Origin of the sequence: Bythopirellula goksoeyrii (assembly GCF_008065115.1) — a bacterium.
Lineage (GTDB): Bacteria > Planctomycetota > Planctomycetia > Pirellulales > Lacipirellulaceae > Bythopirellula > Bythopirellula goksoeyrii.
In genome coordinates this window covers 528253-585923 of the sequence record NZ_CP042913.1, presented here as the reverse complement: position 1 = coordinate 585923, position 57671 = coordinate 528253, and the positions used below count along the sequence as shown (strand labels likewise).

The following is a 57671-nucleotide window of genomic DNA, read 5'->3' as shown; positions in this document are numbered from 1 at the left end:
AGGCTTCTCACAGTCATAGTTTATCAAGCTCCTTTTGGTTTAGCCCAATGGCCACCGTCACGATACGGGCGTGACAACAGTGAATTGGCTGAATCGTCATTTGTAATTTGTTCGGATGTAGAATCGACTTCCAAAGAGCGGCCTGTTCGCACGGCAATATTTGCCAAGTGTATCAGAGCCACGCTACGAAAGCCCTCTAGGATATCAGCGTTTGGGCGGCGGTCATTTTGAATTGCATCAACAAAGTCATTAAAATGTACCCTTGGGTCGCCTTTTTCAGCTCGCTTCTCTTCAATGACTCGATTTTGATCGTCATAAATGAACATCTTGCCTCGCTTGCTCAAAAACATTTTCCCGGAGGAGCCAAAATACTCCACTCCACTATCGCAATTGAGAGGGTAGTTCTTCGACCAAAGCAGCATTTCGAACACAAGTTGACGAGGTGTCGCCCCATCCTTTCCAGCATATTCGAATACACAAGTAGCTGTGTCGGGGAACTGTTGCGCGTCGTCGTAAAAATACTTGCCTCCCAGGGCAACTACCTTGGATGGCAATGCGTCGATTCCCAATCCCCAGCGGGCGTAGTCAATCTCGTGGGCACCATCGTTGCCGATGTCGCCCGTGCCGAAGTTATACCACCAGTGCCAATCGCTATGGAAGCGGTTTGTTTGAAAAGGAACCATCTCGGCGGGGCCTACCCAGAGATCGTAGTCAACTTCCGGTGGGGCAGAAGTCGGTTCGGCAAAACCGATGTTGTCGCGATGCTGAATATTCCACGCCTTGGCTACCAGCACGTCGCCGATCACTCCCTCATGGAGTCTTTGGATTGCTTCGATCGTAAATGGCGTACTCCGCTGCTGGGTGCCGTGTTGCACAACTACATTGTTATCCCGAGCCGCCTTGAGGAGCAATTGGGCTTCGCGGAAGTTGTGGCTACACGGTTTTTCGACGTAGACATGTTTGCCCGCTTCACAAGCCAAAATCGCTGCGGGAGCATGCCAATGGTCGGGTGCGGCGATGACGACGGCGTCGATAGTCGGATCGTCAAGGATGCGGCGTAGGTCGGTGACCGCATGTTTCGAATCGACACCTGATGCTTCGGCGGCTATCGCGAGTCGGCGCTGGTCGGGATCGCACACATAGTCGGCACCCTCAAAGAACCAACGGCCTCGCTGCCCGCAACCAATAAGTCCCCAACGGACTCGATCGTTGGCACCAGCTGCATCCAACCGAGGAGCCAACCCTGCTACGGCAGCACCGATTCCCACTTTTTTAAGAAATGACCTGCGAGTTGAATTTGGCATGATTGCTCCTTTGAGATTAGCCGGAGAAGTAGGCAGGAATTCGATATCAAGGAATCTACCCTCTGGAAACGGTGGCTACATCTGCCTGAGCGAAAATTCTTGGGGAGTATCAGCTAACTTGTCAATTCCACTTGACGAACCGCTTCTTCAATAGCGCGGATGATGATCGAGTTGTCCCGATCTCCCAGGCCGAGCGATTCGGCCTGTTCCAATAGTTGCAGATGCAAATTCGACATAGGTAGTATAATCCCAGCTCGTTCAGATTCAGAGAGCATTAGTCGCACGTCTTTGGTATGCTGTGAAAGCTTGGCCTGAGTTGAGAAATCACTATCGACCATCTTTTGACCTTTCACGTCCATTACGATGGAATAGGCATTGCCGTCCTTTAGTACATCCAATGCATTTTGCTTCGGCACCCCGATGGCTTCCGCAAAAAGTAAGCCCTCGGCCAGAGCCACTCGATTGAGGCCCAGCACGAGGTTGTTTACCAATTTCATTTTGGCGGCACTACCCCACGAGCCCACGTAGTGAGACTTGGCGGCCAAGCAGTCATAGAGGTCGCAGCAGTCGTGGTACGATTGCTCAGGACCTGCGACGATAGCCAGGGCCTCTCCCTGGCGGGTTTGCTCGCTTGAGGCAGCAATAGGTGATTCAAGGTAATGAATGTCGCGTTTCGCCAGCCGGTGGCCGAGAGCAGAAGTCTGGCTGGGGTCACCGGTGGTTGTGTCAATCAGTATCTGACCGGCACGGAGCCCTGAGTCCATTTGCTCGAGAACGGCATCGACAATATCAGAGGTATAAAGGCTGATGACCACTCGAGAACACTCGGTGAAGGGGTTATCAGACCATTCGGCCCCCAATTCGATTAGTGGGATCGCTTTTTCCTGGGTGCGGTTGTAGACAAACACGGGGTAACCCGCAGCTAGCAGTCGTTCACACAGGGCAGTGCCCAGCAGGCCAAGACCTATTACTCCCACGGGCTGTAGGTTTGAGCTACTACGTGAATTGATGGTACGAAGCGAATCGGAATTTCGAGTCATGATCGTTTTCACATGGTGTTAGACGATTGAGAAGCGTAGTAATGAAGTCTACAGTCTAATGCAAAACTCCAACCGTATCAGCAGTCTATGATCAACTTTCCCCAGAACGTCTGAGAATGCCAAGGGCGGACTGCCGTTTCCTAAAATGCCAATTCCGTTCGTGCGGGATTATCCAAGCTAGAATACGATTTCCAGTTTTTTTTCTTGCAATCCTACACGAATCGCTACAACATAGAGATTAGCGGAGCTACGTGACTCGAGTTGCCAAGGCTACGACATATGAGACTCTTCGTTTATTCTCTATCACCACTGTTCTTTTCTTGTGAGGTTTATACGAGAGAACCGTTTGTTGTTTCCAATCCCACTCGGGTGTGAAGCAAGTTATTGTTTTGTGACTAACCCTTTTCAAACTTTGGAGGAATGACTAATGACGAAGAAATTTTGGTTTGTACTCAGTGCTGCAGTATTGCTTGTTGCCCCTATTGCCCAGGCAACAACAAGCATTTCTTATTTCCAGCAGATCGATCCTGCTGTGGCCACGCATATCGATGCAACCGATTACAGTGCCGCAGGTTTGAACATTGGCCAAGATGGCTACCTGTTCTTTAATTTCGGAGCGACAACTCCGAATACGAACAGTCCAGTCGGTCAAGATGCTGCCAATACGTTGCCATCTTGGCTTTCAGTCGACTTCGATCCGAACAGTCCTGATTACTCTTTCGGAGACGATCTTGGGGCTGAAGCATTTTCTGAAGGGGGCAATACCCCCTGGAATTTTCTCACGCTACCCGACGGTACCAACGGACTCTCTGGTGCATTGGTTGATCCCCAGGCTGCTAATAACTCCAATAATGCAATTAAGAACATTGGTGTAGTGGGCAATCCTCCTCCGGCTTTTTGGTTGCATGTGGTCGCTGACAATACCAACGGCCAATACAGCTCAATGAATCGGATACGTGCTCGTGAAGATGTTAGTGGATTGGATGTCAATTTGCGAAACCTCACGTTCAACGGTATAGCGGACGTATATTCATACTATTACGAAGGCGTTGCCGTTGGGGATATTCTTAAGTTGCAACTCAATTCGGGTGTTGCTGGTGTCAATGCTTCCATCGGTGGCATTATGGTCGATGCTGTACCTGAGCCATCGAGCATTGCCTTGCTTGGCTTGGCACTTGGTTTCGGTCTCCTGCGCCGTAGGTAGTTCACCATTTTTCCTTTTTAGCAAACAGACGCCTCGACCGACTCATTTGGTCGAGGCGTTCTTATTTGCGCGATCAGCAAAGGTTGCTATTCCGAAAAAGCAAACCCAATGTAAAGGCTTCGGAGTTCCGGCAATCGCTCCTCTCATCTTCAGCAATCGGTCTGAGATGCCCTGGGAAAACTTGACTGACAAAGGCCAAATGGTTAGCTTATAGATAGGGCTTGGAAGCCCACTTTTCCTAAGAAGTAAGAATAGCGGGTCCGGGGAAAGCAGACCTCAAGCTTCGCTTAACCCGCTGTTAAGACTTTTCTTTTAAAAACATGTTGGGAGGTTTTGCCGTGGCCAGACACACAAAGCGCGCGTTTACGTTGGTCGAACTGTTGGTGGTAATCGCCATCATTGGCGTCTTGGTAGCTCTCTTATTGCCGGCGATCCAAGCAGCCCGTGAAGCGGCCCGGCGAACCCAATGCACCAATCATTTGAAGAATATCGGGTTGGCGATCCAAAATCACCATGATACCTACAAGCGGATTCCCAATTCGCGACGGAAGTTCGACTACATCACCTGGGCCGCAGAACTCTGGCCCTTTTTGGAAGCAGGCAACATCGCCACGACATGGAATCGCCATGAGACGTACTATGGACAGACAGAAGCAGCAAGAACTGCTCAGGTACCCGTTTATTTTTGTCCTTCCCGGCGTGCTCCTCCTCAACTGAGTGTCGTTGGCGACAATGACGCAGGTAGTGCCAGTGGTGCGAATTTCCCCGGTGCATTGGCAGATTTCGCATGTAACACAGGCGATGATTCCCCAAACGCTTCATTTAATGACAATACATACACATACATCTCTGGTAACCAACCTCCCAAAGAACCGACAGGACCCTTCCGATTTTCAGGGCATGGCGATGACGATGACGGCAATGGTGATGTCACGCCAGGGATTGATGATTTGAGTGCACTCCCACTGCAATATAAAGTTACCTTTTCACAAATCGAGGATGGCCTTTCAAATACCGCCTTTGTAGGTGAGAAGCATGTCCCGACGGATGGTCCTAATGGCACTTGGTTTGGGCACATCTCGGCAAAGGATAACTCAATCTACAACCCTGACTCTTGGAGTACCGTTGGGCGTAAAGGTGGGTTTACGCGACCAATCGCAACTCCTGAAAAGGGTTCATCAGGAGGACAGGAATTGACAGACTGGAACAAGAATTTTGGTAGTTGGCATCCTGGAATCTGTCAGTTCGTTTTTGGTGACGGGGCTGTTCACTCGCTCAATATTGATATCGATGGCTATATGCTGGGTCAGATTTGCAATAAGGCTGATGGGAAGACCGTAGACTTGGATGGCAAAGGAATTCCATTTCCTGTGACGCAATATTGAAAGTTCGATTGGTTTATTGCTCTCATAAGAGTCTAATCTATCGGTTTGCACTGTTTGATATTTGGAGAACGCTTAGCTTGTCAAAGTGCCACTATTCGACAACCGTCTGTTTAGGCTTAATTTTCCTGCTCTTGGGTTGTGGCAAGTCAACGTTGGCGACCTATCCGGTGAGCGGAGAGGTCGTCCTCGAAGATGGTTCAACACTGAGGAACGGAGGCAAGGTCGTCTTTCAACAGCTTGATTCAGATTCGCCGCTAACGGCCACTGGGTATTTTGGAGAAGATGGCAAGTATAGTCTCACTACCTTTGATAAAGATGATGGTGCCCCTGCGGGAGAATATGTTGTGATGGTCGTTCCCACAATACCTGATGATACAGATGGATTATCAGCACGCGAACGCCGTGAAGTTAGAAATCCCATCGATAGTAAGTTTAAGAATTCTAAGAGTTCGGGTTTGCATTTCACGGTTTCTCCTGACACATCACCACATGAATTTCGTATTGAAGTGACTCGTCCACGAATTCGACGCTAATACGTATCGAAGATTTCACGGCGTTGTTTTACCGAAGAAATGTGAATTGATAGAGCAATACTAATTACCTCAGAGGCGACATTTGAAATGAATCGGCAACAATCAATATATTCTATCGTAATTTCTACTCTCATTTGTTCCTGTTCTCTGCATAGTGTGATGGCGGGAGTCAATTACCTCGATCCTGCTGGAGGGTGGCGTTACACCTACGATGGAACATTCAATCCTGGTGTAACGGATGGAGCAGCTGGAACAGGTGATGACAATTTCATTGGCGATTTTGGCCCTGCTGGCTTTGGTGGAAAAGATTTCTCTATAAATCCAGTCGGCGAAGATGTGGATGCTCTTGATGGAACCTGGTACCACAGTCAAGGGGACAAATGGGATGGTACCGCACCTGGCGATACGCTTTCGGACCCTACTGTGTCAGCCAATCCGGCCGTTTCACTGACAGGTAAACAAGGGACATCACCTGGCGGGGCTGGGGTATTTACCGAAGGCAGTACCGATTACATTCGCATTCAAGATGCTGGTAATCCTGAACCACATGGCTGGATTCAAGGTCTGTCGGATCCCAATCTCACCTATCCCACGGAACCCTCCCCTCCCAACGATCCGATAAATACAAACCGTCGAGTCTACTTCGGTCATGACATGACTCAGGAAGGACCGATGGACGAGTTGGTACTCACCAACACGGGCTTAACGGTTTCATTTCGTACTCGGATTCCCGTTAGTGGTCCTTTGGATGATCTCTATCTCGAGACGGATGGAGACGATCCCGATACCGATCCCGATGTTATCCCCTGGTTCCAAGACTCTCCCAATGGGCGTGGAGCGATAATGTCAAACGGTCGCGGCATTCTCAATTTCTCTCAGAACAGCCCGACCAATGAAGACACGCAGGTCGGTTTTTCATTAGTGACAAGTACTGACGTGAGCACTTTTTGTGATGCTGCTACGGGATCTCTTTGTACCGGCACCGGCAGTGGTGGTCTGATTATGAACAATCTCAATGGTAACGCTCCTAGCAACGCGATCGATTCTGAGAATGGCGGCACACTCAATATTTTGGAGATCGCTGACAATGAGCTCAACGAGTGGAACGAGTTCTGGATAACCATGGAGAACAATGGTGCCCTACCCGGTAATATTGAAGTGAAGGTCTACATGAACGGCTCCTTGACGCCAAGTACATTTCAAGTGACCCTGGCGGCGAATAATAATTCAGTCTACGCCGATGAAGATAGTCCTTTCTTGGAATTCGGAGTTAGTGACAATGCTGGTTGGGGATCTTTTGATATGGATTTTCTCTCTTACCAGATCGGAGTGATTGCTCCCTTGGCAGCTCCGGTCGAGAATGCAGATTTTGATGGGGATGGTGACGTCGATGGACGAGATTTCTTGATTTGGCAACGTAACTTTAACACTGGTACTACGATGGCCCAAGGCGATGCTAATGGCGACAGTATGGTCAACGGCGCTGATCTGGCCATCTGGCAAAACCAGTACGGCACAAGCCCCTTGACTGCGACTTTCGCTGCGGTACCGGAGCCCAGTGCTCTGTTGCTAGGTTTAGTGGCAGCAATGTCGTGTGTTAATCAGAGGCGTCGGCGAAGGTAGCGAGTAAATAGTAGGGTGGGCACCGCCCAACAAATTCAATTCTTCTCCAGGCCTTCTGGCGGGCCGTGCCCACCCTACTTTATCGGTATCACCACCTCATAAACTTGCGCCCAACCCGATTGGTCGGACGTAAACACCACCCGCCGACCATCGGGCGAGAAATTAGGATGGGGATGCGTATGCTGAGGGGCATAAACTTCAACGCTGCCGTCGTCATAGGGGCAGTGATCGCTTTGCCAGTGGGAGCCCAGACTGCTGGCATTTGAGTCACACAGACTCTCAACTGGCCCACATTCTTGATGGGGATCGCAGAGGATCAAGCCGACGTCTGGATTCGTGGTGTCGGCCACCAACTGGGTCCCAGCTCGGTTTACCATCGGATGCCAGGCGTTCGTGCGGACAATCCAGCGAACTGCACCACTGTCGATATTGACAGCCATTACACCGTGGGGCCAGTTGCTTGAGATGATTTCGCGCGTGCCGGGGAGCCAGGTTTCGTGGACAATCCATTCCTTTTTCTCAGCGTCACGGTGATAGACTAACCGGTTATTGCTACCATCACGGTGTATGGTCCAGATCCGCTGGTCGTGTGGTCCAGCATAGCGCAGCAGCGACGCATCGTCGGGGTGGAATTGGGGGTGCGCGATCGTGTCGCACTCAAGGATCACCGTGTCCTGCCCCGTTGGGACGTCGATGATATGCATCTGAAACTGGTACTTCGCTTTGACGTACACGCACCACCAGCGGTTGTCCGTACTGAGGCTGGTAGTCCCCATCGAGGCACCCACCATACCGGGCTGACGAATCGGCATCCCACCAAACGTCGCGACCTGCTCTTCACGCATGGCCTCGATGTCGACCCGCCAGGCGGCATTGCCGGCGGTGTAGTAGGCGTATCGGCCGTCCCACGAGGGATGGCAGGACCACTCATTTAAGTCAGGACGGTGGGAGATCTGGACTAGGTTCCCTCCCGGTTCATCCTCAAAAAAAATCTGCGGTTCTCCCGTCCGATGTGAGACAAAAAACAGACGCTTTCCTGAGTCGTCGTAGGCAGGAATGTAGTAAAACGGGTGGTGGTGATTCGCCGCAAAGCTGGTGACCTGCCGGATCGCGACCCCCGTTCGAGGATCGTAGCTAATGTGACTTTCGCTAGGATAGACGGTACCTAATGGCATCGTTCAAGTCTCACTGGTCATTCAATTGGAATAGGCATTTGGCATTTTCCACGAGTATTGCCCGTCGTTCGGTCTCTGAAAGCGCCATGGAATCGATAGCCGCAAGTGTCGAGCGGATGTAGTCTGGTCCCCCCCCCGGGTCGAAAGGCATATCGGTGGCGAACAAGAGTCGCTCCCCGCCGAAAAAAGCCCTTCCACATTCGAGCGCCGCTTGGGAACCAAACGATGCGGTATCTGCATAAAATCGCTGGCAAGCGCGAAGGATAGGCTCTTGAAGAGGCGTTGTGACATATTGCTCCATTCCTGGGGGATTCCGGGTCCCCAGCAGTTCCATGCCGGGACCCAGTCGTCCTGCCAGCATGGGAAGATATCCCCCCACGTGGTGGGCAATGACTTTCAAACCTGGAAGGCGCTCAAGGATTCCAGAAAACGCGAGCCTGATCAATGCGAGAGTGGTTTCATAGGGCCAGCCTATTGCCCACCACAAGTCATATTTCGAAAACTTTTCGTCAGGATAATCTGGTACATTCATCGGCCGGGTAGGATGCAACAAGAGGGGAAGATCGAATTCTGCCATGAGGTCAAACAGAGGCAAAAAATCAGGATGGTCCAACGGACGACCTAACACGCTTGTGAATAATTGAACTCCGACTGCTCCAAGCTCGTCGATAGCGCGTCGTGTCTCTTGGATGCTGGCTGCGATATCATTCAGCGGAAGGGCAGCGACAAATCCGCAGATGCGATCCCCGCCAGCATGAACCACGCCAGCCAATTCGTCATTCGCAAGTTGCGTTAGTTCTACCGCATTTTGCGATGACAACATTTCTGTAGGTGGTGACGAGAGACTGATAATCTGACGGTATCCCGGAAACTCTTCGAGTATCTCCAGCCGTGCAGGCAAATCAACCATGGCCGGTATCTGCTGAGCACGCTCAAACATTGTGAGTGGTTTGTCGGCCGCTTCCTGGGCTGCAGCAATGTATTTGCGAGGCAAGAAATGGCAGAAAACGTCAATGCATTCCATAGTATCCGTAGATTGGCAAGAGGACTGTGCTCTGTTTTTTGGTGGGCAGGTTCAGAGGGTGGGATCTATTTTGGCCAACTCGCAACGGATTTTTTCTACCTCGGCTGATGGCAGCGGATTAACGGGCCGGCGAAAATGGGGGCTAGGAAACTTCCCCAGAAGCCAACGTGCCACTTTCATCCGTTGATGGGCTCCGCAACCCGGCTCACCAAAATCGTAAATCAAATGGGCTAGAGGGGCGACTGTGCGTTGAGCCTTTTTGGCGCGCTGAAAATCTCCGTCGAGGGCGGCGTGGACGAGCTCGACCATCAGATGGGGCGCAAATCCAGCGAATCCAATCAAAGCCCCATCCGCTGCCTCAAAAAGGGTTGGCAAGAGAAACTCGTCATGGCATGTGACAACAGATGTTTCGGGCGAAGATTCTTTCAAACTCTCGAAATCATAAAGCCAACGAGACATATCGCGGGTGCCCATTTTGATCATCACGACTCGCGGATGCTTAGCGATGCTCAGCATTTCATCTAGTGAGTAACCGGCTTTTGTCCAAGCTGGGTATTGGTGAAGGATAATGTCGATCCCTGCCGCATCGGCAACGTCTGTACAGAAATCGATCGCTGTCGCGCTCTTGCGTCCAAAACGGAGCCAGTGATGCGGCGGCATGAGAAGAATCGCGTCGGCTCCTGCTTCCTTGGCTGCGATAGCATGCTCGATGGCTTCCAGCGTGCCCTCCGCCATTACTCCCGAGGCGACTTTTACGTCCCTTTCCGATCTTCCAACCGCCTTCGCTAGGATGGACGTGACTTGCGCGCGTTCTCTCGGAAGCAGCGACATGACTTCACCGGTATGACCGTTACACACAAGGCCTTGAATTCCGTCTACTTGTGCCAGTTCGTAGATGTATTTGGCGAGTCCCGCTTCGTCGATTGATTGATCTTCGCGGAAGGCACAGAGCGTGGCGGCAAAGACGCCCGTCCAAGGCTTATGGTTCCAGGTCATATAGGTTGGTCCGATGATTTTGGAAGCAGAAACTAGCTCCATGAATAAGTTAGAAGAGACAGTAGGATTCTACCATGCGCAAGCTGAAAACAAATGCTTCTCAATGTCAGTAGCCTGAGTTTCCGGATTCACAAAGAGAGAATGTCTATATTTTACCATTCAAGCTGGTCATTTCTAAAGCACGGCGTGATAATAAAGGCCTATTTCATGGCAATAGCCAGCCCACGATAGAGCTCGTCCTATGAGGAAGTCAATAAACATGTATCGATTCTATTCAATCTTCCTCCTGCTTTTTTGGGCCTCTTTTCATTCGCCTGTATTGGCATGCGAGGATGAGCATCCACCGGTGGTTATTGAGCCTATTGTCAAAAGAACTCTTGTGAATTGCGATGGTCAAAGCGTTATGGAGATGAAGTTTGATCCACGCGGAATGAGTGAACTGCATACAGTGGACGCTCCGTCCGAATCATGGATGCGCGGCGGCGATGATGACTCCAGGGCCTGGGACTACCGTGAATGGCAATGGTGGAAGGGGCATCCTTGGGGTGACAGTTGTCGTCCCAGATATTGGACACCGGTTGATTTCTCCTCGAATGCAAGACGGCTAAGCATTCACTTCGAAATCGATGGCTTTGATTGTATGCAAAAGTTTCTGCTCCCCGAGGTGGTAGATGAGACAACTCCGCACTGGGATCTGGTCACTTCGATCCGCAATATTTCGGGCGACAATGTCGAAGAGTATGGTCAGTTCTTTGCGTGTTATACCAATTTCAACTCACCGAATTCTTGTTGGTTTTGGGAAGCAAAAAATCGCCTGACTCGCTTTGCTGACTACGGGGTTGACCATCTAAATGGATACGTTGTGCATCCCGACGCATACTATGCCTCGAGCGGAGCGATTCCTCATTGCCCACGCGGCGGGGGAAAGATCGTCGCCAAGTGGCACCGGCCGATGCTGTTATCGCATGCGTCTCCTGCAGGTTGGAGATCGATAATCATGATCGAATCCAAGTATGCAGCGGGGCTCGCGCAGGGAATTCAAGGTGCAGCCATGGACTATATTGTCTTTCCGGGACCGAGCGAAAAGGTATTTGAAGATCAAGCGGAGTTTGCAGTGCATATCCGGCACCAATTACTCAAGTCACCCGGACTACCCGCCACCGCTGTTCTAGAACGGTTGTGGAATGAATTCGAATTGTCCCACGAGGCTGTACGCAAGTTAGCCTGTGAGAACTGAACAAAACAGGTAATCCATCGATGAGCAATGGCGATCCTGCTGGTCCATGCTTGCTCTGTCAGTAAGCGCGTCGGGGCTCCCCATAAAGTTCACAACGGGAGTCCGAGTAGTGCCCGACGTGCTCCCTCATCAAGACCTTGTAGCTCCGGAACCTTCGGTAGAGAGCGCTGTAATCGATGAGATGGATTAGTTCGCAATCTCTTGTTGGAGGCTTTCCACTTGTCGCTGGTGCTCCAGCCAATTCATTGCCGCTTGGGGGATTAGTTCGTGACCACCATCAAACAACGTGATTCTTACATTCTGTGCTTGACGGCGAAACAATGGCTGCTTATCGCCGTAGCTAGGATCAGTTATCTCATACATTAGATGGTCGGGAACCTGGGCCTCTTGAACGAAATAGGCTATTTCCTCCTCGCTAAGTCGATCTGGCTCGTTGGCAATCTTGTTGAAGGCACGTAGCGAGTGGCTCACGGGAACACTACCTACGTGGCCATCTCGGATACCGGCGTTGATATCGACATTCACGGCACGTGCATTCTTCAGCCAAGTGATCGGTGACCTCTTGGCATATTGCTCTTTGACTTTCTTGCTGGCATCGGGGGGGCCACCGCAGGAGTTGGCTATCTCGCGCCAATGCTTGTCGCCATCGGCCTTGTTCTCGTAGTACCAACTCTCAAGGTCGACAATTGGCACCCAGGCAGAGACGCCCGCCCACAATTCTGGTCGTCGCCCTGCCATCAGGAGCGCAGCGTAACCACCGCCGGAGGTTCCCACCAAATAGACACGCGATGGGTCAACATTGGCATGTTGCGAGGCGAAAGTCACCGTATCCTCGATGTCTTGGATGACTAACTCAGAACCTGTCGCTGCTGGGTTGCGGTTGGGGCCTCGAAAGTTCGGATGGATATAGACCCAGCCCTTTTCTATGCACCACTGAAGACACTCTTCGTGATCGTCTTGCTTATAGTCGCCCGACCAGGTATGTAGAGCGACCAAGAGGGGGACCTTCTGATCTCTCTTCGGGGCGTAGAACATTGCAGGTTGGACGGTCCCGTCAGCAGAGCTGCGATATTGAATCTCTTGCTGGCCTTTGGTTGGAGACTCGGTTTTGCGGAGAAAATCTTGATACACCCGTGCGACATTGCCGGCATCAACATCGCCCGGATGAAAATACATGCCATATTGCAGCTCAAGTGAACTCTCTGCGGGAAGAGTTACCGGCTGGGCAGGTAGTTTCCCCTCTGTATAGTCGTGCTCCCCAAACGGATTGATTGCAAACAGGCCATAATCGCGAACATGATACCGACCGGGGCGGAAATTGAGCGGATGATCAAAAATGGCAACTCCGTATTTCCTCCCCTCGACCTGGCCTGAGTAGTCCACCCAATTGCTTTGTCTGCCCCAACAGCCTTTGGCCGTTTTCAGTCCATCGGCGTTAACGATTTCCCCCGTAGCTTCCTCTCGTATGGAGTCGGCCATCCTAAAGGCAAAAAAACCTTCCTCGGTATCACCGAACGTGACGGGTTCTTCACCAGTGGTGAAGCGAATGTCGTAAATCAACAATCGATTCTCGAAGATGCAGATTGTAGTGCGTTCTTTGAGTACAACCTCACCGTTCGGATTGAGCCAGTCATTTTTGACTTTCAAGACAGCCGGGTTTGAACCAGTCTCTACGACTTCGACCGCACGGTTTTTGATGCGACCCTCTTGAGCCCAAAACTTGATGTCATTGACCTTGTCGACAGCGACCCAAATGCCGGTGTGGTGTGGGTGATCACCGCCAGGGGGAGAAATTGGTCGTGAGACAATTGTGCCATCGGCTGCTCGCACGTTGCGAAAGAAAGGTCGAGCGTTGTCTTTCCCTGTGTCGTAAAGTGCAAACTCTTGGCCGTCGATCGACACCAGAAAGTTATCTCCCTGTTGCCCAATATCGACTGCTAGTGACGATGTCGAAACAGAAAAGTTCAAAAGCAGTGCTGAGCACCAGCCAATCAGAGTACGCAAGGTAAAAGCTCCCGTTAGTTAGGGGGGGGAAGGGCATTGCCTGCAGGACTGGCTGCACCCGGCTCGCTATGTTTTCAGTAAGTCATACTTCACGTTCCCCGCCACGTCAGTCAAGCGATGGCGGCGACCTTGATACTTGAAAGTCAACTGTGTGTGGTCAATTCCCAGACAATGCAACATCGTGGCATGCAGATCGTGGACATGAACCGGCTTGTCAACAATGTTGTAGCTGTAATCGTCTGTTTCACCGTAAGTCATGCCCGGCCGAAATCCGCCGCCGGCCATCCACATCGTAAAGCAGCGAGGATGATGATCCCGCCCGTAGTCGGTGGGGGTGAGCTTGCCTTGGCAGTAAACCGTGCGGCCAAATTCGCCTCCCCAAACGACGAGCGTTTCATCGAGCATGCCGCGTTGTCTAAGATCGGTGACTAGCGCGGCAGCAGCCTGATCCGTTGCCTGACAGAATCTTGGGAGCTCTTCAGGCAACTTGTTGTGGTGATCCCAACCTCGTTGGAAAAGCTCGATGAACCTTACACCTCGTTCAGCCATGCGACGAGCCAAAAGGCAATTGTGAGCAAAAGTTCCCGGTTTCAGGCAATCGGGACCATACAAATCAAGCACGTGCTGAGGTTCACTCGAAAGGTCGGTAAGTTCGGGCACTGAAGTTTGCATGCGGAAGGCCATTTCGTATTGATCTATTCGCGTAGCAATTTCTTCGTCGGCATACTCAGCGAGCTGCATCTCGTTTAGCTCCGCTAATCCATCCAACACATTGCGGCGTGTCTCACGATCCATGCCAGGGGGATCGGAAAGATACAAAACAGGATCGCCGACCGAGCGAAACTTTACTCCCTGATATGTCGACGGCAAGAAACCGCTACTCCATAAGCGATCATAGAGTGGTTGTCCTTCTCTCCCTGAGAGTAGCACGACAAAGGCCGGCAAATCTTCTGCATCGCTTCCCAATCCATAGGCAAGCCAGGCACCCATGCTGGGTCTGCCAGGTTGTTGAGAGCCAGTTTGCAGAAATGTGATCGCGGGGTCATGGTTGATGGCATCGGTATGCATTGATCGTACGATGCACAAATCATCTACGACCTTGGCCGTGTGAGGTAGGAGGTCTCCAACCCAGGTTCCATTCTGCCCGTGCTGTGAGAAGGTAAATTGCGAAGGTGCAATGGGCAGCCCTCCCTGCCCTGAGGTCATGGTGGTGATACGCTGGCCTTGGCGAATAGAATCAGGAAGTTCCTTAGCTCGCCAGTCTGCCAACTTGGGCTTGTAATCGAATAAGTCAATTTGCGATGGGCCGCCTGACTGGAACAGGTAGATAACGCGCTTGGCAGTGGGTGCAAAATTGGGAAAGCTCCGCGATGAGTTGCTGCCCTGGATCGCATGCCCGGGAGATTTGATAAGTGTAGAAAAGGCAGCCGACGCAAGACTGAGACCAGTTCGCCCCAAGAAGTTGCGACGATTGCAGTAGCAATTCAATCGATGAGAAATGTCCATGGGAAACTATCCACTGAAAATGCTCCACTCAAGATTCGCTTTCTCTCTTGCAAAGAGCAATGCTGGTGACTCTTCTTTTATGATACCGTTGTACGAGTCTCTCACCAATTGATTTCCAAGCGTAAGAGAAAAATATTCTTGACTGAGAATCGACTTCCAACAGAGTTGCTCTGGGCCAATAAAGATTTCTCAATTCGCCAACACCTTGCTTCTGCTTTTGCGTCTTTCATGCGGAAAGCGGATCGCAGTCTTGTTGGCGACGGATTTCACGTGTAGCTTTAATTGAACGTCGGAAATTGACTCAACTCTTTTCTTAGGTTCTACCATGTCTTTTCGAAATGCCACCTGGCTTAAGCCACTGATGGTCGGTCTTGTGGTGAGTGGAATTGTATTGCCTCTGGTTGGAGATCCCGCGGCAGTCGCTGAGAGTGAGACGAACTTCCTGGTAGCGGCTATGCGCGTGCAACCCGAGCGATGGGACAAAGCACATAATTTAGGCCTCCTCAAAAAGTACGCATCTCAGGCCGCAGAGAGTGGGGCACGTCTCGTCGTGACCTGTGAAGGATTCCTAGACGGATATTTGAGCAACGCGAAGCTGGTGCCTGAACTCACCCGTGAAAAATTCATGGAAATTGGTGAACCGCTGGATGGACCCTGGATGAAGCGGATTGCCGATTTGGCTTCCAAACTAAAAATCTTTCTTTCTGTAGGATTTGCCGAACGTCGCGGCAAAGAAATGTTCAATTCGGTCGTGGTCTATTCTCCTGCGGGGGAATTGGTGCTGCACTATTCCAAGACTCATATCAAAGGGGAAGCCTTCAATACCCCCGGTACCAGTTTTCCAGTCGCAAAAACCGATCTTGGCACAATTGGAGCGTTGATATGCTACGATCGCCGCTTTCCTGAAGTAGCGCGAATTCTCGCCCTCAAGGGAGCACAAATACTCATCATACCCGCGTATGGTACAGACGGTGAGCGAAACGAGGCACTACTCCGCACGCGTGCCTGGGAGAATAGCGTGTGGGTAGTCTATGTAAAGCAGAACCAAGCTCTGATCATCAATCCGAGTGGCAAGATCGTAGCCCGCAATGAAGGAGACCACGATCAGTTAGTGTTTGCCACTATTGAAATCGACGACAACGTAGGAACCGGCGACATCCTCGAACGCCGTTCACCAAGTTTTTACCATGAATTAACTGAATTACAGCTTCAAGGAGATTAGATTGTGAGCGTTCGTCGCCAATTGCTATTTATGATGTTTCTTGCTTTGAATTGGACAACCTCCGACGTCCGAGCGGAACATGACTCACCGCCGAATATCTTATTCATTCTGGCAGATGACGTTGGCTCGGAAGTACTTGAGTGCTACGGAGGTGAAAGCTACTCCACTCCCCACATCGACGAATTAGCTCAGCAAGGGATGCGGTTTGAGCATGCCTATGTTATGCCTGTGTGTCATCCCACACGAATTTGTCTGTTTAGCGGTCAGTATCCGTTCCGCATGGGCAATCCCGATTGGGGCAGCTATCCTCCCTCAGCCGAAGCCAATACCATCGCCCAAGTACTCAAACGAGCCGGCTATGCCACGGCTGTGGCAGGAAAGTGGCAAATAGCATTGTTGGGCGAAGACTTGTCGCATCCGACTCGACTCGGATTCGATGAGTATTGTCTATTTGGCTGGCATGAAGGTCCCAGGTACTACGAACCATGGATCTGGCGAAATGGCGTCAAACGAGAGGATGTCCACGATAAATATGGGCCCGATGTCTATTGTGATTTTCTGGTCGACTTCATCCAGCGAAAGCGCGATCAGCCGTTCTTTGCCTACTATTCCATGGCGCTTTGCCATGCGGTGACCAATGATTTGGATAAACCCGTACCTGTCGGCCCTAACGGACGCTATCAAACCTTTGCCGAAATGGTGTCGGCCATGGACGACCGAGTGGGAAGAATCGTCAATGCTATTGATCAGGCAGGCCTTCGTGACAACACGCTCGTAATTTTTCTCACGGACAACGGTTCCCCAGCGAGAAACATCGATGGCGTGGATAATAGTGGAGAGCTGATCTATCAGCCGATTTTCTCAATCCGAAATGGAACGGTAATCCCCGGGGGAAAGGCCCAATTGACGGACGCCGGTACGCGGGTTCCCCTGATCGTCCGTTGGCCTGACCACATCCCTGCAGACACCGCTTGCGATGACCTGGTGGACGTGAGCGATTTTCTTCCGACCTTGGCAGAACTCGCCGGCGCTTCCTTACCTGAAGAAGTCACCTTAGATGGACGTTCGTTTGCCCAGCGACTTTTGGGTGAAGGAAAAGGAGATCGCGAATGGGTGTTTGCTGAGCACAAGGGAAAAGCCTTCGTCAAAGACCGCCACTGGAAACTTTATAGTGACGGGCGGCTTTATGAAGTGGCCAAGGATCCTCAAGAAAAGCACTCTTTGACAACAACACAACCCCTTCCCAAATATTTACAGCAAGCACTTAGAGATTTGCGTTCAGCGGGATTGGAGCATCCGTAGTATCGCGGGACAAACGATAAGTTTGTATTCCTCATTCAGAATATACAGGGTGCAAGTGGGCTATCTCCTGTCGCTCTGCAGCCTTGAGCATTGTTTCGAGATCGTCGACCAGGACGAACTCTACGCCTAGGGAGAAGAGTTTTTGGAGTTCTTCAGTATCGTCTGTGCAGCAATAGTTGATGTGGATGTCGTGCTGTTTCAAATGTTTTATCTGCTCGACCTCCGGCGGTCGCATTGCTAAGAATTGAATGAAATCAGCTTGCCCGTCTATCGTTGAATCTACGTATTGTTCGTTGCTGCGTCGTCTATCCATATTACAGATCATAATTGTCGGTTCAACTTCGCGGGCAACGATCGCCGCCACTGCCCCACAAGCCAGCACCGCTTGATGCAGACGATTTGCGTTTACGATATGTCGCGTTGCCTTGGAAGCTAATTCTGCACTTCCCTTCAAATGAATGTTTATCCAGATATTCAACGGCAATGCGTCCAATGCCTCGGCTAGCGTCGGGATTCGCTCATTCCGGAACTGAGGAGATTTCCACGAGCCTGCGTCTAGTTTGCGGAGTTGAGCCAACGTGAAATCCTTGATAAGACCTTGGCCGTCCGTCGTGCGGTCAACTGTCTCATCATGCATCAACACAAGATGCGAGTCCTTGGTCAGAGCCAGATCAAACTCGACCATGTGTGCTCCGAGCCGAACCGCCTCTTTTAAAGCTGCCAAGGTGTTTTCAGGGTGAGTCCCGCTTGCACCGCGATGCGCACAGATGCCTCGTTTTGGTAAGGGGAGCTTATCCCCATCGACCAATTCATTCAATTCGTCTGCTGCGAAACAATACGATTGGAGAATGAGTGCCTGACTAGACAGAGAGGCGAGTACAACTAGAATCCAAACAAACAAGGTAGCTCCTCCGCAGTCATGAAAATATGAAATAGCCCATTCTAACGTGTACTGTGACCGTTAACATGGAATTGGTCGAGCCATAGAATGGCGATCACGACTTATCAGACACTAATTATTCCTTGCATATTCGGAAATCAGGAACAAGACAATTATGCCAAGCAACTCTTCCAGACGCGATTTTCTTTTCCATGGCATCCCAGTGGCAGCATTTGCATCGACAGCAGTTTACGCGGGAAGGGCGTCTGCTGCTCTTGCGAAATCAAAGCGGATCAAAGTTGGACAGATCGGCGTCGGACATAGTCATGCCGCTGGCAAGATGGAAGTGTTTCGCAATTCTCCCGATTGGGAGGTAGTTGGGGTAGTAGAATCTGATCCCGAATTGAGGGCCGAGGTCGAGCAGTCGGAGATCTATCGCAACTTACAATTCATGACAACAGAGCAACTGCTCAATACACCCGGCGTCGAAGCAGTGGCCGTGGAGACGAAGATTGATCAGTTGCTTCCTGTGGCCCGCGAGTGTGTAGCCGCTGGTAAACACGTTCATCTGGATAAACCCCCCGGCTCCTCGCTGGCGACTTTCCGCGAGATGCTTGCCGAAGCGGATCGCCAACAACTCGTCGTGCAACTTGGCTACATGTACCGCTACAACCCGGGCGTCTTATTATTGCGAGATCTTCTGGCGAAAGGCTGGCTTGGTGAAATCTTTGAATTCGATACCGTGATGAGCAAGGAAGTGGACCAGCCAAAACGCGAACTGTGGGCCCAGAATCCTGGCGGGACGATGTTTGAACTCGGTTGCCATCTGATCGATCTGTTGGTGGGCATCATGGGAAAGCCTGATAAAGTGACTCCTTACAACCATCATTCATCGCAGGCTGATGACCAACTTATGGACAACATGCTGGCCGTTTGTAGCTATCCCCGTGCCACCGCCACGATCCGTTCGACTGCGTTAGAAATAGAAGGAGGAGAACGACGACATCTGACCGTCTGCGGCACGAAAGGCACGGTACATATTCAACCCCTTGATGACCCGCGAGCTCAACTCGCTTTATCTGAGCCAAGAGGAAAATATCGTGAAGGATATCAGGAGATTACTTTTGATAAATACGAGCGTTATGTAGCAGATCTTGCCGACCTGGCCGCAATCATTCGTGGTGAAAAGAAGGCCGACTTTGACAGCGCCCACGATCTGGCCGCTCAAGAAACTTTGCTGCAAGCCTGTGGGCTACCGTGCTAATTCAAGTCTTGCTGGGCAAAAAGTGTCTCTCGCTTAATGTTGCGTCATGACTTCGTCGAGATTCAGCAGCATGTTCATGACTGTCGTATGGGCTGCTACTTGTACGAAGTCCAAGTTAGGCACATTGCTATGCTCTCCGACCGTGGCCAACTGTTCAGCTTCTTCGGGATGACTGGAAAAATGTTCTACAGACTTTTCGAGAGAACGATTCATAACATCAAGTTCCTCAGGTTGAGGAATTCGAGAAGTGGTCAGGCGAAATGCCCTGACCAGTCTGTCGTTTGTTGAATTGTGTTCTTCACTGAGGACGCGTTCGGCAAGCACTCGGGCGGCCTCGACGAGACCCTCTTCATTTAATAGTGCCAAGGCTTGCATGGGTGTATTGGTGCGTTCTTCGCGGACCGTGCAGACCTCGCGACTTGGAGCATCAAGCGCCGTCATGAGGGGGTGCGTGACGGTCCGCTTCCAAAACAGATAGAGGCTGCGGCGGTAGAGATTCTCTCCGCTATCTTGTTCGTACACATCGTCTGCGATTTCTTCCCATAGATCAGGCGGCTGATAGGGTTTTACCGAAGGTCCCCCCAATTGCTCAACCAACAATCCGCTAACATGGAGTGCTGCGTCACGAATCTCTTCGGCAGCCAGACGAAATCTGGGGCCTCGGGCCAATAGCCGATTTTCCGGATCCACTGATACAAGCTTCGCCGTTGCATGTGACTGTTGTCGATAGGTGGCACTGTTGACAATAAGCCGGCGAACCGCCTTTTGATCCCACCCTTTGCGAATGAACTCGGTAGCCAACCAATCGAGTAATTCTGGATGACTGGGTCCTTCACCCTGAACACCAAAGTCTTCCACCGTACGGACCAAGCCTCGGTCAAAAGACATTTGCCAGAGCCGGTCTACTGCCACACGAGCTGTAAGCGGGTTCTCGGGGTCAACTAACCATTTGGCAAGTCCCAAACGGTTGGGGAGTACGCCCTTGGACGATCTGGTGAACACATCCGGAATTGCGGGTTCGACTTCTTCACCAAGGGAATCATACTGTCCCCGATTTAAGACAAACGTTAGTCGAGGTTCGTCGAGTTCATCCATGATCATCAATGAGGGGTAGCTCCGCAAATGCTTCTCTAATTCTTCCTGCAAACTGTCGACCAAGAGTGCTGCCCGGTGGAACTCTTCCGAGGCATGATTCTCTAGATAATAGGTGCGGAGCTTGTGACGCTGATTGACAGTTCGCTCCTCAGAAGGTGTCTGGAGGATCTCAGCCACTGATTCATTTGTTGCGAGCAATCTGAATTCACTCTCTGAGAGCTTCTCATCGAAAATCCTTACGTCGTCAATCGCGCCCTGAAACTGAAGATGGGAGTCTCCGGCAGTACCCACTCTCAAGGATCCGTCATTACCAAACCCTTGGAACAGGGAGTCAAATTCAATATCAATCGGCTGCGATTCCCCATTAAAGTAGACTTGAATGCCTTGAGCAGAACTTAGGCCGTCATAAGTGACCGCGACTTGGGTCCATCGCTCTAGAGGTACACTTGTCTTCGTTTGGATGCGGATCGCATCGTCGAACCACTGCGAAGTAAAATGGACCCGCACCTTTCCGTCTTGAAGCAGAATACTATAGCCCTCATCCTGAGGATTGTCGGGATTCTCGAGCTTCGAAAGAATTGCACCGTCACCATCATTGGGACGAATCCACACACTTACAGTGACACGATTGTCGTCACTGAAACTGCCGATGTCACCCAAGCTGATCGTATTCTTTCCATCGAACCAGGCAGCCTGCCCCTGCTGCCCGGTTGTGAAAGAAGGAGAGCTGTTATCAAAAGTGCCGGAATTCTCTGCAGAAATTTCGTCGGTAAGGTTTCCATCCAACTTGAAATGGATATCGAGGTCGTGAGTCACGTCTGGCAAATCAGTGATCGTGGAGACATCTGCGTATTGCTCCCACTTATCGAAATGGTTTCTAAACTGCGATTCGAGGCTCGCCTGGTGGTGGCGAGCTTTTTCAAGTTGCTCTTCGAGTTCGGCTTGCCTTTCAAGTTGGGCAGATGTTGGGGCCGCCATGAGTGGAGGCGTATTGCCCACCTTGCGAGCTCTGCCATCTTCGGGGACGTTGTTGAAAAACGCGAACATCTCGTAGAATTCTTTTTGCGTGATCGGGTCATATTTGTGATCGTGACATCGCGCACACCCTAGCGTGAGCCCTAACCAGACCGTACCCGTGGTACTCACACGATCGACGACGTATTCGACTCGGAATTCCTCGGGAATTGCTCCTCCCTCAGAGTTGTGCCGATGATTACGGTTAAAACCGGTGGCAATTCGCTGTTCGAAGGTCGCGTTGGGAAGCAAATCACCGGCGAGTTGTTCGATCGTGAATTGGTCGAAAGGCATGTTGGAATTGAACGCGTTAATCACCCAATCTCGCCACCGCCACATGCTCGTTTCTCCGTCATCTTGATATCCATAGGAGTCGGCATACCGAGCGGCATCGAGCCAGGTGGCCGCCATCTGTTCCCCATAGCTAGGGGATTGGAGGAGCCGATCAACCAAACGTTCGTATGCATCGGGCCGATCGTCGGCAATAAAATGATCTACCTCATCGGGTGTTGGAGGAAGACCCGTCAAATCTAGAGAAACACGACGTATAAGCGTTTCCTTGGCTGCTTGAGGAGAAGGTTCCAGATTCTCCTGGCGGAGACGTCTGAGAATGAAGTGATCAATTTCGTTTCTTGCCCATTGATTATTTCTCACCACAGGTATTCGTGGTCGTTCGGGCTTGATAAATGCCCAATGTTGCTGCCATTTGGCACCCGATACGATCCACTGCCGAATGGTTTCGATTTGCATCTCAGTGAGAGGTCGTTTCGCCTCAACGGGAGGCATTCGCAGGTCTTCATCTTTCGATGCAATCCTCTTGAATAATTCGCTCTCCTCCGGATTACCCGCAATTAAGATTCCAATTGAATCTTCGTCAGTAGCAAACGATTCTTGCAAATCCAGGCGTAGATCCGCTTCGCGTGCATTTGCATCTGGGCCATGGCAATGGTAACAATGTTCAGAAAGAATCGGGCGTACATCGTGAGCAAAGCTGATCCGGCGGAATGTTTCGTCCTCAAGGCCGTTGGCAGGCAAACAAATTAGCGCAGTCCAGCAGAGTAGGCACAAATTGCGAATCAAATTGAAGCATTTAAACCGATGCATTACGACTTTCAATTGTCAAATTGCATGCTGTAGAGTTTGGTTCCGCGAGATCGCACCACAACCTGCACAATCCGTCCCTCCAATTGAGACAAGTCCTTGCCAGTCGTGAGCCATTCGACTTCTGTGTCTATGAAGTCGCCGTTTATGTAGATACATTCGTCTAAGTCATATCCCTCAATCGGATCACCTTGCTCGTCAAGCAGTCCGACTTGGGCATAACCGGTGGCGTCAGTGTCGATATTTAATACGAGTCGGTTACCCTTGAAAACAAGTGGTCGGGTCGTGAATGTGCCACCGGTGTAGGGTGTGTCGGCGGAAACAAATCCATCGAATCGTTGCACAACACGGAAAGTGCCTTCTCGCGCAGATGGGTCTTTAGCAAAAGGCGAATGATATTGTTCACTCCCAATGTAGTACTGCCAGATTTCATCTCCTCGACGGACCATGCCATGCCCCATGTACGCCTTTTTAAGATCAAACCCAGCGTGCCTGCCGATTCCGACATAGGCAGGGCGGGGATACCTTAGCCAATGGATTCCATCGCGACTGACCGACAACTGTGTTTCCAAGGGTCCTGAGCCGCGATTCATCTTTTCCCGGCCGAGGGCTTGGCGTGAAGGTGGTTCTTCACCGTCGTAGTGAAAATACATCACGGGAAATGCCAAATAGGTGTCAGCGGCCCAGGAGTACTTAACGCATTTGGGGACATAGATATCCACGCCAACGGGGTCTATCGATTCAAGAGGTGCAAATACCGTAGGATATTCCACTCCAAATCCTGGTGGTGTGAGTGGTCCATTATCAGTGTAGTAGGGATTCTTCCAACCTAAACGTCGCGACTGACTCAGTTGAGTTTGTTCAGCAGGTGAAATAGGATTAAACGGCCAGGGACGCATCAGATCCGTCGTCTCGGTCATCACCGAGGTCCTCGCGGTTTTCCCGCTCTTGAACCGCAGCATATCGCTCCGGTGATAGCCTACGTAGCGCTGACGCTGATCGTCATAAAACACGATTGACTGTGAGGCTCCCCGGAACGGCAACGCGCTGGTTTCATTCCGTGTGAAGTGATAGCCATCCGGTGAGGAATAAACGTAGAATCCCCGCCCTCGATACCCACTGAAATACTTGATTCTCTCCTCGGGCGGTGCATTCGGATCAACAAAGATGGTGCCGAGTCCGACGGGATCTTCCAGAACCACATTCCGCGCGCCGAGATACTCGCGTCCCAGATCGGGGGCCGTGAAATTGACGCCATCGCTGGAAGTCCACACAGCGAGACTATCTTTTGGTCCACGTCCGTAGAGCCGCACCAGCCCATCGCCACACTCAATGTCCTCAAAGACAATCAGGTGGTTGGAAAGTCCACGACCTTCGATCACCATTTCTTCCAATCGCGGTGGATTGGCCCGGAACTCGACATGCTCGCGTTCCGCGATTAACACATCATCTAGAAACAGATACTTGCGACTCCCCAGTTCAATAGGTTGATTTTGGTGATCTGATTTAGCGAATAAGAGTGGTGGTCCTTCATTGAACTGAGGAGGGCTGTAGTCGTCCTTGTAGCGGGAAAAACTCCCCGGAGGAGTGAACTCCTTTTCGTAAACTTGATCGTCGGAAAAGCGAAGTTCATCAATTCGGCCCGGAAGTCGATGTTGCCACCCGCCATCGCGGCCGACGCTCATGTAATCGTCTTTGCCGATCGGGAGCGGCTCTAACGCGCATCGCTCAGGTAAGGACTGGAGAGCCCCATCGACATAGTGGCGAAGCTGACCATCTTTCTTGCTGTAAACAAAAGCCAGATGATGCCATTCTGTTCCATCGGCGTCCAACGCGTTGGAGTTAGAGGGGATGCGAAGTTCTATTTCACCCGGTTCGTTGACTAGTGAAAAGCTCTGGCCATCTTCATTGAGGCTGAGTTGAGTAATTGTCGGATTGGAGTTTCGCGGTCCTGTGCCAATCTCGAAGACAACACCTGATCGCTCGGGAGGACGTATCGGCAAATACCAAAACTCTACCGTCCAATCTCTCTCTCCCAGATTGAGGCCACTAGTTGTCGGGCTACCAAAGCCGACCTCTTGTCTGAGGTGCTGTTCTCCGCGAGTCATTAACGCCGCAAAGTTAGCGTTCAACCAAGACATCTTAGACCGTGGTTTCGACGCCGATTTCAAATCAGCATGAATGGGTTTGCCAGACTCTGTGCGAATAGTTTCTAGAGGATAGTTGACCGGTGGTCTTCCAACTGGTTCAAGGGCATTCCCAAATCTACCTTCCATTAATTGTCCGCCAGATCCGATCACGAGTGGGAAGTCCCCCGACGCAGCATCACCCAGTACACAACTCGGATACGTACCCACCTGCTCATCGAACAACCAGAGCGTTACCGTTTCTGCTTCACAGTATCTTAGGTATCCGGGAAAAAAAACCAGAACTGTTGAAACGAGTTGCCAGACCAAAGATATCTTCCCATTTGCGGTTCTCAAATGAAGCCTCCAAAACTGTTTGTTTTCCTAATGGGATTCATGAATCGCTAGGAGCACGTCAATTATCACTCGAACTATAGTCGATTATGTTGCGCAACAATGAAAGCTGCAACTCGCTATTGAGTCCGGAGATTACTTGCAGCCCCATCGAGACCATTGTTTCAGTAGGACTTGGCTATGCTGCTCGAAACGCCAACAGCAGATTACGTATTAGTCGAATTGCGCAGTATGGTTTCGTTCGTATCAAGGCAGCTTGAACCCGAGTTTCACTGCCCAAGAACTTGACTCCAAATCTTGCACCGGCTAGTTTGACATAGGGGCGTAACATCGCTTTTGTTCGCCTTCCCTAGCAATTTTGATCTTATCCTCTTTCAGTCTTTTTCTCTCTGCAAAGGGTTTTGCCATGCCTAAGACCACACGACGAAAGTTCCTTGCCACAGCGGCTGCCAGTGCAGCAGCGTCTACTCTCTATAGTACCGTCAGTTCTGCAGCCGTTGGGGCAAATGAACGCGTGCGGATTGGTGTGATCGGCTCAGGGAATCAAGGTAAAGCACATCACCTAGCACTGTCCACTTTGCCTGACGTGAAGATTGCATACGTTTGTGATATCGACGAGAAACGACTCTCAGAAGGGGTCGCGAGAACTGGAGCAAAGCCCGAGAGTGATTTACGCAGAGTTTTAGATGATCCCTCGATTGACGGCGTTACGATCGCCACCCCCGATCATTGGCATGTCCCAGCAGCGTTGCTAGCACTCGATGCGGGCAAACATGTCTATGTTGAGAAACCTTGTTCTTACAATTTCGCGGAAGGACAAATGTTGGTCAAGGCACTCGCTAAGTCGGATCGAGTGTTTGCCCATGGGACGCAAGCACGCTCTTGCAAAGGTATTCAACAGGCCATCGGAATGTTACGCGATGGAATTATCGGCGATGTGATAATCGCACGATGCTGGAACTGGCAGCGACGCAATGACATTGGTCACCAACAGCCCTCAGAGGTCCCCACAGGAGTCGACTACGACACCTGGGTCGGTCCTGCCGAGTGGCTACCATACCAGGCGAACCGATTCCATTACGATTGGCATTGGTGGTTTAACTTCGGTTCTGGCGGTATGGGAAATGACGGTGTCCACGAACTCGACTACGCGATGTGGGGACTAGGGGTCGAGAATCAACCATCGACCATCTCCTCAGTAGGTGGAATTTACTATTTCAAAGATGATCGCGAGTGGGCTGACACGATGCAGGTCTCGCTGGAATATCCTGGCGATCCAACGAAGTTATTGATTTATGAGCAACGGCTCTGGTCGACTTCTTACCCATTCAATGTCGATGCGGGTGCCGAGTATTTTGGAACAAAGGGGAAAATGTTCCTCAGCAAGCGAGGCAAATTTGAGGTCTTTGACGACGACAAGAATCGCATTGAAATAAAACTTGATGGCCCGGTGAAATCAGAAGTCGCTGATAATCAACGTAACTGGGTCGACTGCATCAAGACAGGCTCAATCCCGAACGCCTCGATTGACGTAGCCTTCCGCACCGCGGCAGCAATTCACCTAGGAAATATATCGACTCGATTAGGTCGTACAATCAAACTCGATCCCAAAACCGAGAAGATCGTTGACGACAAGCAGGCAACTGCGATGCTGTCGAGAAAATATCGAGATGGTGGACATTGGTCTGTACCGAAAACAGCTTGAACGAACCCATCACCTTGTGCCGAGGAGATGTTTTGAAAGGTGCCTCTCGATGCGAGTGAGTTGCATTCTTGGGGTTTTGTTACTTTCATTAGCCCGCATACAACTAGTCATGGGGGACGAAACACACCCAAACATATTGTTCATTGTGGCCGATGATCTTGGTTGGAGTGATGTAGGCTGGCACGGCGGTTTCAGCAAAACGCCTAACTTAGATCGGCTCGTCCGCGAGGGTGTCGAACTAGATCAACATTATGTGCAGCCCGTTTGTACTCCGACGCGGACCGCCTTGATGAGCGGCCGCTATCCGGGTCGATTCGGTCCTCATTCGTTGGCGCCGAGCAACTTAAGAGCGATGCCGCTTGATACGATCACCATGGCGAAGGCGCTCAAATCGCTCGGCTACCTTACTTGTCAGGTAGGCAAGTGGCACTTGGGATCGCGATCCGAGTGGGGCCCCAATCATTACGGTTTTGACCGCAGCTATGGCACATTGACTGGGGCAGCCGATCCGTGGACTCACAAATATCGGCATGGCCCTTACGAAGATACCTGGCATCGCGACGGTATACGGCTTGATGAAGAAGGAAATGCCACCGAGTTGATTGCCGCCGAAGCACTGCATTTCATCGAGGAACAGCCAAGCCCATGGTTCGTCTACGTCGCGTTCCATGCCGTGCATACTCCGGTCGATGCACCAGATGAGTACAAGCAATTGTACGATGGAGTCGTATTCCATGATGACCTTGAGAAACAAGACTCCCGATTGCGGCTCGCGGCAGAGACATCACAACTCGATGCGAAGGTGGGTGAGTTTGTAGCCGCATTGGAGCGGACCGGTCAGCGTGACAATACGCTAGTTGTCTTTACCAGCGATAACGGCGGTATTGAGTCTCTTGAGAACGCGTATGTCGGCGACGTAGGAGACTCACCACTGAATAGCGAAAACGATCCACTTCGCGGACAGAAGAACACGCTATACGATGGGGGAGTACGAGTGTGTGCATTTGCTAACTGGCCAGGTCAACTTGCGGCTCACAAGCATACAACACCTATGCATGTGGCAGACTGGTTTCCGACAATCGCACACCTCACTGGATATCATCCACCACGGGACCTCGCTTGGGACGGAGAGAACCAATGGCCCGCGCTTATCGGTTCTTGTGCTGAAATCAAACCTCGCGCCATCTACATTGCCATGCAGAAAGGACATTCGCTCCGACTCGGCGATTGGAAGCTCATCTTACCAGCGAGAGGCGAGCCTGAGTTATTCAATCTCGCTGATGATCCCTACGAGAAGCACAATATCGCTACAAAGGAGCCTGAGCGCGTGGAAGAAATGCAACTGCTAATCGAAGTGCAACATGCGAAAGACAACTTGGTGTTACCAAACGACTTGGTGGGCCTGCCAAAGTGAAGGATGCCAATCGCCTAGTTAGCCTCAAAACCCGAATCTAATGACAATGAAATACCAGCAACTCCAACTTGCCGCGATGGTGATTCTTGCGATCTTTGTGAGCCGAGTAAGTGGAGAAGAGACTATCACCTATGTCGGAGTGATTCGCGATTCCACGAACTTCAAGAAGTTAGGCATAGGCAAGGCCGGATATTGGTTTCCTCAGTTTGCTGCGGAGGATCCTGTCTCTGGCAGGCCAACGGGAGAAAATGCCCGCAATGCGCTGCCGGCTTGGGCGGGACCACTAAATCACGCGACTCAGATTTGGGACCTCGCTTTCTGGACTCGTACCTTTTCGCAGGATGGGCCTGGCCGTTCAAAAGGGGGACAAGCAGAGTGGAACGATTTCGTGCTTCCCAACGGCCAGCGAGGTCGCTCCGGCGCCATCGTCGATCCTTATGCCTACAAAAACACGAACAATTCGGTCAATCGAATCCAGCTTGGTGAGGGAACCCCGGATGTGTTCTTCTTGCACATCGTCACTGACAACACGAACGGGGAGCACAATCCGACGAATCGGCTGCGTGCGCGAGGTAATGCAAAAGATGTTGATTTGGAACCGATGAGTGTACCGCCTGACGACGCTTTGAAGTTTAACGGCGTAGCAGATGTCTATACGTTTCGCTATGAAGGTTTCCAATCGGGGGACTTTATTAAGATCCAACTCAATGGCGATAGTAAGCAAGGACCCAGTATCGGCGGGATACTGTTCGATACCAAATTTTTACCGCCGACCGAGGCGCTGTCAAAACCACCTGCGTACCAAGAATAGTTAAAAGCTGATTTGGTTGTGCTTGATCACGAGTGTATCAATCACATCACCGTCGATATTCACGATCTCGTAGGTAATCTTGGGATCGGTTTCTTTGGTGTCGAAGGTCACCATGCCGACGGAACAAAGTTTATTGTAACAAAACAGAGGCCCAGGCACACACTCGTGGGTATGTTCGTTCGTGAGTTTGGAACTCATCAGGTCGTAGAGTGGATAGCCATTTGACCGGTCAATCTTCCACGCTTCGCTACGATGGCGGTCGGCTGACAACAGGAGTACTCCGTTGATCTTGTTCGTTTCGATGCTGCGGAAGATTTCCTCGCGCTCTTTTGGAAAACCGTCCCATGTGTCGTGACTGCCGGGTTTTGCATTGGGTGCCCAGGGGACGGAGGACACGATGACTTTGAAAGTAGCCTTAGAGTTTTTGAGTTCCGAGAGTAGCCATGTTTTTTCGACGGCTCCTAGCATAGTCGGATCTTTGCCAAAGGGATTGGTGCGGAAATAGCGCGTCTCAAGAAAGAAGCAATCGATGTCTCCAAATGAGGCCTTGAACCAACACCCCGGAGATTCTTCATCGCCGTAGCCGGGGTTCACCCAATTCTCTTTGAAGATCTGGAGCATCGCAGGCTTCCAAGCCGGTCGGTCATGATATGGACCCAGCCAGACATCATCCATGGCAGCGTCGTGATCGTCCCAGATGGCATAGACGGGAGTGCTCGCAGTAAGCCGACGAAATTCAGGCTGCGACTGGCGACGATAATAAGTGTATTGATGCAGGCCGCGAGGTTCCTCGGGGAGATCGATATATACGTTATCGCCCAACAGAAACAAAGCATCGGGCTCCTGCGTGGAGATTGTGTCCCACATGCGTTCGTGTTCTGGCATAAAGCCTGCTCCCCCTCCGAAAGCGACTTTGAACAGGCCTGGAGTACCCGGTTTAGGAAATGTGTGGAACCGCGGGCGGTCACCTTTGAGGACAGACTTGTCGTCAATCAATATGTCGTATGCGTATTGAGTGTTAGGTTGGAGTCCCGTGACATCAATGGTCGCGGTAAAGTCCATTTGGGGATCGGCCAATGAGGTGCCAGTAGCAACGACGTTTGTTGTGGGCTTGCCCAGCGAGTCACAAGAAAAAACTTGCACTTTCACAGGTGTGACTCCTTCGGTACGCACCCAGATGCGAGCGGAATGATCCGTGACACAGCCCAGCATCGGGCCGTGGATCAAATCCGACACCCGGTTGCGCGCATATTCCTGAAATTCTTTCGATTGGGTAAGAGGTTCTAGCAGGTGCCGTGGTCCTGCCAAGAATCGCTCGATGGGGAGCCCCCCCTCAACTGCCTGTTTCATAGAGGCAAATGCCTGGTCTATTTTTCCTAACTGACTGTAGGCAATCGATTGGTTGAAGATGGATTCCAAGTCCTGAGGATCTTCGACAAGATACTCCGCAGCCCATTTCAGGGCCTTGTTCGGATTGCCGTTCAAAGTTTCCAGGAGCACCCGCTGTCCACGTCGCTTGTACTCGTCTTCGGCCTTCTCTTGGGAAAACTGACGTCGGCTCCATTCATTTTCACTGCCGTAGTAAGCGAGATCAGAACCGTCAACATATGCATCGCGTGGTGCAAATTGGCCGTATTTGCTTCCTTGAGCAACACAAACAAGCGAATCAACAATTGTTATTGTAGAGACGATTAGGATGACTGCTGAAAAGAACAGCGCCTTCTTCATGGCGTTTTCCTAAGGGAGTGAGAGGATTTCAAGAGATTCTTTAACTGCGAACGTGTGTCAGCCAGCTTGGGATCATCAGCTAGGTTTTTTAGTTCCCGAGGGTCGTTCTGGTGGTCGTATAATTCGATCCCCCGCTTGCCACCGTCCCATTCTGTATAGCGCCAGCGGTCAGTACGCACCGAGCGTCCTAGGTAATCCATATTCTTGGCGTGATCGGCTGCGGGATTCTCACTCCGGGAAACGACGGTAAAGGCTGCCGGTTTCGTAGGCTCTTCGGGATTATTCAGCACTTCGGTTAAGTTGATCCCATCGAGATTCTCGCGTTCTGACAATCCTGTCAATGCAACTAAGGTGGGATACAAGTCAATCAATTCGACCAGTTGTTCAGTACTCTGCCCCGCAGCCTTCATTCCGGGTGCATAGATAATCAAAGGTACTCGGTCAGATTCTTCAAAGAGCGACATCTTATGCCAAAATCCGCCGTGGTCACCGAGGTGATAGCCGTGATCGCTGAGGAATACGATCACCGTATTATCTGCGATTCCAAGACGGTCCACAGCATCGATTAAGACCCCTACCTGAGCATCGACGAAGGTATTGCAAGCATAATAGGCGGCAATCAGTTCGCGCTGTTCCTTTTCAGAGAGAGGTTTCTCTGGTGCTGGATAATTGATTGCCGCTTCAGGCAAGTTCTCATAGTAACCGTCTGGCACAGAAGGCGGCAGGTCGATCGTATCAGGAGGATACATGTCAAAATACTCTTTAGGAGCCGCAAAAGGAGCGTGGGGACGCCGAAAGCCGACACCAAGGAAAAATGGTTCCTCACGATTAACGGCATCCTCCATGATCTCAACTGCCTTGCGGGCGACGATACCGTCGGGAGTCTCCTCGTCAGGAGTCTTAAGTACGGACCAATCATTCGTGTGTTCCCCTGGGCCGTCGGGATCGGCTCCTGCAATAATCTCCTCTTCTGGAGGCCGTTTGCCAAACTCGCGAATCTCAACATCCCACGAGCGAGGATCTTCGAAGCCGTCATCGGTGTGATAGATCTTGCCGATCTGAGCAGTGAAATAGCCCTGCTTGCGAAAATACTCCGGTAGCATCACCCAGTCCCCCAAATGCGAGCGTGTCTCCTCCGTCAAAGTGTAGACCTGTGTCTTGTCTGGTCTGAGCCCACTTAGCATGGAAACGCGCGAGGGATTGCAAACTGTGACCTGACAGTAGGCACGATCGAATTGCATTCCCCGTTTGGCTAACTCATCAATATTCGGACTATGCACACGAGGATTCCCGTAGCAACCGAGGTCGTTGTTCATGTCGTCGGTGACAATGAACAGAACATTCGGGCGAGGCGGAACAGTTGCAAGCACTAACTGACATGCACCGAAGTTCAGCGATAAGAGGAATGGCATCAATACCCATAGCATTGGGAGACCGGCTTTGGTTCTGAACATGCTTGCTCTCGCTTATAGGAAAAGAATAGTAAATCAAAGAAAAAGATCGGACGAATGAGAATTCCTCGCAGTTATTCTGAGGAAATCACTTGACCATCGCCAATAGAAGTCATTAGTTGAAAAGTGATTATATCAATCGTATTCGCGATAGCCTTCACATGGCCGTCTAAGAATGCGAATTGACTTATGCCGCTGTGTTCGCTTCCGAATTTTGTTCGCGAATAGTCCTGTGGACCCTCAGCAATACCTTCCTTGCTGCTGCGCAGAATCGTGTGAGGGATATCTCCCGAGAAAAATGCGGTGTCACCTTGGCCGAGCTGCTGAATCCCACCCGGAGGGTTTTCTTGCTCAGGGGGAATGTGCCGCTCGCCTTCGGCGATGGTATTACTCAATCCATCCTGGACCTGTCGATCTCCTACTCTCGAAAAGGTAAAGATTGGTCCAGCGACGGTTTCGTCGATCGAGGGGAGAGGTTTTTGCTGGTTGTCGACACCATATTCTACTGTATCGCGTCCCGCATTAGCCGCGTAGTCGCCACCGGCTCCAACCCCTTTCGCAAGCAACGCGGGAACCGATCCATCCACAAAGTCGCGGTCTGCCGCTGGTGTTCGACGGCTGGGACAGGTATAGGTTTCCACTGGCGTGCGCATGGCCAACGAATTTTCGACGTCAAAAGGCGGCACATTCCGCTTCCAGGTCTGGTAGATATTGCCACCTTCCAAATAATGTAATAGTTGAAACGCCCAAGAAGTAGTAAATTCGTCCGTTCCAATTCGACCAGCAGGAAACTGCTTCTGGGTATCGTGATACATCTGTGTAGCAAGCGCAATTTGCTTAAGATTGTTGGTGCATTGATTGCGGCGGGCTGATTCTCGAGCCGCTTGAATCGCAGGTAGCAACAACGCAACCAGTACACCGATAATCGCAATTACAACCAAGAGTTCTACTAAGGTAAAACCAAACAGTCGACTGGATCTGCGATACATGATTGATACCTCGGGGATGATCGAAGCAAGTTTGGAAAACCCGCTAGGCTGGAACGGTAAGTATATCCTCTTCAGATAATGTGGCAACGATACTTCCAAATTGCGATTCAAACAGTTCAGAATAGCAGTTGATTCGCGAGAATTGCCAAGTGACCGTTTCTTGTTTTGCAAATCTAAACATGCTCCAACATTCTGGTTGAAATCATGCAATTGGACTACATTGATTTCTGGGGAGACTATTCTATTCATTACTTCTACTTGCTATTGAGAAAAACAATGTAGTCCAAATGGAGGTCGCTATGTCGGCAAATACTTTCACCGCACATTTGGAGCGGTGATGAAAAAAATCGTGAGATCTCTCCTGCTGGGGGCGATGATCATACCGCCCACCCAGCAACTCTTAGCAGACGAGTCGCCTTCCAATCAACTGCGGGTTGCGGGAATCGTCCTGAAGTGGATTCGTGGCGATCGCGAAGCCAACTATTCCCGCTTTGAACCATTAGTCCGTTCCGCAGCAGCCGACGGAGCGGATGTCGTCTGCACAACCGAATGTTTCTTGGACGGTTACTCGATCGAAGATAAAGAGATCCCGCTGGAAGAGTTTCAGTCGCTTGGTGAACTGATTCCTGGCGGAGAATACTATGAGAAACTGCGGAAGTTGGCAGATGAACTTGATATCCATTTGATTGCGGGCATTTTGGAGCGCGATGCAGATCTTATCTATAATTCTGCAATTGTGCTCAATCCTGAAGGTGAGTTGCTCGGAAAGTACCACAAACAAAAGCTAGATCACGAGTCGGTTCGTATTACCCAAGGCAAGGAGTCCTCCGTCATCGACACCCCTTTCGGAAAACTGGGAATTATGATCTGCGCCGACCGTCGCAATGAAGACATAGTAAAACAATTCTGTTCGCGGGGTGCAGACTTGTTGATCTGTCCTTCAGGAGGGATGTATGGACCCGAAAAGAATGACCACATTTTACAGCGACGGTCCCAGGAGAATGGTAAGTACATCATTTTCACCCATCCTGCTGAGTTCCTCGTTACGACTCCTGAGGGAGAGATTGCTCAGCGAGTGCTACTCGGCGACGAACTGAAGTTGAAGAAGCACGAGGTTGGAACAGCTGAGGATTCCAGTGGTGTGTTTTATTTCGATTTGCAGCGATCGGATGGCAACTGGCACGCAAGCACCGTATCAAAAGCCCTCAGTCAGCCGTTGCTCTCGAATGGTCAGTCAAAGGAAGAAGTTCGCTCATATGTTGCTGCCCGGATCCCTTCTCTCAAAATTCCAAATTCCCAGAAAGAGTGGCTCAAGGAAGCTGCCCGCCTGCGCGAGGAATTCCTCGACAAAGTTGTTTTTCAAGGTGAAGCTGTCGACTGGCGTGACGCGGAAACCAAAGTCGAGTGGTTCGACACAATCAACGAAGGCAACGGTTATCGAATCAAGAAGTTTCGCTATGAAGCCCTACCGGGGTTCTGGATTCCTGGCCTGCTTTATGAGCCAAAAACATTAACTGGTAACATGCCAGTCATGATCAATCCCAACGGTCACCATCGAGGTGGAAAGGCAATGCCTTACAAGCAGCGACGCTGCATTAACCTGGCGCGGCGCGGGATCTTGGCCTACAACCTGGAATTCATCGACATGGGCCAATTGCATGATGATGACAACAAACACAATCGGCTGGTGCAACTAGACCTCTGCGGCACAAGTGGCGTGGCACCGTTCGTTCTCGCCCTTACCCGAGGACTCGACGTGGCTCTTACCCATGAACATGCCGACCCTAAGCGTGTGGGCGTGGCTGGTTTATCGGGAGGTGGATGGCAATCGATTTGGCTTGCTGCACTCGACACGCGGATCACGCTTGCCAATCCGGTGGCAGGCTATTGCAGCATTCACGAACGAATCAGTGGTGACAACAATATTGGTGACGCGGAACAGATACCCTCTGACCTGTGTAGCATAGCCGACTACACACATCTCACTGCCATGGTCGCCCCTCGTCCGCTGTTGTTGACTTACAACGCCGAGGACGACTGTTGCTTTATTCCGTCTCTGATATTGGACCGATTGGAGACCGTGGGCGAAAATTTCTACAGTCTCTGCAGCGTCGCTGACAACTTTCAGATACATATCAATGAGGACCCCGGCACGCACAACTTCGATCAAGACAATCGCGAGTCGCTTTATCGGTTACTGCAGCAACATTGGTTGTGTAATGATGTAGAATTTGAACCAGTGGAACTGGCGATCGATGATGCGGAGATCAAAACAGAAGAAGAACTGGCGGTTCCGATGCCACCGAACAACATGACTTTGCATGATTTGGCTGAGCAAATCAGTCAGTCGCTTCCCAGGCAACTGGAAGAATCTTCCGCTGAAGAACAACGAAATAAGTTGAGGGAAATCATTCAACAACCTGAATACGATTTGGAGCCTGCGATTGTCGATCAAACAGAGTCAGATGACATAGCCATTTCTCGCTGGCGTATACAAAGTGGGGACGGGTGGACCTTGCCCGTCGTCGAGTTTTGGCCTGTTGGCAACTCGAATGGTACGCATATCCTAATCAGCGATTGGGGTAAGGATTCGATGATAAGCGACGTGGAGCGATTGCTTGCCGACGGAAAGCGAGTCATTGCAGTCGACCTCTTGGGATTTGGTGAAGCGGACCCTGGCAGCAGTCCCAAGTCCCACGATGACGTGTTACTATTTATGATCGCGACAGTTGGTGAACGTCCCTTGGGAATTCAAGCAGCACAGTTGGCTGCGGTTACTAGGTGGGCCAAAGATTCCTCGGATGGACAGGCTCCACAGATCGTTGCCGAGGGTCCGCGTAACAGCTTGATCGCACTCGTTGCCACTGCCGTGGAACCTGGGCTATCGAGTGGTCTCAGTCTCCGGCATTCAAGGAAATCATTGCGGGAGGTCATTGAGCAGAACCTCAAGATCGAGGATGCTCCCGAGCAATTCTGCTTTGGGCTACTAAAGCACTTCGACGTGCCGCAGCTCGTCGCCTTGGTAGGTAATGGTCTCGTTGAAATTGAAGACACAACAGGCAATGATAGATAGTGCAATGTTGAACGATCCTCGCGTGATGATTTAAAGAGGGCCTCTAATGGTCGGTGCCCAAATCTCGATGCTCTCCGGACTGGGTGTCGCGGCCCTAATTTTGGCGACTCTTTTTACAATTGCCATTCAACTCTCCACAAGTCGTCCCGTTGCGATTGGTAATTCGCTGGGCATTTTCTGTGGACTAATCGCCGGCACGATTTACAGCGCCTATCTCAATCAGCCTCACTTGTTGATGACAAGTCGGTCGTGGCCATTGATCGTTTCAATGGCGTTGGGAGGTATTGTTGGGCTCGTTTGCGCACTGAAGACTCAAGAGTTGTGGAGTGAGCCTTTGTCAAGCTTGCTGAGCTGGATTAAATTCCGAATTCCTCGGCGATTGTATTTCAGCCTAAGGACGATCTTCATTCTGACCACTCTGTGCGCGATTGGGTTAGGAATTGTAGCTCACCGCATGAGGACTCAGCGCAAGGTGCAGGAACTGCTTGACCGCAATCTCCACATCAGCTTTGATTACCAGCTAGATCCCACAGGAAACTACTTGCCTGAAATTCGGTCTCCAACGCCTAAATGGCTTCGGCAGATAGTAGGAGAGGACTACTTTCGCACAGTCAGGCATGTTACACATTCTGGCGATATCGATATCCGGGATGATGACATGAAGCACTTGGCAGCATTTCCTGAGTTGGTAATCCTTGACTTGCACAATAATCGAATTAGCGGAGTCGGGCTCCACAAGATTGCCCACTTACATAAACTAAAGAGACTCGATCTAAGAGACAACTGGGTTGATGATGCAGGGTTGCAAGCACTACAAGGTATGACCAACCTGCGGAGTCTCAATCTTTCAGAAAACAGATTTACTGATGACGGCCTAGAATACTTAGCACCCTTGATTCACCTTAAATCACTCGATTTGTCAGACAATCATCTCACCGGTGAGGGATTAAAACATCTACAAGGACTTTCAGAGCTTGAATATCTTGATCTTTCTGAGAATGACATCCAAGGGCCCGCGTTAGAATATCTCGGCGAATTGACAGAACTGCATCATCTAACACTTGGATTAAACCCACTGACTCAATTGGAAGGAAAGCAATTATCCTCCTTGAAGTATGTCAAATCACTCGACATGAATTGGACGCAGTTGGGCGATTCTCAGTTGAAGCACGTCGGCGACTTGACCTCATTGCAAATTCTGGGGCTTTCCGGAACCAATATAACCGACGAGGCGGTACCCTATTTGAGTAAGGCAACTGGTCTGCGACACCTTTCATTAGGTGGCACAAAAATCACTGATGTAGGTGCGGCACAACTCCAAACGGCGCTTCCAAAATGCCAAATCAGTCGTTAGCCTCTGACTGTAATCGGCTAGAAATGGTGTATAACAAGGCGAAACTGATATCATGCTAAATCTTCTCTATTTGTTGCTCGTCATCGCTCTGGTTGTCTTTTCCACGACTAAATTGAAGGTGCATCCCTTTCTTGCCCTTATCATGGCTGCAATTCTAATGGGGTTTCTCGGAGATTTGGAGTCCACAACTGTTCTCTCGAAGCTCAGTGAAGGATTTGGCAATACGCTCAAAAGTGTCGGCATTGTCATAGCTTGCGGAACTATCATCGGCACTTTCCTGGAACATTCGGGAGGAGCGAATACCATTGCTTCGAGTGTGATGAAGTTGGTGGGAGAGAAAAAGTCACCTTTGGCCATGAGCATTACTGGGTTTATCGTCTCCATTCCCGTTTTCTGTGACTCGGGCTTTGTCATCCTCTCGACAGTTAACAAGGCTTTGAGTCGGAGAACCGGCATTTCTCTAGCTGTTTTGGCCGTGGCCCTCTCAACAGGGTTGTATACAACCCATGTTTTCGTACCACCCACTCCGGGTCCTTTGGCCGCCGCGGGAACTTTGGGCGCGGATATCGGGCGTGTGTTGATACTAGGTCTAATTGTATCAATTCCTACGGCTGGAGCCGGTCTACTTTGGGCACTTCTGGTTGCTTCCAGATATTCCATCGTCCCGCTTAATGTGCATGAAGAGAATCCGAGCAAGAATGAAGGGAGTGCATTTAAATCTTTTACCCCACTTCTGGCTCCACTCTTGCTCATCACGTTGAAATCCCTTGCGGATTCTCCAGCTTACCCATTTGGCGAGGGGTCAATTAGGGATGTTTTGCAGTTTATTGGCGATCCCGTCGTTGCTCTTCTCACCGGAGTATTGCTGGTGATTGGATTCAACGGGCGAAATACTCCAGAAACTACATTGCGTTGGGTATCTGAAGGATTGAAGAATGCCGGTTCGATTATTCTTATCACGGGTGCCGGCGGGGCATTGGGTAATATTTTGCGAGCCACGGGCATTGCCGACGCTTTTGCCCAGGGCATGGCAGATTGGCATTTGGGGATTGCTCTACCTTTTCTCATTGCGGCCGTACTTAAATCGGCGCAAGGATCTTCGACTGTGGCTATCATTACCACCGCGGCAATAATGTTGCCACTGTTGGAGCCAATGAGACTTATTTCGCCGAATGCCAAAGCCCTAGTTGTTCTAGCGATCGGTGCTGGTTCGATGACCGTGTCTCATTTTAATGACAGCTATTTTTGGGTGGTTTCACAATTCTCAGATATGAATACTGATACTGCACTGAAGTGCCATACGGCCGCCACTTTGGCCCAGGGGCTCGCAGGAATTGTGACGATAGCGATTTTGAAAGCTGTCCTCATTTAGCGAAAGTGGCTTGAATAAGGAGATTCAAACGAATGTTACGAGCTATTCTAGTGTTACTTTTGGTGCTTGTGAGTTTTGCTCTTCTTTCGACGGCGTCGTCAAAATCTGCCGAACTCCCCATCTTCAACGGACAAACCCTAGAGGGTTGGACGTATAACCATGGCTCCCCCATCACTTCTGGATGGGAAGTCGTTGATGGTATGATTCATCTTGACCCGGATGAAAGTCATAGAGAGGGTCAACGGGTAGGCAATATAATTACAGTCCGTGAATTCGAGAATTTTGATTTATCGTTCGAATGGAAAATAGCCAAGGGTGGAAATAGTGGCTTGAAGTATCGTGTACGAGATTTTGATGGGGATACTCGCGGCTTCGAGTATCAAATCTGCGACGACTTGAATTATCCTAAGCTTCTAACTCCGCGCACCAGTGCAGGTTCGCTGTACGACCTCTACGAACCGAACAGCGAGAAGCAATTGTTACCAGTCGGTGAATTTAATAAGAGCCGAATTGTGGTCAAAGACAATCAGATCCAACATTGGCTTAATGGACGACTCATTGTGTCAGCTACTGTGGGTAGCGAGGATTGGAAAAAACGAGTCTCATTCAGCAAATTCGCAGACTTGCCGGAGTTTGGACACAATCTGAAAGGCAAAATCATGCTTACCGACCATGGGAGCGAAGTTTGGTATCGAAAGTTCGAATTAGTGGAGTTCTTGTCTGATACAAAAAAGCCGCAAGACGTGTCGCGCTAATTCGCCTTTTCTTCGCGCTCAGTAGAACTCACTTGTTCGAGATACTCGCCCGGTGTCATGTTCGTCATTCGTTTGAAGACGCGATAGAAATGTGTAATGTCACTGAATCCCGCCGAAACGGCAGCATACATGATTTGGCCAGTTTGACGCAGTCGTTCTTGCGCGTAGTTGATGCGGCGTTCGCTCAGGTATTGTACGACGGTCCTTCCGGTGCGTTGCTTGAACAAATCTGAATAGCGACGGCTCGAAATCCCGCACATCTCTGCCAAGTCTTTTACAGAGATTGTCGTGTGGAAAAAATGCTCGATGTAGTCGAGTGTCCCATCGATTGCTTGTTCGCGAGAGATGCTAGCCGTTTTGTCTAGAAGGTCGCCTCGCAAGAGGTGCACCAATAAATCAATTAGCCCTGCGTGCAAGATCGCTTCAGACTCAGGACCACCACGTGCTTGTTCAAGTAGCATACGCTTGAAAATGTCGCGTACTGCGCCGCGACGGTAACTGTGCAGCTCCACAATGGGATAAGGCAAGTCAAAGCGAGACTTTAGTTCGGGGAGTAGTATCTGCAGCGCCTTGTTTTCCTTGACGACGTTTGCAGAGAAAAATGCGAAGACCAGAGTCATGGGAGCAGTATGATTGTCAACAAATCGATGCTCATCCTCAGCAGGGATTAGCAGCAATTCATCTTTCCCGAGTGGCAATCGCGACGACCCAAATTCGAGGGAACCTCGACCAACCGGGATCCAGCAAATCTTGTGAAAAGGAAATCGCTTTAACTCCATGGAAAATGTCGTTGAATGATGACTTTCAAAAACTAGAATGCCACTTTGTGGAAGAGATGGATATGCGGGACTACTGCGCCGCATAACCGGTTCACGCCCTGAATGTTCGAGATTCATTCTAACTCTATTATTTTCGGTTCAATCTGTTCCGATGAACACGGGAAGAACGCTCAGAGCGCACCAACGAGATTCCGGATAAGTGAATAAGCAAACTGGGAAACCTTTGTATGCTCATGGTGAGAATTCTACCATGATTTACGTACCAATGGTAGCACGGCTTGAATGTTGTCAGTTTGGACGAAGAGTAAGTTTCCGAAAAAGCCAGCCTTGATTCGCAGTGTTTGGTTAAACTCAAGAGCTGGCTTGTTGGAGCAGAGGTTCCTGAAAGGTAGTCATGTATCTATGCACATTTACACATTGACCAGGCTTAAAGCCGTGGTTGCGTATACCTTGAAGTACTCCGTACTTTTTTATCTGGTGGCGCCTCCATCCGTCTCAGCAATGGCTGATACTACCGCCTTGTGGCTTTTTGACGAGCCTCTTGGTACATACCCAAGTAGTGTCCTCGATTCTTCGTCTGAGAATGATTATCCCCTGGTCCTTGGGTCAGGAGGTCAGCTCGTTGCTGGAGTTTCTGGCAATGCCCTATCCATCACAAACCAGCCAGCCATCGGCTTCCCTTCAGGCTCGAACCATTATGGCCTAAGACGCCCCTGGCAGGTTTTTTTTAGCGACAATGGCAAGATGTATTGGCACAACAGCCGATTTGCGGCTTTGATGACCGATGGCGAGAAACATCTACGGAAAGAAGTAGGCTTTGTAAGTCCAGTTGATTCTCGACTCAATCTGGGTGACTTTGACTGGACGGTCGAGTTTTGGTTTCGCTTGGAAGATGCTTCATCTGATGAGGGAGTTGTATTTGAACTTGGTTTGATCCCCAATGCCGAGAATCAAGGTACGACTAGCCTTTCGTTCTGTCCGAAGTACCAATGTTTTGTGTTTCGCAATGGACCTAGTGGAACGGAACTCTCCATTGCCTCAGACAAAACGGTATGGAATGGAAGAGATAAAACCTGGCACCACTGCACGTTTGTGTTCTCTGCCAAAGAAGATCAACTACGACACTATGTTGACGGCCAGTTGCAACCACTGCCAGATAAGCACGAGTTCAAGAGCCTACCCTCAAAGACGCCTTCGTATTTCTCTCTGGGTAGGAACAAAGATTGGCGTCATCCGCTTCCAGGAGCCATCGATGAACTACGTTTCTCAGTCGGCGAGATCTATCAAGACTCGTTTCAGCCCCCAGACAGCTTTGCCTTGGATCGACCAGGGGTAATCCTCCAATCGGGCCCACGTCTCTTGTTCGACAATACGAGGGCAACACTGGAACCAGTGCATCTGGGGAATCGAAAGCATCTGTTTATCGATGATGCCTTGCTCTTGAAAATTGACGGCGCGGACTTCGTCGTCAATCCACCTCAGCGTGCAGAGTTGGTTATCGGCGATATACGAGGAGCCTTTCGTAAGCATCTTACTGTGGTAGCAGATACCGAAGGGTTGATTCGGATCTACAATAGCTTAGAGAACGATCAACTTGCAGTGCGTGTCTCTCAGGATGGGATACATTTTACTGCTCCAGGCGATTCCGAAGCATTATCGAAAATTGTCATTCCTGAAATGGTTGGTGGCTTGGGAAACCCATTCATTGATGCCAATGGGCCAGATGAAGAACGCTGGAAATACTTGAGCGATTACCATCGGCGCGGGGTATATCTGTATACTTCTCCCGATGGCTACGATTGGAAGCGAAACAAGACCGCGACTTTGCCATTTCGCTCGGGGACTCAATCTTGCACATTCTACGACGATCAACGTCAATGCTACGTTTCCTATCACCGATCCGGAATTCACGAAACTCCAGCAGGGGATACAGAACGCAGTTCCGTTGTTACCGAACATCGTGATTTGGCGAAACCGGTGGAATTCACCCCTCTCTCTCAGAGCGACTATTGGCAGCGGCAGGCTGCGGAAGCAATTCGCGATCCTCTTCCCTGGTATTTGGACAATGGGCCGCTAACTCCCGGTGGATTTGGGCTAGAGTTTCCCCATGCATTTCGACCGATCTCAGTTGATCCACCAGGCACCGATATCTATGTCACCAAAGCCCAGAAATACCCTTGGGCACCGGACACCTATCTGGCATTTCCAATCGTATATTTTCACTACTGGCCTGATGGTCCTACTGCACGGCATGCGCTAGCCGATCCGCTGCGTGGCCGAGGGTCGGGTAGTGTAGAAACACAACTTGCGGTGAGTCGCAATGGGAAAGATTGGGAGCGTTTTCCGCGACCTGCCTACGTGGGAATCGGCGAACACGCCGGTCGTGATGTGGTCAATGCTTACATTGCTCACGGGATGGTGCGCCGCGGAGATGAAATTTGGCAATACTATTTTGGGGAAACCCAATACCACTCGGCTTACCGACATGATCCCACGGGACGCGGTGTGTATAGACTCGTGCAGAGATTGGATGGTTTCGTATCGCTCGATAGTCCTTATGATGATGAAGCGGTGGTTATTACAAGACCATTGACGTTCGAAGGAAATCGATTGACACTCAATATCGATACAGATGCCACTGGTTACGCGCAGATTGGTCTCCTTGATGAGCAAGGTGCTCCTATTTCAGGGTTTTCTGTTGACGAATGTGTTTATGTAAACGGAGACTTTATCGACACGGAGATTGCCTGGATTGAACAGGGAAGTGACCTTTCAGGATTTCAAGGCAAGACGATACAACTAGAAATCCGCATGCGAGGGAGTAAACTTTATGCTCTGCAATTTGTGGATCGCTGAAAACTTTAACCTCTGCACAGTGGTTTCTCTGATGAAGCAAACTAGGCGTGGGCTTGCGTGTGTCGGAATGCTTTGCTCCCTTAGTGGAGCAGAGCTTGGTGTGATGGCTGATGATAAAACTCCCGGTCCTCAAAACACTGCTGTGGCAAGCGAGGAGTTCTCTCGCTTTCGTTACGTATCACAAGCCACAGGATCTGACTCGAAAGGAGTCGGAACCAAGTCGAACCCTTGGAAAACCTTGCAGAAAGCCTTGACGGATACGCCGAAATCTTCCGCTGAAAGTCGCTCCGCGATTCTTGTTGCAGAAGGGTTCTATTCTGGAAGAGAAATCCAGATGCGGGAGCATGTTGAATTGTATGGAGGATTCGATCCAATCAGTTGGGATCGTGACATATCTCGCTACCCGTCGATTCTCTCCGGTGAAAATAGTAGGCGGATAATTCTAGGCGCTAATTACACCAGACTCGATGGCTTCGTGATTCGAGATGCCAGGGTGCGTGGTGATGGTGCCGCTTTGTATTGCAAGGGAACCTCTCCCACCGTTACCAACAACCGTTTTCAAAACAACCAGACATTAGCCCCTGAGGATTGGGCGCCAGGCAAGCTTCACGAAAAAGCACACGATGGAGGAGCAATTTGTGCATGCCAAGGTGCTGCCCCCACGATAGCGAACAATCTATTCGTAGAGAATCGCACTGAAATCGGTCGCGGTGCCGCCATTGCGCTTTATTCGAATTGTGAAGGAGTGATTCGTGAGAATGTTTTTTTGCATAACGAAACGGGCACCGCGGATGGACATCGAAGTAGCGATGGGGGGGCCGTTTCTGTTTTTGACTGGTCCAAGCCACGAATTGAGCAGAACCTCTTCATTGAGAATCAAGCCTTGGCCGTGAACGACGGTGGTGCCCTCTTTGTTGCCTTGTGGAGTTCTCCTGCGATCGTCGGGAACAGATTTGTCGGCAATAAATCAGCCGACGACGGCGGTGCCTTGTTTATCGGCGGACAGGAGCATCGCTATGACAGAGAATTCGATCCACTCCCCAATGCGAAGGATTATTTCGTGCTAGTCAAGAACAATCTGCTTTGCGGCAATTCCAACCCGAAACGCAACTCGGGGGGCATCCGCATGACGATGCAATCGCGTGCCGAACTTGTCAACAATATTTTGGCGGAGAAAGATCAACTCTACATTCAAGCCAGCGAGGTTGATCTCACCAACAACACATTCCTGGAGGATATGATTCTCATCGAATTCACATCCCAGCTTGCCCCGCGTTTGATAGTGAACAATATCATGTGGGGAAAGTTGGTTTATGATTGGGAAACGCCCATTACGTCGTCCAATGTCCGTGACGGATATCCAGGTCAGGGAAACTTCGATGCGAAGCCGAAGTTGGACCAGGAACAGAAACAGTTGGTCGTTACCAAGGCGAATTTCGATTCCGATCGGCATGTGACTACTTTGGAAATCGCTGAGTCCAACTGGGACAAGAATGAATTGTCAGGACGAATTGTCGAATCGGACAAGCGCTGGACGATTGTAAAATCTAACGATGCAAACCAACTTGTTCTCTGGGGCGACTTGTCCTACCTTGACCAAGTGAATCTGTTGCCGACTTATCGACTTCGACCACAATCTCCCTGTATCGATCGTGGCTCCGATCAACACGCCCCGCAAACCGACATTGACGGCGACCTGCGCCCGCTCGGACTAAGTGCAGACATAGGGGCCGATGAGTTCGTCCCGTGATAAAAAATGCCAGCCATTTTAACCTACGGAGTGAATTATGACTTTCAACTTATTCTCTCGTTTGCTCTCCTGTGGTTTGCTGCTGATGGCCAGCCAGCGACTTACCGCAGAGGACGCGGATGTCGCTTATCAACCCCAAAGAGTAAACAAATGTATTGAGCTTCTCGAGCAAGAGCAGCCAATCTATTACGATGATATCTATGGCGGCTTCGACGAAGGGAAAGAGGCCGCGCAAACTTGGGCCGACTATATTATCTACAATATGGAGCATCAGCCTCTCGATTTCGCCTTGCTGCGAGAATTCATGCGCGGGCTTGTCGAAGGGGGCCCGACTCCCAGCGGACATCGAACTCCAACTGTAATAGTTTCGCTGCCAATGTTGGGGCTCGATGAGGAAGCGGTCAAAGTGAATGGCTGGATGGTTCAGCAAGCACTGGCCCAGGGAGTCCATGGGGTGCATCTGGCGAGGGCGCGTGATCCCGAGGCGGTCAAGAGATTTGTCCAAGCGGCTCGCTATCCCCATCACCATCAAGGTAGAGATGTACTTGATGAGGGACTCCGTGGCTGGGGAAGTCAGAAGTTTGCGGCGTCAATTTGGGGTATCACTCCGGAAGAATATCTGAAGAGGGCCGACGTTTGGCCGCTCAATCCCGACGGGGAAATTATGCTCGGAGCCAAGCTCGAAGATCAAGAAGCGCTTGCAAACTGCGAAGCAACTGTTGCGGTACCAGGACTCGCATTCGCGGAACACGGACCGCGTGATCTAGGTTTGTCATTTGGTTATCTGGAGGGTCGTGCTGATCCTCCCGTGCCACCCGAAGTCGACGCGGCGGGCAAGCGAGTTTTGAGGGCTTGTAAGAAGAATGGGCTTTACTTTCTAGACAATGTGCTTCCGGATAATGTTGCCTCTAAGATTGATGCAGGTGTGATGATTGGGGCAGGTCGACGCGAAGATTCTGCCGAAGCAGGCCGAAAACATACTCAACGAATAATGCCGTGGTAAACCGATATTCTTGGTTTATGTTTGTGTCAGTATTGTCGCTCTGGATGTTATGCTCAGGCATCAACGTATTCTCGGACGAAGTGGAAGGTCCTCTTTGGCCAGCCCATATCATAGACAACTCTTCCGATGGTGCAGACGGTGTCAAGCTTGGAGACATAAACGGTGATAAACTCCCAGATATCGTCACTGGCTGGGAAGAAGGTGGAATTACGCGAGTTTGTTTCCATCCTGGTAAGGTAAATGTGCATAAACCATGGCCGGCTGTGACTGTGGGTCACACACTGAATGTGGAAGACGCGATCTCGGTGGATTTGGATGGAGACGGTGCGCTGGATGTTGTCAGTTGTTGTGAAGGAACAGAGCGATCTATCTTTGTGCATTGGGCGCCCCAAGACCTCCGCCAGCGGATAGATCCTCAAAAGTGGCAGCAAGCAGTGATCCCGGCCTCCGAGAATCAAATGCAATGGATGTTCGCTTGGGGAATGCAAGTTGATGGAAAACACGGTGTCGACCTCGTCGCGGGCGGCAAGAACAATAACGCCGAGGTCGGTTGGTTTGAGTCGCCTTCGACAGCGCGCAATTTAACCAAATTTCAGTGGCATACGATTTCTCCAGTGGGCTGGCTGATGTCGCTCTGGCAGCGAGATATGAACGGCGATGGTTACTCGGACCTAGTGATCTCTGATCGTTATGGTGAAATGCGCGGTTGTCGTTGGCTGGAGAATCCGGGTCCAGGTCCTGCTCAGGGACAACCGTGGCAGAACCATTTTATCGGAGGCCGTGACAGGGAAATATTGAGCATGTGTTTGGTCGATTTAGATCAGGATGGGCTGGAGGATGTTGTTTCAGCAGAGGTTGCGTCTCGAATTCTCTATCTACGGCGATTGGATGGCACGGGAGATCGCTGGGAACCTCGCGAGATCCATATTCGAGGCGACGTAGGACACAGTCGGGCGGTGGCCTGCGGCGATCTGAATAGCGATGGCCGCCTGGACATTGCACTTACCACCGCTGATTGCTCAGGCAAACATGCCGTCGTTTGGCTCGAATGTGAAGGCTCACCGCTTGAAGACCGTTGGCGGACGCACGCCATCAGCGGCACTGACGCGGGAGACAAATACGATCGCCTGGAACTGTTGGATCTGGATCTCGATGGCGATCTCGACCTTTTGACTTGCGAAGAACGTCAAGGTGGACATGGACTGGGTGTTTTGTGGTATGAGAATCCTTACAAGTCACCTCAAAAGAGATACTTTCCATGTCATTGCTTGCAGATTTTTCGCAGGATTGTTTGTAAGTAGAGTTGGTCCTAATGCGACAAATCACTCCCTGATTCTACGATCCAGATATTGCGAAACACAACTTGGTCGTGATGATCTTGGAGATAAAGAGGTCCTGGATCGCGATCGTCTCGAACTTCGGACTCAGGTGGCAGTACCCGACGGTTGTGAATGATCACGCCATTGAGTGCTACAGTCATCATCGGAGGCATTATCTGTTCTCCTTGGTCGTCATAGCGAGGCATGAAATACTCGATATCGTAGGTCTGCCAAGTGAGAGGTGGAAAGCACATATTGATTTCCGGGGGTAAGATCTCTTCGATTCCTCCACACCGCCCGACCCATGAATTGCGTTCGAAGCGACGATTGACGAGGGTCCAGCCAAAGGAATCGACAATCTGGATTTCATATTTGTTTCGTATGAAAACACCGCTATTGCCTCGATGCATGCCGCGCGCGGTCGGCATGAAGGGTGTGCGAAATTCCAGGTGTATACGATGATTCTGGAAAGATTGCCGTGTTTTGGCGTCTCGATCCAGTAAGTCACCTTCGATAATCTTGGCACGTTCCCAAGCTTCGGTATTTGTCCCATCAAAGAGCACCGTGGCACCTTTGGGAGGTTGAATTCCCACTGTCGGCGATTCTCGCCGCACCTTGTGGAGTACAAAAGAGACGTCATTCAGTTGGTTGCGCAGCGACTGGTCGCTGCCACGCAACACACCATGATCAATGGTTGCGTGCCAATAGTCATTTTTCTCTTCTAACTTGTAGCCATATTTGCCAACGAATTGTGTATTACCATCCTTCGTTTTGCCCTTGAAGTAGCTGAGCTGGCCCCCGTCCCACCCCGCTCCCGGTAGTCCACCGTAAAACGTTACCCCTTCAAATACCCCATCTCCTAAGGCAATCACTTGGGCGGCGACCGGCAGCACTCCACCGACTAGCCCTACATATTCACCTTGAACTGCATAATCCAGTCCTGCCTCTTTGATGTTTGTGAACGTAGGATAACGGTCATCGGCGTCAAGTAAACTCGTTGCAATCAACTCAAAAGTGCAAAAACAGAATGCACACCATTTTGGCATCTTAAAGTTCTCCAATTTGCGAAGGAACGGAGCGAAAGTTTTGTATTAGCAATACGTATAGGCTGATTGCTGAATTGGTGCAAAGACTACCTAGATTGTTGCCTGCTGACCTAACCGACTATTTTCTCGCGGCTTAGATGGGTTTCAGTAAACGAGAATCGATCTTATAAAGATATAGATTGCAAAAAGAGTCTTGTCGCGACCAAAAACTCCGTCTAGTGTCATTAGCAGACGATACCATTGTTACGTCTCTACGAACGAGCGGACCTATCTTGCTGAAATCGCCAATAAAGGCGACTGAAACTGCAAAGAGAGTTTTCTAAAAAAGCGAGAAAGATTTAGGTTGGTTAGTGCGGAATCAAATCCTGTCTTAGAATAATGTCATCAGTGGTGCAGCATGTATCTAGTATTCTTCGCAGCCTTTCGCGTCTTTTGCAAGTCAGTCTTTTCGTTCCAATAATTGGCCACTCCATCAGACGAACTTTTATGAATTCCCCTCTGAACCGCCGGGAGCAATTGAAGCTTACGGGCTTGGCCTTGTCCTGCTTCGGACAGTGGCCGCGGATTCCAGCAGCATTTTCTGGAGAAACAATTCTTCCCGGACAAGCCGTTGTTAGACAACCAGTCATCGACCTGCAATTCGAAGACCATTTAGGCCTTGCTCAATGGTGGCTGCCGGAGCTATTACTCCTGGGGCACACCGATGTGCAAGTGGCCACACAGGGACCAGCCGACTGGAAGAAAACGGATGGCAACTGGAATTACGATCGTGTCACTCCCGACGGCCAATTGTCTGTGACAGTAGCGATCGAGCGAATTGAGCTCGGTTGGATGGCTACAATGAAACTTGGCAATCGATCGGCATCTAGCTGGTCGAATGTTGTTGCGCCAGTTTGTTTGCTCTTGAATGCGAGTGGTGTCTTTCAGGACCCCCAATGGACTGGCACCTTTTATCGTAGTGACGGCGAGTTTCTCACCTATGCGGGTCGTGAAACGGACGGCGGTCGTGATCTCTTTCAAATGACCTTGGTCAAAGGTCAAAGTATGCTCAAACGATCCAACGACCATCGCGAGAAATGGGGATTTACCGAGAGATTGAGTGATGATGGGATCATGGCAGTAGTAAGTCGAGATGGTACTACGGTACTGACCACTACTTGGAATCCCTCACATCATCTTCAAGCAAATCGGAGGCGTACATATTCGTGCATCCATGCGAATCCCTATTTCGGCCGCCTTGCGCCAGGTGAGTCCCGGACTTGCTATGGATACGTCTTGCTCTGTAATGGAGATCTGCAACAAGCCTGGAGAGCGACAAAGCGTATCGTGCGGGAAACTTCTGAATAATCTGTCGGTATTGGCGAGAGTTCCAATGAACTATTTAAGGTCCATAATAGTTGTCCTTAGTCTTACGGCCATAGCTCACGCAGAAAAGTTTGTACTGAAAGTAGTCAATGAATTGGGAGAACCACTCCCGGCTCGAATTCGAGTACGCGACCAAACTGGCAGAGACCATTGTCCATCCGGGAGCCGAGTCATTCCTGTGGGAAATGACAAGTGGTTTGTCACATCTGGGAGTTCAGAGCTCGAATTCCCAAGTGGTAAGGTTGAGGTTCGAGTCGAACATGGACTCGAATACCAACCTGTCAAGCAACTAGTCACCTGCGAACACGGGCAAACGAACCGGCACACCGTTCAGCCTAAGCGTTGGATCAACATGCGTGAACAAGGTTACTTGTGCGGCGAGAACCATCTCCATGTGCCACTCGACGAGCTCGCTCCACAACTTGTCGCCGAGGGACTCGACTTTGGTACGTCCTTGCAATGGTGGAATGCGAAGCTATTTGACACTCCAACGGTCGGAGGATACATCCGCAATCTGGAATTCGCTGGGGTAAAAGTCCCCACGACAGTTTTTGACTATGAGATCGAACACGATTGGGGCGCAGTATATGTGATTGGCCAACCTACTCCACTTATTGTTGAAAATGATTCTGCTATTCCAAATCTATCGCTCATTCAAAAGTCCCACAAAGCAGGCTCACTCGTCTGTTACCAGGGCGGTTGGTCACGTGAAGTACTATTCGATGCACTGCTGGGCGTTGTTGATGTAGTAAATGTATGTAACAACAACTTTCTTAGACATGCTTACCAACCTCGATCAAAGTATTCCAATCTTTTGGATGTGTCCGGTTTTCCTACGTACGCTGACAATGCCCACGATATGCTTCGAATGAATTGCGAAACGTACTATCGTTTATTGAACTGCGGCCTGCATCTTGCCGCCGGAGCTGGTTCCGCCACCGGAGCCAAAAACACTCCAGTCGGTTATAATCGAGTCTATGTTCGTACGGCAGGCAAGGACTCTCTCCAGAGTTTCATACAGCGGTGGAGAGAAGGGCGAAATTTTGCAACCAACGGTCCCATGCTGCTACTTTGCATCGACGAGCAATACCATCCTGGCGATACCATCGATTTCGGGAGTAAAGGTGGGATAGTCGACACGGAAGTTGTTGTTCACTCTTCACAGCCCGTGAGCGAAATTGAGGTGATTGTCAATGGGCGAGTGGTTCATACTGCCAATGAAACGGAGTTGTCTGAAAAAAAGTTTCGAGTCCCGATCAAAATAGAAGAAGGTGCTTGGTTGGCAGCAAAATGTACCGTTGAAGATGATTTGCTGAGTGATTCTGAATTGGCGACTTATAAGTGGGGAACAGATGAAATGCCCAGAATGCCGACTCGCCTCAGGTTCGCTCATACAAGCCCTATCTATATTCAAGTCGATGGGCACGGAGCTCGTGTTCAACAGTCAGTTGACGAAGCAAATGCAATGCTAGCAGCTTTTGCTCGTTTCTCACGCGAAAACTCCTCCGCAGAAGTCCTCGAAGAGATCGAGCTTTCACTGGAAAAGGCAAGGAGTATCTTGGGCAAATAGATGATCGTATCCTGCACTGAATTTTTTTGCCACTTCTGCATTTCATGAAAGAACATGACAAGAGTATGCAGAAAAGTTCAATAGCCTAATCGATCCGTCGATCGCAGATCGACGACCGTCTCACCGCTATTCCACACGCCTTGACTGCTTTGCATACGATAATCGCCATAGCGTGTACCGACTCTAAAACTGGAAGAAAGGCGCTAGTTGCTAGGCGCTAGTCAGAGACGAGCCGTTAGCAATTTGCGATTAGCTGTTAGTAAGTGAAAAGAGACTGAGGATATCACGGTGTGATTTGAGCGATTAGCCGGGGGTTGAGCGTAGCGACACCCCCGGTTACCGTCAGCGCTCCTCGTGGAAAGAATGAACCACAGAGGGCGCGGAGGACACGGAGAAAGAATAATTTCGAAGGTCCAATGATGAATGGTAACGGAAGAAATAGCACGCGGATGGACGCTGATTAGGCAGATCTTCGCAGATTCTATAGGAACGTATGGTCTTGCAATGATCCGCGCTTCATCCGCTAAATCCGCGTTTGTCCGCGGCTAATTTCCTACAACTCCTAATCCCCAGCTCCTAATTCCCACATAGCCCTTTACTGCGGGTGGAGTATAATGGAGTAGTTGCGAGGCGGTAGCTTCTAGCCGCTATTCAGAAAAAGTTCGAGAGCTAAATTCAGTGAGCGGGACGGCGCTAGCCGCCGAAAGGAGAAAGACCGGTGGCTAACACCAGTCCGCTCACGTAAAATCCCTCACCTAACAACGAATGGCTAAAAGCTAACAGCTTCTTCCCCCCATGCATTTTCCTATCCAAGCTGATTTGCCGCCAATAGCAGAATCTGCAGATGGCGTGGTTCGCATTACTGGGACTCGTATTCCGTTGGAACGCGTGGTACGGGCCTTCTGCGCCGGTTCTACGCCGGAGCAAATCGCCCAAGACTTCGACGTCCTGTCACTTGAGACCATTCATGCCGTGATCAACTACTATTTGCATCATCGCGTGGAAGTGGAAACTTATCTGGACACTGCAGCTACTGAGCAGGCTCAGACCCGTAGTGAGATCGAATCCCAATTCGATCCCACACGAGTGCGTGCCCGTCTGATTGCCAAGCGATTGAGTGATTGCTGATTGTAGCACGCCTCTCTGAGTCGTATTTGCCTCCAAGACGACTCAGAGAGGCGTGCTACTCTCCAGCGCGCCCCGTCAGAAAGGATGGATTGAGGTGACACGATGAATATTGTGAGTGAATGCGAACTGAAGGTGGCTCGCGAAAAGCTAGCCAAACTGCGCACACGGCATGAAGAAGTTCGTCGAGAAGCGACCGAGAAACCGCTTGACAAACTTACGCTCCAATCCTTGATGCGCACGATTAATCAATTGGAAGAGGAAATCGTCGTCTACGAGTCTCGAGTAGGCGCTAGCAGCTGAGTGGCGAGAGGTTAGAGATAAATCAGGGGCTGGGATATGGTGACACGGGACTAGGAAGCCGCATGTAGAGTACTCAAACTGAAAAGCAAGACTACGGCAACCACGGATTGCGCGGATTTCTCGGATAGAGCAAGTCCCACGAAAAACAGGAAAAAACTCCTTCGATTGTTCAAAGTCACACCCAACATCTGCGCAAACCTACTCGATGCCCGAATGCACGGTTTTGTCTCAACATATCCGTGAAATTCGTGTAATCCGTGGTTCTCCTTTTCAGTTTGAGTAGAGTAGAACCCTCGGCCTTCCTGTTCGGCGGCATGGTTTGCAGCGTGCTGGGTGTGAACTACTACCGCAAGAAGATGCAGAAGAAGGCCCAGGCTTAGATTTAAGCTTCGGGTTCTGGCTGCTAGCGACAATTTGAAACTACACAACAACCAGCCGCGAGGCTGGTTGTTTTTTTGCCGTAGGCTTCTGGCTGAGAAGCACTGTGGCAGTCGCTCATGAGCAGTGTGAAACCTGGGCTGGCCGTGATTGGACTGCCAGCGAGCGGGCCGCTCGCATTACGCACCCGAGCTTCGTACCTTGGCTCTCGAGGCGCGCAGGTTGAGCATTTCCACAAAGAGCGAGAATGCCATCGAGGAATAAATGTAGCCACGCGGAATGTGGGTACTTAGTGCTTCAGCGATCAGTACGACTCCAATCAATATTAAGAATGCCAACGCGAGCATTTTCACGCTGGGGTGTTGGTTAACGAAATCTGAGACGGGTCCGCTGAAGGCCAGCATGACTGCGATGGAGACAAGTACCGCAGTGACCATGATCGACATGGGGACCCAATGTTCTGAGTAATCTTCTGGACGAACCATCCCGACGGCAGTCAGTACCGAGTCGAGGGAAAAAACGAGGTCAATCAGGAGTATCTGGATCAATACCGCAGTGAAGCTTGTGGCAGCTCGGGGACCAGAGCTCTCATCGTGGGGGTCCAGTTGGTGACCGATTTCCCAGGTGGCTTTTCCAACGAGGAACAAGCCTCCTAATAGTAGTACGAGGCTTTTCATGGTGATCGGAGTCGTTGAGGCGACAGCTCCTGCCTCGCCGCCGTGGAGGTTGTTTCCCGTATTGAGGTTGAACGGCAGTTCAAACAGTACCGTCTTGTCGAGGGTGATGATCCACGAAATGGCAAACAGCAGGGCGATTCTTCCCAACGCAGCCAGCATCAGCCCGATAGTGCGTGCCCGCGGTTGTTTTTTCTCGGGGAGCTTCCCGGTGAGGATTGCCAGAAACACAATATTGTCGATTCCCAGCACGATCTCCAGGATCGTCAGGGTCGCCAGGGACAACATCGAGTGAGTCGTAAAGAGTTCTTCCATGGATTCCGTCCAGTAGAATGGTGTATTAATGCAAAAGGGGATGCAAGATTGCCAAAAAGGCTTCGATTTGATCGTCGGTGCCGACCGTGATGCGAAGACCCTCACCCCAATGGGGATAGTTCATGTAGCGGACCAGCACGCCGACCGATTTCAAATCACGATAGAGCTGGGCGCTGTCATGGCGGGGATGTCGGCACCACACAAAATTCGCCTGCGAATCGACACATTCAAAACCCAGGCTGCGAAGTTCGTTGGTGAGTCGCTCTCGTGTGGCAAGGATTGCCGCACGGTTTTCTGCGAGCCAGGCCTGATCTTCGATGGCGGCAGTGGCTCCCGCGATGGACAGCGCGTCGCAGTTGTAGGAATCTTTCACCTTTGCCAATTCGCTGATGATCTGTGGCTGGGCGACAACATAGCCAAACCGCAGGCCGGCCAGGGCGTAGGACTTGCTCAAGGTGCGGGTGACCATGATCTTCTCGTTTTCTGCCACGAGAGCAAGACAATTGGCGTCGGCGAAATCGACGTAGGCCTCGTCGACGACCAGAGGGCAGGGGAGGGCGTCGGCTATTTCTGCTACCGCTGCCGCTGGGACGATGGTGCCCGAGGGACTATTTGGATTGGCAAGCAAGGCGAGCTTTAGTCGATCCTGAGGTTCAGAAAACTCCGGGGGGAGAGACCAATCGGACTGGTAATTTGCGACGTCGACTTCAGCACCCTGAATATCAGCGAGCGACTTGTAAAGGACGTAGCTGGGGTTGGGGTAGCGGATTACGTCCCCCGTGTCGACAAACGTTCGGGTGATGATCGTGAGAATGTCGTCACTGCCATTGCCACAGAGAATCCACTCGGGGGAAATGTCCGGCAGTTCCCCCGTGAGCAATTCACAGAGCTGCCTGCGAAATGCGGTAGCGGCAGGGTCCGGATAGCGCTGAAGTCCCGTCTGGCAAACTCGTCCGATGGCTGCCTTGACCTTTGGTGAGCAAGGATAGGGATTCTCATTGGTATTGAGTTTGATGAACTTGCCCCCTTGCGGTTGTTCGCCGGGAGTGTAGCCGTCCATTGCTTGAATGTTTGATCGAACGTATTCCACAGAGTTTTTAATCCAATTGAGGCGGGCGGCGGATGGCGACGCCGGCACCATGCGCGGTGAGGCCTTCTTTGTTCGCCATAAATAACACATCTTCGGCCAGAGACTCCAGTCCCGCCTGATCAAAATAAATCACGCTGCCCGACCTCAGGAAACTGTTGGAGCTGAGGCCACTGGCAAATCGGGCGGTCGCCCCGGTTGGCAACACATGCGACGGTCCGGCAGCATAGTCTCCGAGTGCCACGGGGCTATATTGTCCGACAAAAATAGCCCCCGCGTAGCGGATCGATCCAACCATTTCCTCGGCATCATCACAAGTGATGTGAAGATGCTCTGTCGCAAGCTGATTGGCTAGCTCAACGGCTTCTTCACGGTCGCGTACCAACACCAGAGCACCAAACTCTTCGAGCGATTGGCGAGCCACTTCACATCGTTCGAGTTTGCTGAGTTGATGGGAAATAGCTTCTTGAACCCGATCGAGTAGTGCTTCGCTCCAGGTAAGCAGAATGCTCGAACCGGGGGCATGTTCGGCTTGTGCGATCAGATCGAGAGCCACAAAGTCGGTAGGGGTCGTGTCGTCGGCGATTACGACCACTTCGCTCGGGCCGGCGATCGAATCGATATCGACCGTGCCGTAGACATGTTTCTTGGCGAGGGCGACAAACAGATTGCCCGGTCCGACGATTTTGTCGACCGCGGGAAGTCCTTCCACTCCATAGGCCATCGCAGCTACGGCCTGGGCACCACCGACTCGGTAGACTTCAGTAATCCCGAGTTCGTGACAAGTGGCCAGTAAATCGTCATTATATGATCCAAAAGGTGTTGGCGGTGCGACAACGACGAGTTCTTCAACCCCTGCCGCCTGGGCGGGAACGGCGGTCATTAAGACCGTTGAGGGATAAGCAGCTGCCCCTCCTGGGACACAGATACCCACGCGCTTCAAGGGTAAGTAGCGCTGCCGGAGATAGCCTCCTTCTTCCAGATCGATCCGCATATCGCGATGCAAGATAGAGAGCTGAAAACTCAAGATCCCCTGGCGAATCGAGTGAATAGTATCCAGGAACTTGGGATCCGCAGCAGCGTGGGCCGCGGCCAATTCTTCTGGCGATACCCGCAATGTTTCAGCTGTGATCTCTTTGCCATCAAGCTTCTGTGTATAGTCGAGGACAGCCGAAAGCCCATTTTCTCTGACATCGCTGCAAATCCGTTCCACCGTCTGATTCGGTGTCAGTGGTTTGCCGAACACTTCGAGCGTCTTCTTGCGACCAGCATCGCTTACCACATCGCCATCGATCGAGAGCTTGCTTCGCAGGTTGACAAGCTCAGCAGCGGCCCCTGGCTCTCGAGTATCGATACGTCGGATGTCTACTGGCATTGGTTAGTAGGATGTGGAAATTGGTTGAATTGCTCAAAGTGACAGGACACATCATAATTGTCGGTGGATCACTATTGTTTCGTGGAGAACGGAAAAATGAAAGGTGTGTTGCCCCCTCGTATCGACCTCTTGAGCGATACGCTGACTCGCCCTACCCCCGAAATGCGGGCCGCCATGGCTGTGGCAGAGGTAGGAGACGATGTCTTCGGCGAGGACCCCTCGGTAAATCGCCTGGAAGGGCATATTTCTGGCATGCTGGGCAAAGAAGCCGCCCTTTTCATGCCATCCGGCACGATGAGCAATCTCATCGGTTTGTTGGTGCATTGTGGCAAAGGGGATGAATTTCTTTGCGAAGCTGGATGTCATATTTTTAACAACGAGCAGGCCGGGTATGCCCAAGTGGGCGGAATTGGTGTGCGGCCGATTTTGGGCGAACGAGGTGCGCTTAGGGTCGATCAGCTGCAAGAGATGGTTCGCCCAGAAAACGATCATTTACCCAGAACACGCTTGATTTGCCTGGAGCAGACCCACAATCGTGCCGCGGGGAGTGTCTTGCCTTACGAAGTGGTCGCGGAGGTCTGTGATTGGGCCAATCAACAGGGGCTGGCTCGCCACTTGGATGGTGCGCGCTTATTTAATGCTGTGGTTGCCAGCGGGATCTCTGCGGCTGATTGGGCTCAGCATT

The 57671-nt window shown here is 50.8% G+C and carries 43 protein-coding genes (2 of these 43 only partly in view); 24 read left to right on the top strand and 19 right to left on the bottom strand.

Going from position 1 to position 57671, the window contains the following annotated elements:
• The 3 genes from Pr1d_RS02295 to Pr1d_RS02285 all read right to left on the bottom strand — a co-directional run.
• On the bottom strand, positions 1-17 hold the start of the coding sequence (locus tag Pr1d_RS02295) for a DUF6807 family protein (RefSeq protein ID WP_148072011.1). Its footprint begins 958 nt before the window's first position; only the first 17 of its 975 coding nucleotides appear in the window; the start codon lies at positions 15-17; its stop codon lies beyond the left edge, outside the window.
• Between the two features lie 6 nt (positions 18-23).
• Entirely contained in the window at positions 24-1304 is a 1281-nt protein-coding gene (locus Pr1d_RS02290; protein WP_148072010.1) for a Gfo/Idh/MocA family protein, read from the bottom strand.
• Positions 1305-1417: 113 nt separating this feature from the next.
• Positions 1418-2344 (bottom strand): NAD(P)-dependent oxidoreductase, encoded by a 927-nt coding sequence (locus Pr1d_RS02285; RefSeq protein ID WP_148072009.1) that lies wholly within the window; start codon positions 2342-2344, stop codon positions 1418-1420.
• A 427-nt stretch (positions 2345-2771) separates the two neighbouring features.
• On the opposite strand from Pr1d_RS02285, the gene Pr1d_RS02280 reads away from it, so the two are divergent.
• From Pr1d_RS02280 to Pr1d_RS02265, 4 genes are all read left to right on the top strand, one after another.
• Complete coding sequence (locus tag Pr1d_RS02280; RefSeq protein ID WP_148072008.1) at positions 2772-3548, top strand: PEP-CTERM sorting domain-containing protein; 777 nt, start codon at positions 2772-2774, stop codon at positions 3546-3548.
• A gap of 338 nt (positions 3549-3886) precedes the next feature.
• A complete protein-coding gene (locus Pr1d_RS02275) occupies positions 3887-4933 on the top strand; it encodes a DUF1559 domain-containing protein (RefSeq protein ID WP_168205015.1) in 1047 nt (348 codons plus the stop codon).
• Positions 4934-5010: 77 nt separating this feature from the next.
• Entirely contained in the window at positions 5011-5466 is a 456-nt protein-coding gene (locus Pr1d_RS02270; protein ID WP_148072006.1) for a hypothetical protein, read from the top strand.
• 159 nt (positions 5467-5625) lie between these two features.
• On the top strand, positions 5626-7089 hold the full coding sequence (locus Pr1d_RS02265) for a dockerin type I domain-containing protein (RefSeq protein WP_148072005.1): 1464 nt from the start codon (positions 5626-5628) through the stop codon (positions 7087-7089).
• Between the two features lie 74 nt (positions 7090-7163).
• Here the strand turns inward: Pr1d_RS02265 and Pr1d_RS02260 are convergent, their stop codons facing one another.
• Genes Pr1d_RS02260 through Pr1d_RS02250 form a run of 3 tightly spaced genes read right to left on the bottom strand, consistent with a single transcriptional unit; the run spans position 7164 to position 10284 of the window.
• Positions 7164-8264, bottom strand: a complete 1101-nt coding sequence (locus Pr1d_RS02260) for an oligogalacturonate lyase family protein (RefSeq protein WP_148072004.1) — start codon at positions 8262-8264, stop codon at positions 7164-7166.
• Between the two features lie 10 nt (positions 8265-8274).
• A complete protein-coding gene (locus Pr1d_RS02255) occupies positions 8275-9288 on the bottom strand; it encodes an amidohydrolase family protein (protein WP_148072003.1) in 1014 nt (337 codons plus the stop codon).
• A gap of 51 nt (positions 9289-9339) precedes the next feature.
• The gene (locus Pr1d_RS02250; protein WP_168205014.1) at positions 9340-10284 is read right to left on the bottom strand and encodes a dihydrodipicolinate synthase family protein; all 945 of its coding nucleotides are present in this window, start codon (positions 10282-10284) and stop codon (positions 9340-9342) included.
• 259 nt (positions 10285-10543) lie between these two features.
• Here Pr1d_RS02250 and Pr1d_RS02245 point away from each other — a divergent pair, with 259 nt between their 5' ends.
• Positions 10544-11521, top strand: a complete 978-nt coding sequence (locus Pr1d_RS02245) for a hypothetical protein (RefSeq protein ID WP_148072001.1) — start codon at positions 10544-10546, stop codon at positions 11519-11521.
• Between the two features lie 186 nt (positions 11522-11707).
• Here the strand turns inward: Pr1d_RS02245 and Pr1d_RS02240 are convergent, their stop codons facing one another.
• Complete coding sequence (locus Pr1d_RS02240; RefSeq protein ID WP_148072000.1) at positions 11708-13525, bottom strand: DUF6807 family protein; 1818 nt, start codon at positions 13523-13525, stop codon at positions 11708-11710.
• Positions 13526-13591: 66 nt separating this feature from the next.
• On the bottom strand, positions 13592-15031 hold the full coding sequence (locus Pr1d_RS02235) for a DUF1501 domain-containing protein (protein ID WP_148071999.1): 1440 nt from the start codon (positions 15029-15031) through the stop codon (positions 13592-13594).
• Between the two features lie 325 nt (positions 15032-15356).
• Here Pr1d_RS02235 and Pr1d_RS02230 point away from each other — a divergent pair, with 325 nt between their 5' ends.
• Both Pr1d_RS02230 and Pr1d_RS02225 read left to right on the top strand, forming a co-directional pair.
• Positions 15357-16253 (top strand): carbon-nitrogen hydrolase family protein, encoded by an 897-nt coding sequence (locus Pr1d_RS02230; RefSeq protein ID WP_148071998.1) that lies wholly within the window; start codon positions 15357-15359, stop codon positions 16251-16253.
• 3 nt (positions 16254-16256) lie between these two features.
• Positions 16257-17555, top strand: coding sequence for a sulfatase-like hydrolase/transferase (locus Pr1d_RS02225; protein ID WP_148071997.1), 1299 nt, complete (start codon positions 16257-16259; stop codon positions 17553-17555).
• 31 nt (positions 17556-17586) lie between these two features.
• Here Pr1d_RS02225 and Pr1d_RS02220 read toward each other — a convergent pair whose 3' ends face one another.
• The gene (locus Pr1d_RS02220; RefSeq protein ID WP_210417860.1) at positions 17587-18456 is read right to left on the bottom strand and encodes a glycerophosphodiester phosphodiesterase; all 870 of its coding nucleotides are present in this window, start codon (positions 18454-18456) and stop codon (positions 17587-17589) included.
• Positions 18457-18610: 154 nt separating this feature from the next.
• Here Pr1d_RS02220 and Pr1d_RS02215 point away from each other — a divergent pair, with 154 nt between their 5' ends.
• Positions 18611-19699: a Gfo/Idh/MocA family protein gene (locus Pr1d_RS02215; protein WP_148071996.1), complete on the top strand. Its 1089-nt coding sequence runs from the start codon at positions 18611-18613 to the stop codon at positions 19697-19699.
• Between the two features lie 33 nt (positions 19700-19732).
• Here Pr1d_RS02215 and Pr1d_RS02210 read toward each other — a convergent pair whose 3' ends face one another.
• A complete protein-coding gene (locus tag Pr1d_RS02210; RefSeq protein ID WP_148071995.1) occupies positions 19733-22912 on the bottom strand; it encodes a DUF1553 domain-containing protein in 3180 nt (1059 codons plus the stop codon).
• A gap of 8 nt (positions 22913-22920) precedes the next feature.
• Complete coding sequence (locus Pr1d_RS02205) at positions 22921-25392, bottom strand: LamG-like jellyroll fold domain-containing protein (RefSeq protein ID WP_148071994.1); 2472 nt, start codon at positions 25390-25392, stop codon at positions 22921-22923.
• 403 nt (positions 25393-25795) lie between these two features.
• Between Pr1d_RS02205 and Pr1d_RS02200 the strand changes: the two genes are divergently transcribed.
• From Pr1d_RS02200 to Pr1d_RS02190, 3 genes are all read left to right on the top strand, one after another.
• Positions 25796-27094: a Gfo/Idh/MocA family protein gene (locus Pr1d_RS02200; protein WP_148071993.1), complete on the top strand. Its 1299-nt coding sequence runs from the start codon at positions 25796-25798 to the stop codon at positions 27092-27094.
• Between the two features lie 109 nt (positions 27095-27203).
• The gene (locus tag Pr1d_RS02195; protein WP_210417859.1) at positions 27204-28508 is read left to right on the top strand and encodes an arylsulfatase B; all 1305 of its coding nucleotides are present in this window, start codon (positions 27204-27206) and stop codon (positions 28506-28508) included.
• A 46-nt stretch (positions 28509-28554) separates the two neighbouring features.
• On the top strand, positions 28555-29319 hold the full coding sequence (locus Pr1d_RS02190) for a hypothetical protein (RefSeq protein WP_148071991.1): 765 nt from the start codon (positions 28555-28557) through the stop codon (positions 29317-29319).
• Here Pr1d_RS02190 and Pr1d_RS02185 read toward each other — a convergent pair whose 3' ends face one another.
• The 3 genes from Pr1d_RS02185 to Pr1d_RS02175 all read right to left on the bottom strand — a co-directional run bounded on the left by Pr1d_RS02185 (position 29320) and on the right by Pr1d_RS02175 (position 33487).
• The gene (locus tag Pr1d_RS02185) at positions 29320-31047 is read right to left on the bottom strand and encodes an alkaline phosphatase D family protein (protein WP_148071990.1); all 1728 of its coding nucleotides are present in this window, start codon (positions 31045-31047) and stop codon (positions 29320-29322) included.
• Positions 31044-32501 carry a sulfatase gene (locus Pr1d_RS02180; protein ID WP_148071989.1) on the bottom strand — a complete coding sequence of 486 codons (1458 nt, stop codon included), beginning with the start codon at positions 32499-32501 and terminating at the stop codon, positions 31044-31046. The genes Pr1d_RS02185 and Pr1d_RS02180 overlap by 4 nt, the downstream gene beginning before the upstream one ends.
• A 71-nt stretch (positions 32502-32572) precedes the next feature.
• Complete coding sequence (locus Pr1d_RS02175; protein ID WP_168205012.1) at positions 32573-33487, bottom strand: DUF1559 family PulG-like putative transporter; 915 nt, start codon at positions 33485-33487, stop codon at positions 32573-32575.
• A 349-nt stretch (positions 33488-33836) separates the two neighbouring features.
• Here Pr1d_RS02175 and Pr1d_RS02170 point away from each other — a divergent pair, with 349 nt between their 5' ends.
• The 4 genes from Pr1d_RS02170 to Pr1d_RS02155 are packed head-to-tail and all read left to right on the top strand — an operon-like array spanning position 33837 to position 40041.
• Positions 33837-36560, top strand: a complete 2724-nt coding sequence (locus Pr1d_RS02170; protein WP_168205011.1) for a carbon-nitrogen hydrolase family protein — start codon at positions 33837-33839, stop codon at positions 36558-36560.
• Between the two features lie 46 nt (positions 36561-36606).
• Complete coding sequence (locus Pr1d_RS02165) at positions 36607-37914, top strand: leucine-rich repeat domain-containing protein (RefSeq protein WP_148071986.1); 1308 nt, start codon at positions 36607-36609, stop codon at positions 37912-37914.
• A 52-nt stretch (positions 37915-37966) separates the two neighbouring features.
• On the top strand, positions 37967-39286 hold the full coding sequence (locus Pr1d_RS02160; protein ID WP_148071985.1) for a GntP family permease: 1320 nt from the start codon (positions 37967-37969) through the stop codon (positions 39284-39286).
• A 32-nt stretch (positions 39287-39318) separates the two neighbouring features.
• Positions 39319-40041 (top strand): 3-keto-disaccharide hydrolase, encoded by a 723-nt coding sequence (locus tag Pr1d_RS02155; protein ID WP_148071984.1) that lies wholly within the window; start codon positions 39319-39321, stop codon positions 40039-40041.
• Here Pr1d_RS02155 and Pr1d_RS02150 read toward each other — a convergent pair.
• Positions 40038-40820 carry a helix-turn-helix transcriptional regulator gene (locus Pr1d_RS02150; RefSeq protein WP_168205010.1) on the bottom strand — a complete coding sequence of 261 codons (783 nt, stop codon included), beginning with the start codon at positions 40818-40820 and terminating at the stop codon, positions 40038-40040. The genes Pr1d_RS02155 and Pr1d_RS02150 overlap by 4 nt on opposite strands.
• 402 nt (positions 40821-41222) lie before the next feature.
• Here Pr1d_RS02150 and Pr1d_RS02145 point away from each other — a divergent pair, with 402 nt between their 5' ends.
• The 4 genes from Pr1d_RS02145 (at position 41223) to Pr1d_RS02130 (ending at position 47730) form a co-directional block, all read left to right on the top strand.
• Positions 41223-43676 carry a LamG domain-containing protein gene (locus Pr1d_RS02145; protein WP_168205009.1) on the top strand — a complete coding sequence of 818 codons (2454 nt, stop codon included), beginning with the start codon at positions 41223-41225 and terminating at the stop codon, positions 43674-43676.
• Between the two features lie 103 nt (positions 43677-43779).
• Complete coding sequence (locus Pr1d_RS02140; protein WP_168205008.1) at positions 43780-45426, top strand: right-handed parallel beta-helix repeat-containing protein; 1647 nt, start codon at positions 43780-43782, stop codon at positions 45424-45426.
• A 37-nt stretch (positions 45427-45463) separates the two neighbouring features.
• On the top strand, positions 45464-46429 hold the full coding sequence (locus Pr1d_RS02135; RefSeq protein ID WP_210417858.1) for an aldolase/citrate lyase family protein: 966 nt from the start codon (positions 45464-45466) through the stop codon (positions 46427-46429).
• The gene (locus Pr1d_RS02130) at positions 46423-47730 is read left to right on the top strand and encodes an FG-GAP repeat domain-containing protein (RefSeq protein ID WP_148071980.1); all 1308 of its coding nucleotides are present in this window, start codon (positions 46423-46425) and stop codon (positions 47728-47730) included. Before Pr1d_RS02135 ends, Pr1d_RS02130 begins: the two co-directional genes overlap by 7 nt.
• 8 nt (positions 47731-47738) lie before the next feature.
• On the opposite strand, the gene Pr1d_RS02125 is transcribed toward Pr1d_RS02130, so the two are convergent.
• Entirely contained in the window at positions 47739-48794 is a 1056-nt protein-coding gene (locus Pr1d_RS02125; RefSeq protein WP_148071979.1) for a 3-keto-disaccharide hydrolase, read from the bottom strand.
• Positions 48795-49280: 486 nt separating this feature from the next.
• On the opposite strand from Pr1d_RS02125, the gene Pr1d_RS02120 reads away from it, so the two are divergent.
• The 4 genes from Pr1d_RS02120 (at position 49281) to Pr1d_RS02105 (ending at position 53157) form a co-directional block, all read left to right on the top strand.
• A complete protein-coding gene (locus tag Pr1d_RS02120; RefSeq protein WP_148071978.1) occupies positions 49281-50141 on the top strand; it encodes a hypothetical protein in 861 nt (286 codons plus the stop codon).
• A gap of 25 nt (positions 50142-50166) precedes the next feature.
• Positions 50167-51729 carry a CehA/McbA family metallohydrolase gene (locus Pr1d_RS02115; protein WP_148071977.1) on the top strand — a complete coding sequence of 521 codons (1563 nt, stop codon included), beginning with the start codon at positions 50167-50169 and terminating at the stop codon, positions 51727-51729.
• Positions 51730-52524: 795 nt separating this feature from the next.
• Complete coding sequence (locus tag Pr1d_RS02110; RefSeq protein WP_148071976.1) at positions 52525-52857, top strand: DUF433 domain-containing protein; 333 nt, start codon at positions 52525-52527, stop codon at positions 52855-52857.
• 102 nt (positions 52858-52959) lie between these two features.
• Positions 52960-53157: a hypothetical protein gene (locus Pr1d_RS02105; RefSeq protein ID WP_148071975.1), complete on the top strand. Its 198-nt coding sequence runs from the start codon at positions 52960-52962 to the stop codon at positions 53155-53157.
• Positions 53158-53714: 557 nt separating this feature from the next.
• On the opposite strand, the gene Pr1d_RS02100 is transcribed toward Pr1d_RS02105, so the two are convergent.
• Genes Pr1d_RS02100 through hisD form a run of 3 tightly spaced genes read right to left on the bottom strand, consistent with a single transcriptional unit; the run spans position 53715 to position 56986 of the window.
• Positions 53715-54524, bottom strand: coding sequence for a TerC family protein (locus tag Pr1d_RS02100; protein WP_148071974.1), 810 nt, complete (start codon positions 54522-54524; stop codon positions 53715-53717).
• Positions 54525-54549: 25 nt separating this feature from the next.
• Entirely contained in the window at positions 54550-55614 is a 1065-nt protein-coding gene (gene hisC / locus Pr1d_RS02095) for a histidinol-phosphate transaminase (RefSeq protein WP_261343806.1), read from the bottom strand.
• Positions 55615-55621: 7 nt separating this feature from the next.
• Entirely contained in the window at positions 55622-56986 is a 1365-nt protein-coding gene (hisD, locus tag Pr1d_RS02090) for a histidinol dehydrogenase (RefSeq protein ID WP_148071972.1), read from the bottom strand.
• Between the two features lie 96 nt (positions 56987-57082).
• Between hisD and Pr1d_RS02085 the strand changes: the two genes are divergently transcribed.
• Positions 57083-57671: the 5' portion of a threonine aldolase family protein gene (locus tag Pr1d_RS02085; protein WP_210417857.1), read on the top strand. The gene runs 452 nt beyond the window's last position; only the first 589 of its 1041 coding nucleotides appear in the window; the start codon lies at positions 57083-57085; its stop codon lies off the right edge, out of view.

Excerpts from the sequence above, each read along its gene's own strand:
- Pr1d_RS02155 (WP_148071984.1), top strand. The coding sequence starts at position 39,319 with ATGTTACGAGCTATTCTAGTGTTACTTTTGGTGCTTGTGAGTTTTGCT.
- Pr1d_RS02115 (WP_148071977.1), top strand. The coding sequence starts at position 50,167 with ATGAACTATTTAAGGTCCATAATAGTTGTCCTTAGTCTTACGGCCATA.
- Pr1d_RS02150 (WP_168205010.1), bottom strand. The coding sequence starts at position 40,820 with ATGGAGTTAAAGCGATTTCCTTTTCACAAGATTTGCTGGATCCCGGTT.
- Pr1d_RS02100 (WP_148071974.1), bottom strand. The coding sequence starts at position 54,524 with ATGGAAGAACTCTTTACGACTCACTCGATGTTGTCCCTGGCGACCCTG.
- Pr1d_RS02255 (WP_148072003.1), bottom strand. The coding sequence starts at position 9,288 with ATGGAATGCATTGACGTTTTCTGCCATTTCTTGCCTCGCAAATACATT.
- Pr1d_RS02105 (WP_148071975.1), top strand. The coding sequence starts at position 52,960 with ATGAATATTGTGAGTGAATGCGAACTGAAGGTGGCTCGCGAAAAGCTA.
- Pr1d_RS02210 (WP_148071995.1), bottom strand. The coding sequence starts at position 22,912 with ATGCATCGGTTTAAATGCTTCAATTTGATTCGCAATTTGTGCCTACTC.
- Pr1d_RS02180 (WP_148071989.1), bottom strand. The coding sequence starts at position 32,501 with ATGTTCAGAACCAAAGCCGGTCTCCCAATGCTATGGGTATTGATGCCA.
- Pr1d_RS02125 (WP_148071979.1), bottom strand. The coding sequence starts at position 48,794 with ATGCCAAAATGGTGTGCATTCTGTTTTTGCACTTTTGAGTTGATTGCA.
- Pr1d_RS02175 (WP_168205012.1), bottom strand. The coding sequence starts at position 33,487 with ATGTATCGCAGATCCAGTCGACTGTTTGGTTTTACCTTAGTAGAACTC.
- Pr1d_RS02290 (WP_148072010.1), bottom strand. The coding sequence starts at position 1,304 with ATGCCAAATTCAACTCGCAGGTCATTTCTTAAAAAAGTGGGAATCGGT.
- Pr1d_RS02235 (WP_148071999.1), bottom strand. The coding sequence starts at position 15,031 with ATGGACATTTCTCATCGATTGAATTGCTACTGCAATCGTCGCAACTTC.
- Pr1d_RS02190 (WP_148071991.1), top strand. The coding sequence starts at position 28,555 with ATGAAATACCAGCAACTCCAACTTGCCGCGATGGTGATTCTTGCGATC.
- hisD (WP_148071972.1), bottom strand. The coding sequence starts at position 56,986 with ATGCCAGTAGACATCCGACGTATCGATACTCGAGAGCCAGGGGCCGCT.
- Pr1d_RS02285 (WP_148072009.1), bottom strand. The coding sequence starts at position 2,344 with ATGACTCGAAATTCCGATTCGCTTCGTACCATCAATTCACGTAGTAGC.
- Pr1d_RS02215 (WP_148071996.1), top strand. The coding sequence starts at position 18,611 with ATGCCAAGCAACTCTTCCAGACGCGATTTTCTTTTCCATGGCATCCCA.
- Pr1d_RS02245 (WP_148072001.1), top strand. The coding sequence starts at position 10,544 with ATGTATCGATTCTATTCAATCTTCCTCCTGCTTTTTTGGGCCTCTTTT.
- Pr1d_RS02195 (WP_210417859.1), top strand. The coding sequence starts at position 27,204 with ATGGGGGACGAAACACACCCAAACATATTGTTCATTGTGGCCGATGAT.
- Pr1d_RS02185 (WP_148071990.1), bottom strand. The coding sequence starts at position 31,047 with ATGAAGAAGGCGCTGTTCTTTTCAGCAGTCATCCTAATCGTCTCTACA.
- Pr1d_RS02160 (WP_148071985.1), top strand. The coding sequence starts at position 37,967 with ATGCTAAATCTTCTCTATTTGTTGCTCGTCATCGCTCTGGTTGTCTTT.
- Pr1d_RS02145 (WP_168205009.1), top strand. The coding sequence starts at position 41,223 with ATGCACATTTACACATTGACCAGGCTTAAAGCCGTGGTTGCGTATACC.
- Pr1d_RS02120 (WP_148071978.1), top strand. The coding sequence starts at position 49,281 with ATGAATTCCCCTCTGAACCGCCGGGAGCAATTGAAGCTTACGGGCTTG.
- Pr1d_RS02135 (WP_210417858.1), top strand. The coding sequence starts at position 45,464 with ATGACTTTCAACTTATTCTCTCGTTTGCTCTCCTGTGGTTTGCTGCTG.
- Pr1d_RS02165 (WP_148071986.1), top strand. The coding sequence starts at position 36,607 with ATGGTCGGTGCCCAAATCTCGATGCTCTCCGGACTGGGTGTCGCGGCC.
- Pr1d_RS02265 (WP_148072005.1), top strand. The coding sequence starts at position 5,626 with ATGGCGGGAGTCAATTACCTCGATCCTGCTGGAGGGTGGCGTTACACC.
- Pr1d_RS02260 (WP_148072004.1), bottom strand. The coding sequence starts at position 8,264 with ATGCCATTAGGTACCGTCTATCCTAGCGAAAGTCACATTAGCTACGAT.
- Pr1d_RS02280 (WP_148072008.1), top strand. The coding sequence starts at position 2,772 with ATGACGAAGAAATTTTGGTTTGTACTCAGTGCTGCAGTATTGCTTGTT.
- Pr1d_RS02250 (WP_168205014.1), bottom strand. The coding sequence starts at position 10,284 with ATGACCTGGAACCATAAGCCTTGGACGGGCGTCTTTGCCGCCACGCTC.
- Pr1d_RS02230 (WP_148071998.1), top strand. The coding sequence starts at position 15,357 with ATGTCTTTTCGAAATGCCACCTGGCTTAAGCCACTGATGGTCGGTCTT.
- Pr1d_RS02110 (WP_148071976.1), top strand. The coding sequence starts at position 52,525 with ATGCATTTTCCTATCCAAGCTGATTTGCCGCCAATAGCAGAATCTGCA.
- Pr1d_RS02140 (WP_168205008.1), top strand. The coding sequence starts at position 43,780 with ATGGCTGATGATAAAACTCCCGGTCCTCAAAACACTGCTGTGGCAAGC.
- Pr1d_RS02200 (WP_148071993.1), top strand. The coding sequence starts at position 25,796 with ATGCCTAAGACCACACGACGAAAGTTCCTTGCCACAGCGGCTGCCAGT.